The following is a 57,016-nucleotide window of genomic DNA, read 5'->3' as shown; positions in this document are numbered from 1 at the left end:
ATCGTCGGTCCAAGAGATGGTTCACGAAGTGCAATTACTGTTTTCTTACCAATTTTGTTAAAAGCTTGACCTAAACCAACTGTTACTGTTGATTTACCTTCTCCAGCTGGAGTTGGGTTAATTGCTGTTACTAAAACAACTTTACCGTCTTTCTCATCTTGTAAGCGCTTAAAAATATCAAGAGATAACTTACCTTTATAATGCCCGTATGGCTCTAATTCATCTTCTAAAATATTTAAATCAGCTGCAATTTCTTGAATCTTCTTCATACTCGCTTCTTGTGCGATTTCAATATCGGATTTCACTGTTGTAGTAGTTGTCATATACCCTAGTCCCCCTTTAATTGGTTCTGATGATATTGTATCAGTTTTTTGTATTTTCTGCACTTATTTACCTCCTAAAAATTCTTTCATTTCTTTATACGTTTTTTAACATAAATACCCATAAGAATGTTAACGATTGTTGTAACTCTGTAGGTAGTTGACCTAACATCTTCTCATTTACTCCGCGCTTATATACGCCGATGCCATCTATAACTTTAAAACCTTGTTCTTTCGCTAACTGTTCAAATTCCCAAGGCATCATCGTATTACAAACAACGTCTTTTCCATACAAGCGAGGATAACTGTTCTCTCGTGGCTTTGCTGTCGGTCCTAAAATTGCAATACATGCATATCCATCTTTCTTTAACACACGCTTTATTTCATTTAACGCTCGTAATGGCTCTTCCGTCCATTCTAAAGAATTAATTGCCATAATTGATTCAAATTGCTCATTTTCAAATGGTAATGCAGAAAGATCTCCTTTTATAAAAGATAAATTTGGTCCTTCTCCGCGCTCCTTACCTTTTTGAATCATCACTTCCGATAAATCTACTCCCACTGCTTTATAGCCTGCGCTACTTAATTTATATGTACCGTACCCATCACCACAACCAACATCGAGCACTTGTGCTTCTTTCTTTACGTATTGTTCAAAAAACGGAATAATTGTGCTCCTACTCCCGCTATCCCACATTTCCTGACTATTTTTATTCCAAAACTCCGCACTACTATCCCATTTCTTCTCTGCTGATTCATGCCAATTAAATGTTGTCATACATTCCCCTACCTTCACGTATTATCATTCATTTCATTCTACATCATTTTCCAAAATTCCTGTTTTATCCTGCTTGCAGTAAGACACCTACCTCAAAATTCAATGGATGCGGACCAGTTAATGGGAGAGAACTGCTCATAAAAATCCAATTGTTGCTGGCTGATAATCAGTCGTGATGGAAAAAATCCCGCACTTTATCTTCAATAGGAAATGGATATGTTAACGATGGAATACGTATTCTCCATTTTTTGCTTTACTTGGGTTTAACTCATACTCATGCTCTTCTCATTTTGAAAGATACTATAGATACACCCAATTGAAAGAGAGGGATGTACATGCGAAGAAAGAGAAATCATCATTTTAAAAGTGGTGAAAAAAACGAAGAGTATGCTGCTGAAATATCACCAGCTGGCATTCCAATTAGACATAAGCGTAAAGAAATTGCAAATGAGATAGAAGGTACAAATACCGGCGCAATGGTAGGCTATGTCGCTTTATTTCTTTCGTTATTCTCCATTGCTTTTTATCCAGTTACGCTCGGCTCCCTAGCAATTTTAGTTGGCCTATTAGCTGTCAATTTCGGAGCAAGAACACTTGGATATACAGCAATTGGTTTTGGTAGTTTTTCTGTTTTATTTACTTTACTTTATCCGCTTGCTTTGTCAGCGTTTTAAAAAAACACACCAAGTTATACTTGGTGTGTTCATTCATGATACAACATAATATGACCGCATCCACAACAATGTTTCGCTGTAATTTCTTGAAACACTGGATAATTTTCTTCATCTCGATGCTCAATAAATACTTTTTCAAACCGATACATGTTTGGTGCATATGCCCAATCTTGTTTCGTACGTGCATATAATGTTGAGGAAAAAAACTCCTCACCACCGCAAACGATACATGTGTTCTTCATCGCTATCCCTCCTATGCTTGTCTTACTTCATCTATATGAACATAAGCATAAAAAAAAGACCTTCTATTACTAGAAAGTCTTCTCTGAAACAAAAAGAAATGTACCAAACATTCCTACTCCGCTATATTCTTTTGAAACACCAGCTTCTGTTTTAAATGTTTGCTTTACAGTCATAAAGAATACACCATTTCGTGCATCTGTACTTTCAAATTGTAGTTTTTCTTTTTTACCATCTACATTTTGCGTGCATTCAAAACTACTCTCATTACAATTCAACGCATACTTATCCTCTACATACACTTTAAAATCTGATTCTTTCGGACAAGTTATAAGTAATATTGCCACGAGAATAATACTTACAATACCCACAATTGTATAATATTTCTTCATTTGTACTCCTTTCAAATGACAAGAAAACTTGACTTCATGCGCCAAGTTTTCTTAGTCAACAACCCATTGCCACTCTTGTTCTTTCTTATCAAAAATGAGCCAACCTGTTTCTGTTGCTTCCTCTTTCAATTCATCGATATTATCTAGCACCTCATCCGTACTTTCATACGAACCAACTACATATACCGGAATTTCAAGACCTCTTCTTGACTCAATCTTCCCTGCTAGATCTATGTAAAGACCATCTTCCATTAGTGGAATAAGTCCCATAATCAATTCTTTTGAAATTGCTGGGAAAATTTTTGATTTTTGGAAGAAAGAAAAACGTTTCTTACCGAAAGCACCGAGTTTATACGGAATGACTTTACTTAACATTCCTACAAAATCGGCAATTCTACGATAATACACTTTGTTGTACCATCCGTCATCATGTGAAAAATAAACAAATCTATTTTTCAGTAACGGAAAGAATGTTCTTGCAAGTGGTTCTTTTTTGTGAGCCAAATATAATAATTCTGCAATTTCTTTCGGCTCTAATTCATCTAAATCGCTTGCATCATCAAAATCTACCCAACAAAATTCATCAAATTCATCAATCTCTGCTTGAATTAACTTATGTATATTTTCTTCCTCAACATATTCAAATAAAGTATGATAATGAAAATCCGTCCATTCAAAGTTGTGCTTCAAAAGCAACACTTGATGAAGCGGTGAAGGGATGTTACTCGCAAACTCTTTAAACGTAATTCCTGATGTAATAAAACAATGACCTCGACGATTACCATTAATATATATCATATTCTTTACTTGGTCAGATCCTCCAGACAAAGCACCTAGCCACCTTCGTTTTATATGTTTCAATTCTATAGCATATTTTAACATGAAAAATTTTAGAAACATAGAAAAAACTTCAAAAACTATTTACAATTTCATGTGTTTTATTACATAGTGATTACAAGAAAAAACGCCTGCTCATAAGCAGGCGTTTTTAAAGGATTTCATCAGGGTTTTGAGGATGATGATTTCCCTCTTTCTTTTCTTCTTTTTGGAACATCGATTGAATTTTATCAATTGTTTGTGGAGCTAATTCAATCATTTTTTCTGCTAAATGTGTCGCATTTTGTAAATGAAGAATATTTACTCCATCTTTATTCACCACAAGAAATGCTACTGGTGTAATCGAAACACCACCCGCGCTACCGCCACCAAATGCAGGGTTACCGTTCGCTCTTTGTCCATCATTCGTTTGGAAATCAGAACCTCCTGCTCCAAAACCGAACGCTACTTTAGAAACCGTTAACACCACACCACCGTCAGCCGTTTGAACAGGCTCTCCAACAATCGTATTTACATCAACCATTTCTTTTAAATTTTCCATTGCTGCTTTCATTAACCCTTGAATTGGATGATCCACCGTTCATAACCTCCTTTGTCATATCTTTCCTAGTTTTTCCGAAAGTTTGTGAACTAAACATAAAATTTTATATTGATTTCAAAAAACTTAAGTTGTAATATTTAGAAAAATAAAAAAAGAGGTCGATTCTTTATGATGCGAAAATTAACAAAGAAAGATCATGAACAAGTATTCGCTTACCTAAAAGAAGAAGCAGCCATTAACTTGTTTATTATTGGAGATATTGAAGCTTTCGGTTATGACACAGATTTCCAAGAATTATGGGGAGTATTTAAAGAGAATGGGACATTAAAATCAATTCTACTCCGATTCCACGATTCATTTATACCATATAGTAAAGAAGACTTTGTTACCCTTGATTATGAGGCACTTCTTTCCGCATATAAACCGCTTAAACTCTCTGGCAAGTCAACTATTGTAGAAAGGTTTGAAACTTCTCCAAGTCTACAATTAGGCGCCAAAAATGAAATGTATTTTTGCGAATGTCTAAATGACAACAACTTACCTAGCACGCCTATCCAAGAAACAATTAAACTTGCCACACTAGATGATGTAGAGCGAATTATGCAATTGCGAGGTAACATTGCTGAATTTCCAGTTGCTAATGAATCAGAGAAAATATTAAGACAAGCTCTCAAAACAAATACAGGACGCACATATTATATTGAAAAAGACGGTGCTATTATTGCATCCGCCTCTACTTCCGCTGAAAATTCATTATCCGCTATGGTAGTTGGCGTATGTACACATCCGAATTATCGCGGAAGCGGATACGCTTCGCTCATATTACAAAAAATGATTCAAGACTTTACGAATGAAGGCCGAACGCTTTGTTTGTTTTATAACAATCCAGCTGCTGGACGTATTTACAAACGATTAGGGTTTAAAGATATTGGGATGTGGACGATGTATCGATAATTAAAAGCCGATTTAAAATCGGCTTTTATACATACTGTGCTATTCCAGCTTCAAAGGCTTTCTTATCATTATTTAGTACACCAAATAATGCTTCTTGAAGAGCAAATGTACTTTTGTAAAAATACATTCGTTCCCTTACTGCTTCTAAATTAGGATAATGTGCTGCAAATAGTTGTAAAAACTCTCCTCCATAACTAGCTAATATACCTGCAAAATCATAAGCAGGATCTCCAATGCTCGCACCACCAAAATCTATGACCCCTGAAATATCCTTTTTTGTTGCACTATATAAGATGTTTGTCATGCCAAAATCCCCATGAACAAGACTCGGTGTAAAATTAAAATGGCTCTCTTCATTTAAATACGTTTCAAAAGATAATGAAACTTCTCTTTTTGCCTCTTCTCTCATGTATGGATAAACATAATCTTTTAATTGACTATATAAACTATTTGTTTCTGCATATATATCAGCACTATCATTTTGCATAATACCTTCAAATGTGGATAACGGAATTTCATGCAATTCTTTTAAAAATCCCGCCAATGTGCACGCAAGTTTCTGTAATTGCTTTTCATCATTTATTCCCGTAAAAGTATTTTTCCAAAACGGTTCCCCTTCAATCATTTCATATCCTGCAAATACTTTTCCTAGCACTTCATCTTGCAATCTTTGATAACTTGGATCAGGAATTTGGATCGTAATAAATGGTCGTATTTTCTCCAGTAACTTTGTTTCTACTCGAAGTTTTTGAATACCTTTTTCATATTTCGGAAAACGAAATACTATATTATCATTTATAATTAAAACATCATTATTTTGGCCAATTTCATTTACATGTGCCGATTTTATTTGTAGTTCAGGATACACACTTTGTAAATACGCTACATACTCATTTTCTTTTCTCATGCTTTCTCGCTTCCCTCATTCAGACTATTATACTCACTTCAAAGTCATAATTACCTGCCTTTCAACAAACCCAAACTCTTCGTACATCTCTTTTGCAAAATTCCCAGTAAATACATTCAGCCTAATTTCTGAATATTTCTCCTTTAATTCCTTAATACCAGCTTCCATCAGTTCTCGCGATAATCCTCTCCCGCGATATTCTGGGAAAACGTACAATTCATATATAAATCCAAGTTTTTCACGAGAAAAATAGTCTGTATTTTCCCCTATTAATATCCATCCCATTACTTTATTTGCTTCTTTAACGATTAAATAATATGCTCCTTTTTCTACAATCGGCTTTGTAATTTCAATCGTTTTCTCGGTACTTAATTGACAATTCCCTCTCGTCCCTTCAAAAAGCGATTGCGCCGCATATTTTAATATTTCATTGGTATCTTCTTGATTCGCCTTAATTATCATTTTTCACAACTCCCCTTGAATAATAGGCATTACTATCCCTTGTTCAAGATTCTCCGCTTCCATAACAATTGCCGTTAATCCTTGTTCTGTACTTGTTTCATGGAGCTCTCCCTTCTCCCAAAACACAGCTTGTCCCGCCTCTACCTTTATCTTTTTTTTATTTGCCCCACATACATATCCTGCTCCGTCCACAATAAGAAGCAGTTGAGATACAACTGCTTCATGATTACCGATGATTCCATTCTCGTGTAAATGCATAGCACCGATATGTACATTTCCTTGATGGTTTACTATTTTCGACATTATGAAATTAGATTGAAATACTGATATGTGCTTTCCTACTTTTTCACTAAAATCAAAAATTTTCATTGCTAGTCCTCCTTATACGTATAAAACCATCCTTACTGTCTGCATCATATGTCCTTCAAAGTCTTCTTCAAATTGCTCTAATTCAGCAAAACCTTTCGCTTCATAAAAGCGTTTTCCTTTTTCATTTGCTGCTTCTACATGTATGTACAATTTACGTATCCCATTTAATTCCTTAATCCCTCTTTGTAATAAAGCACTTCCGATCCCTTTTCCTTGCTGATCTGGTAACAAATAAATCGCACCTAATTCCGCTTCATTTTGTAGTCTAACAGGTGAAAAGTTAGCAAATCCTATTACTTCTCCCTCTTCTTCCGCAACGAATAAATGTGTATTTTTAAGACGATATTTCATTTTTTCATCAGAATATGCCTCGTCTAAAAAACTGTCTTGAATTTCTCTTGGAATAATGCCTTCATATGTATCATGCCAAGCTATTTTCGCTACTGATTGTACAGCCTGAATATCTTCTTGCTTCATTTCTCTAATTATATATGTCATCTCGATGTCTCCATTCTCTTTAAATTATATTCTGCTAATATACTAGAAGAAATGGCAGAACCATTTTTATAATTCACCTTAATTAATTTTAATTTCTCAATTGAAGCTGTTGCAAAATCAAATTTTTCATAAATATATTCCATTACACTTAAAAACTGCTTTGTATGTAATCTATTTGCAATCGTACAATGCGGAACCCATTTTCCCGGTACGTAATATGAATTTGGATTGTCATGAAAATTTTTAAAATAATCATGATAAGAATGATGAAGTTTTAACAATTCATCGGTAACAATCGGTGCTAGAAAGACCGTTCCATTAGTAGGAAAAATTCCAACAGAAGGAAAAGTTACTGCGTCCATATTTTCTTGAATAGCTACAAACTCCCCTAGTTTCTCCGTATACAAATGAACATCTAACTCATTATAATCCGCAATCGTAATATGAGGTTCTACTCCAGCTAATTGATTTGTTCCCATCATATTCGTTAATTCATTTTGCAGTTCTGTAATTTTATTAGTAAATACACGATCAAATGTAGCAATAATAGCGTACAATCTTTCTCACCCCTTCGTTACACATAGTGCTTCCCATTCTTCACGAATCATTCCCATTCGAATAGAATCATAGTATGTTCCTTTATAATAACGACACTTTCGCATTCTACCTTCTAAGCTCATTCCTATTTTCTCCGCTACTTTCATCATTCGTTCATTGCCAGACCAAGTCGTGATTCCTACTCTACCAATCTCCATTTTTTCAAATAGCAAATCTCTATATAATGTCAATGTTTCTGTACCGTATCCACCATTCCAGTATGTTGGATCATAAATCACAAGCCCCATCTCTAACCAACGCGTCGGTTTATATTCCCAATAAAACCCGACTGTCCCAATGATTTGACCGTTATTTTCTATAATTAAATTTGACAGTGGTTCTTCTTTCAAACGAGTTTGCATCTTCTCTTTATAGGAAGAGTATTCTTGCATTGAGAACGGGAAATATGGCGCATCCCATTTCTTCCATTCTGGGCTTTCTTCTTTAAATATGATATTCCATAATGTTTCTATATCCGATTCTTCTATTGTACGAATTGTAACTTTCTTCCCCTTTAATACAACGTTTTGCATAATTCCCTCCTGCATTCACCTTTATTTCATATATAATTATAATGTTTTTTCAGAAAAATCAAAACCAATACCATATATTATATTGTATAATTTTGTTATAAGATACCAATTATTGATTTAGAAAGCTGGTGATTCAATGAATAATCAATTTAGTATTGCTTTATTTCTCACTATTATTACGACAAATATTATTCTATATTTCTTCTTACCATCAAATATTGTTACGAAATGGGACTTCAATGGAACGCCTACATCAACAATGGATAAAAGCACTTTTGTAATCGTAAATATAATTATATGTTCCTTCTTATTCTTTGTATTTTTAGCTTTATCTAAAGCAGCGAGTAACCAGAAATTTCTCCATTGGATCGGCAACACAATGTTACTATTCTTATTTTTTGTCGATATTGTCATTGCCCTCATCGCTCTTGGCTTTTCACTTCCTCTTGATCATTTCATATTTTTAGCATTAGGGCTTTTATTTATATTAATAGGTTATTTCAGTTCCAAAATTGATACGACTAAATCAACCGTTTCATTAGAATGGAATGATAAGCACCTCGAAAAAAGAGCTTCAAATATTAGTAGTATTTCAATGATGATAGCAGGGATTTTTTTAGCGATACTTCCTTTTAGCGTTTCTGCTCCCTATAGAGGTTATGGCATACTAGCAATTCTTTTAGGAATGACGCTTATCATTCTACCGAGTACGATTTATTTACTTATTAAAGACAGCAGGCAGTCCACTAATTTAAAAGGTTAATTGAAGTACGAAGGCGCAAAATAGGCAATAAAAAATAGGAGGTTACATCCCTCCTATTTCAGCTCAAGCAAAATGCCTTTCTCTATCCACCCCTCTACACCATCTTTTTTAATTAAATCATATCCTGAACAACTACCATCAATGAGAGAAACGATCTCTCCTTTTCTAACGCTTATTTGCGCACAAGAAATATCAGTTTTCACTGTATATTCACCTGACTCAAGTTGTTTCATGTATTCATTTTTTACAGTGAGTAATTTATTTGTTTCCTTTTGCTTACATATTGTGTAATCTTGCATCTTCTCGATAGGCTCTATGTAATAATACGGATATGTCACTCCGCCCTGCATTTCTGAATTCGCATTAAAATCCGCTATTACTTCGTACCCTGGAAAATAGTCTACATATGTATAAGAAAACGTATCGCCCGTTTGTTTCCTCTGAATGATAAATGCATTTAATTGTCCTGCTTCTTTAATTGCATTTCCTCCATCTATTGCAATAATTTTTTTCTCCTCATCAATAACTGGATTGTTAGACGGTGCTTCTTCAGAATAGTTCACGACAGGCCAATGACCAACTATTACATACTTATTTGCTTTATGTGATTTATTAAAAAACTCTGGCATTGCTATCGCATTTTTGCGCTCTGTTTCTTTCCAATCTACTCTATCTTCTAGCCCGGCATGCACAAAAATATAATCTTCTGTTTCAATCGCTGTCGGTAACTCCGTTAGCCAATGTATTTCTTGTGAAAATTCACTTTGCAATGCTTCTCTCACTTCACGAATTGAAGTGCCTTCATGAACTGAAAAATCCAATTGCTCTAGCCATTCATTAAAAATCGAATGCTTTCTCGTACATAAATAATTAATAAGACGAGGATTTTCATTTAGAAGAGCATCAACTAAAACTTCACAATTTCCTTCAACAACGTGAACCTTTGAATTGTTCTTTACAAGATTCATAACATAGTTTACTACGCCTACGCTATCTCGTCCTTTCTCGCAAAGATCTCCATTAATAATTAAATAATCTTCATCTTTAAAGTTAACTTTATGTAGTGCTTCTTTTAAAAGATTTAATTCTCCATGAATATCAGATATGACGATAACTCTAGCATCATTAGGGATTGATAGTTTCTTTATTTTCTTCAAGTATAAGCGCTCCAATCATTCTCTTTATTAAATTAAAATAATTCGACAAAATACACTATATAACCTTTTCAAATACATATACCATAACTTACAACCTATTTACGGTTTAATAATAACTTAAAAAATAAGAAGAAGCTGTTCCCAACTTTTGCGGGACAACTTCTTCTTATTTTTTATAATTCTTTATGAAAAGAATAACTCACTTTATCATACCCTTCTCTTTCATAAAAACGATGCGCATCAATTCTTGCAAATGCTGATGTGAGGACGATAGATTCACATCCGTTTTCCTTTCCCCAGTTCTCTATATACGAAAGTAATACATTTCCATGTCCTTTTGAACGATGTGCGTCTGCCGTTACAAGGTCATATACGAAAACGTGCTTCTTATTATAAAAGTTCGTACAAATCGCTACACCTGCAAGGCTAACAACTTCATCCTCCTCATTACGCAGCGAAAATAGTTTATAATTTTCTTCTTTCATATTTCGAAATAAAGAGCTTGTTTCCTCTTTTGAAAGTTTCGTTCTTAATTGCTGTAAAACAGGTAATACTTCATGTAATTGCTCTTCTGTTACTACTTCTTTAACATTCATTTTTAACTCTCCTCTAACTATTTATTTAATTTTCTAAATGTTATATCATTATTATAGAAAGTAACTGCCCTTTACTTAAGTGACAGTTTAAGTATTTTTTATAAGGCCAGTTTTAAAGGAGAGTTTTATATGGATTTTACTATCCCATTGCAATTACAAAGTAACACACCTATTTACTTGCAAATTTACGACTATATAAAAGCTGAAATTATACAAGGGAGTATTTCTGTTGGCACACGTCTACCCTCACACAGAAATTTAGCATCACAACTTAATATTAGCCGCATCACTGTTGAATCAGCTTATCAACAATTATTAGCTGAAGGTTATGTAGAAAGTAAACCGAAACGTGGTATTTTTGTAGCAAATTTCGATATTGACGTTATCCCAAATAAAAAACGAAATGCAGCAAAGAAGACGAACAATTTGATAGACGAAAAATTTGAATATGATTGTAGCCAAGGGCTTATTGATCAAAATGCATTTCCGATTACAAATTGGAAACGAGCATTACAAGAATCCATACTTACATACGAAAATGCACTATTTGCCAAAGAAGATCCTCAAGGTGAATTCGCTCTTCGAGAGCATATATCAACATATTTATATCATTCTCGCGGTGTACATTCTTCACCTGATCAAATTGTGATTGGCGCCGGAACACAGCCACTTCTCTGGCTACTACTTCAACTGCTTGGCCCTACAAAAGAATACGGCATTGAAAACCCTGGATTTCACCGTATACACGCAATTATTAAAAGCTGTGATAGACAAATTCATCCCATACCATTGGATGAAAAAGGGATTGATATTTCTAGTTTATACAATACAAATGCCAATGTCGCATACGTTACACCATCACACCAATTTCCACTCGGGATTATTATGCCTTTATCTAGAAGAACAGAATTGTTAAAGTGGGCTAATGATTGCAATGGATACATTATTGAAGATGACTATGACGGAGAGTTTCGCTACGCTGGTAAGCCAATTCCTTCTTTACAAAGTCTTGATTCAAATGAACGCGTTATTTATATGGGAACTTTCTCAAAATCTTTTTTACCTTCTTTACGAATGGGATATGTTGTTTTACCACCACATCTTTTTAAAACATATCAAGAACTGCATGGAATTTTCAAACAAACAGTCGCTACAATACAACAACTTGCTTTTGCTAACTTTATACAAAACGGGAATTGGGAACGTCATCTTAACCGGAGTCGTACACTATATAAAAGAAAACATCATGCGTTAGTAAAATCCATTATGAAAGAAATGGGGGCTAATGTTCAAATTCTTGGCGAACAGTCCGGACTTCATATTGTTTTATGTGTCCATAACAGTATGAATGAAAACGAACTGATTGAATCCGCTAAAAAACAAAGCGTTAAATTATACCCGCTTTCTCCATATGATTTCGTGAATGATTTACGTAAGGAATCATACGTATTACTCGGTTTTGGTAGCATTCCAGAAAATAAAATTGAAACGTTGGCTATATTATTGAAAAACGCTTGGTTCCCTAGTTGCAAGGAAACTTGTTAACAGTGGGTTTAACTTGTAACATACTAACAATTCAACAAAATAAAAAAGAAGGCTGTTCCAAAATAACTTTTTGGACAGCCTTCTGCTAGTTATTCACCTGACCTAGCTTTCCTTCCCGGACGTTTCACACCAGTCGTTTCTGTTGAATAAGAAGCTTCAATTATAGCGGTTGGATCTACAGAGAGAACGAGATCTTTCATTTTCGGATAAATGAATCGGTTTGTAATACAATAAATGATTCTCTTATGCTCCCCTAAAAAACCACCTTCTCCATGTAGATACGTAACAGATAGTTGCAATTCTTTCATAAGTAAATCGCCTATTTCTTTATTCTTACCAGAAATAATCATAACGCTCTTACCTTGATTTATACCATCTAATATAAAATCAATCATTTTCGTAACAATATAGAAAATGGCTAATGAGAACATCGCTTGTTCGATTGAAAATAAAATGGCAACAAAGATGAAAATAACTGCATTTACTGCAAGTAAAAATGTACTAATCGGTACATTAAAGTGTTTATTCATCCAAACTGCTAACATTTCCGAACCGTCAATTGCTCCACCCATTTTAACAACAATCCCAACACCAATTCCGAACAGCACTCCACCATAAAGTACAATTAATAACTCAGAAGTCGTAATTGCTAGAAATGGTTTTAAATAAATTAATCCGAGTGTTGTAACTACATTCGCATAAGATGTACGGATAAAAAATTTCTTTCCCATTACTTTTGCAGTAAATAATAAAATTGGGATATTAATTCCTAAGAACACACCATAAAGCGGCAATCCTGCGACTTTATTTGCCATAATAGCAATAGCCGTTACCCCGCCATCTACTAATCCATTAGGTGCTAAAATAAGCTCTAATGAACCTGCTACTATAATTGAGCCAATTGTTAATAATACGTATTCAAATACTTTCTTCATTCATTACCCCCAAAACTTATATATTTTCTTAGTATTATTTTAACGTAATTTTACTACTAATTCAAAGGTATCGATTTATATACAAAAAAGTTTCACCTTTATCGCTATTTTTATGTAACACGTAATACTAGAAACACACTTACAAATTAAAAGTAAGTGTGTTTCTAACATCTATTTAATCTTTACGTACGGCTTCATTTTTAATTCAAATATTTCCTCAACTGCCCTTTGATATCCACCAGCATTTCTAAGCGACTCTCCCACTTTACGACTATTTTCCTTAAACGTCACATCATCCATTACTTTCTTTACAGTCTCACGTAACAATTCAGAAGTTAACTCGTTACGATTAAGTGTTATGCCTGCCCCTACTTCAATCAATCGTTTTGCAACGAATGGCTGATCTCCTGTTACCGGAATTACAACTAATGGAACACCGTAATATAACGCTTCACTCGAACTATTCATACCACCATGTGTCACGAATACATCAGCATGCTGTAAAACTTCTAATTGCGGGACATAATTATACAACTTAAAGTTTTTCGGGATATTTTCAAATTGACTTATATTTATCTTCTTACCAACGACTAATACGACTGTCGCATCTACATCTTTAAACGCTTCAAAACATTTTTCATACAAAGCAGGTTGTTCATTAAAAACTGTTCCCATAGAAATGAAAATCACTTTTTTATTTTTTAAATCTTCGGTAGGAAAACTCCCCACTTCTTTTCGAGTAGCAACTGATGGACCTACAAATTTATACGATTCATCAAATAAATCTGAACGCGGCTGATATTCTTTTGAAGTATATACAATCGTAATATCACCAGGATGGTTCATAATATCATACATACTATTACATTTCATTCCATACTGCTTATTCCATCTTTCCATTCCCGCTAAACAAGATTGATATAATGGATTCATTTCGTCTACTTGTCTCGATTCTTGCCCATCATGAAAATTAATGTACTGATTAACAGCAAACGTTGTACAAGATGAAACGCTTGGTAATTGTAAAATATTCGCTATAATACGTCCTACTGGAAAATGATTATCATATATTAAATAATCATATTTTTCCTCTTTTGTTTCTTCTACAATTTGAGTAACAATACGCTCTGATGCTTCAATCATATGAGATAGCATCGTCAAAGGGCTCCCACCTTCATTTACTCGTTCCATAATATTAATTTGAGAGAGAAAATTCTCAAACACTCGGAATTCTGCACCTGTTGCTTCAATCTTCTTTCTATAATCTTCAATACAATACGAAACAACTGTTTCTCCTCGTTGGATTAACTCACTTACAATAGCTAAAGTCGGATTAATATGACCTTCCCCAGGGAAATTTATTACGAGTACATTTGCCATAATATTCTCTCCTATCCAGTCAATCTTATAAAGTTAACAATTAATTATATTAATTAATTTAAGTCTATTATAAATGAATGCATTCTACTTCTTCATGCTTTTCTCTTCATTTTATTATTGAGAAATATTTTCTATAGTCTACATTATTGTGATTCACAATCTTATAAATGAATGCTTAATTTTACTTTTACTCTTCATAGATTTAAAGATATGAGTCTTACATTCAAGTCTTACTACTATATTTTTTTAGACAATTCACACAAAAATGTAGAAATATAATGTTTTTAATGAATTTTCGCTATAAATGTAACTATGCTTTCAATCTTTTTATCTTTATCCTCATAACACATCATCTGTTATATAATAAATTTATAGAATTTACAGAAAAGGGAGTCTTTTCATGCTACAACAACTATTCAATTCAACTATTCTATCCGTTCAGGCCTTGCACCCAGGTTATGAAGATCATGCAAGTGATGTTTTTCTCGTTCAAACAGAAGATACAGAAGTTATCGTTCGTACTTCTAAAATGAATGAAGAACCAAATAATGATTTTTGGTGGGGATGTAAAAATCTATTTGGAATTGATCCAAGGAACGTCCATCATTTAGAAACTGTACATACATTGCTACAAGAACATACGAATCTTCCTATCCCAACAATATTAGAAAAACATGTTTTAAATGGCCGTGAATTTGTGGTGGTCGAAAAGTTAGTAGGTAACACAGTTCAATCTTTTATCGAGCAACCAGATTCTATTTTATTTAGCCTAGGAAAAGGACTTGCAGAAATACATAAGTTTAAAGCCGATTTTATAGGAAATCCGTCAGGCACGTTCCAAGTTCCACTAGATGAATTCCAATCACATATTTTAAACGTGAGTAAAGAGCTTGTGAATATGTTTTATTCCGATGATGAAAGCATACAAAATGCTTTTCCTACCTTTGAATCACAGCTTTCTTCCCTGTCCGTACCAAAAGAAGCTACACTCGTCTTACTTGATATGGACCCTACCCAATTTTTATATGACGGTACAACTATTACGTGTTTAGTAGATACTGAAGCTTACGCGGTTGCCCCGCGAGAGTTTGATTTTATCGGACTAGAATATGTACTTACCGAAAAAGAAGCACATGCCTTTAAAAGTGGTTACGAAACAATTATGCCTATTCCTCATCTTGAAGAATGTAGACGACCATATCGTTATTTATACCGACTGTTATCTGTGCAAGGTAGTGTGGAATTAAAGGAATGGTTAAGTCACCCATCCTATTTTTAAATACAATTGAGAGGGAGTATACAATGGATATTCAGAAAAAGCGTTCTGTAACAGAAAGTGAAATACAGCAAATGAAGGATTTGGCTTATATTTGCGGGCAACAAGACAATCTTGATTACTCTTCAGATTTACATATCAACTTTTTAAAAAATCGAAATGAAGATCATATAAACGATTTTCTTCTTTATAACGGTACTCAATTAATTGGCACTTTAAATATGTATGATTTCGAAAGACCAACAAAGCTTGAACTAATAGGCTTTGTACATCCTCATTTTAGAAAACAACGTTTCGGAACTACCCTTTTACAAACTGCAATGAAAGAAATACAAAATAGAGAGGCAGATGAAGCTCTTCTTATTATCAATGGGGATTCTATTTCTGGGAATGAATTTGTAAAACATATGAAGTTACCGTATTTATATAGTGAATATAGTATGGAGTTCAAAACAAACGAAATTCAAAAAACAACAGAAAGTAATATACAGCTTACTCTTGCAGCTTCAGAATCACTTCTTGACCTTATTGAAATTTCTAGTAAAGCTTTTGGTGATTCAGTAGACAATACGGCTACATGGTTACAAAAAATGATGACTTCACCTTCTCATAAAGTTTACAGTGCTCTTATTAACGAAAAAGCTATTGGAACAATTACAGTTACTGAGCAAGAACAATCTACTACACTATCAGGATTCGCCGTTCATCCTTCTTATCAAGGTAAAGGATATGGAAAAGATATTCTTAGTTATATGGTACATACCCTTATTACAGAAGGAACTTCAACAATTGAATTAGACGTCGAAACGAAAAATAACCATGCTTTAAAACTATATACACAATGTGGTTTTAAAATTAAAACGAAGCATGACTATTATAATTTAATGAATAGCACGGAGAATATTTATGTCTAAAAAACTTATTTATTCTGATTACGATATTTTCGCATCTATTTATAATAAACATTGGGGACATTTTGCCGAACACTCCTATCTAGCTTTTGAAAAACTCGTTTTACAATATGCACAACCACGTTCTCATATTTTAGATCTTTGTTGCGGGACTGGTCATCTTACTAGGAAACTACTTGATAATAATTTTGTAGTAACTGGTATAGATGGTTCTACTCAAATGATTGAATATGCAAGTGAAAATGCGCCAGATGCAACCTTTTTCGTCGATGACGCTCGCTATTTCAATATAAATGAGCAATTCCACTACGTCATCTCTGCCGGTGATAGTTTAAACCATATTATGAATTTAGATGAACTAAAAAGTGTGTTTCACAACGTTTACTCCGTATTACATAACGAGGGTATATTCGCATTTGATATGAATATGGAAAAAGGATTTCTTGAAAACTGGATTGCTTCGTTTCATATTTCAGAGAAAGAATATGTTTGTACGATTGACTCTACATTTGATAATAAAAACAAAAAAGCAGAAATGAATTTCATATTATTTACACGTGATACAAATGATATTTGGAAAAGAAGTGACTTTTCTTTTAAAGAAACATGTTACACTAAAGACGAAATTACTCATGCATTACAATCTGTAGGTTTTAAAAATATTCAATCGTACGGTACAAATAGAGCATTTTTCACTTGCCAAAAATAAAAAAACTGAATCTAAATGATTCAGTTTTTTCTTAATATATTTACAACTGCAGTTGTTTCGTCATTTTCTTTATAAACACGCGGAATTCTTCTATCTAGCATACATGTAACTTCATAGTTTATTGTACTTAACATATCCGCTATTTCTTCTACTGTGATATTTTCTTCACCTTGTTTACCGTAGAATACTACTTCGTCTCCTACTTGTACTGGCATCGCTTTTGAAACATCCAACATTAACTGATCCATACAAACACGGCCAATTACAGGTACTCGAACCCCGTTAATTAACGCATAGCCTTTATTAGATAATTGACGATTATAACCATCAGCATAACCAATTGGTACAGTCGCAATCCATTCTTCACCAGTTGTTACATACGTATTCCCATAACTTACACCACGATTTTTCTTCGCATGTTTAATATGAGCCACTTTTGATTTTAACGACAACGCAGGCTGTAAAGAAACGACTGAATGATCCACCTCTTTTGATGGATACATACCGTACACTCCTATTCCAACGCGCACCATATTTTGAAATGTGTTACTTAATTCCATTGATCCTGCACTATTTGAACTATGAATATATGGTATTTGAATTCCTAATTCTTTCGCTGTATTAACAGCTTTTTCAAATAAACTTGTTTGCATATTCGTATATGATTTATCGATTTCATCTGCCGTAGAGTAATGCGTAAATATCCCTACTACTTCTATATACTCCATACGGTTTAATTCTTCTAAAAATGGTTTAACTTCTTCTTCTTGTAAACCGATACGACTCATTCCTGTATCAATTTTCACTTGAATTTGTACTTTCTTTTGAAGACGGTTTGCAATTTCATTTATACCATGTAAATCTTCTACTCTATAAACAGTCATCATAACGTCATATTGAATTACATCTTCTACAGCCGCTACTGGTGTGTATCCTAAAATTAAAATCGGCACAGTAATTCCTGCTTCTCTTAATTCTATTGCTTCATCTACAAATGCAACTGCAAGTTGATTTATTCCAGCTTCAATTGCAGCTTTGGCAACTTCAACTGCCCCATGGCCATACCCATTCGCTTTTACAGCAGCCATCATCTTAATTTCTTCATCATTTACATGTTTTTTAAATTCTTTTACATTATGTTTTACAGCATTTAAGTCAATTTCTACAATTGTATCTCTTCCATATTTCAAACTCATTGGTCTAACTCCTAACTCAATAATTGCATTCCATTCTATTTCACGTTTCATATGACCTTTTACAATATAATACTTTTCATTATGCTAGTCAAACTACTAGAATTTTCGGAATTTTGAGTATGATATAATATCCTCAAGAAACTATTATATACGGAGACGAGGAGAATTACAATGTTTGTTCAATCTGCATTACATCAACTAAAAGTTGCTATTGATACTTCTATTTATATGCTTAACCAATATAGTGAAAACGATTTAAAAATACAACCGATTCACTCAAAACGATCATTATTTGAAATGTGTACACATCTTTCTCTTATTTGTCATGCTGATTTGCTCATTTTAAATGGTATTCCAGAAAAAGAATTACATACCTTTTATATAGAACATACGCCCGTAACAGTTGCTCAAATGCAACAAACGATGATTGAAGGATACAACCTTCTCTCCAAAACATTTCTTTCCTACTCCCAAATAGAATTAGCAGAAGTTATGACTGCCTATTGGGGTATTTCTTATTCGCGCTTTGAATGGTTACTTGAAATCGTTGCACACTTTTATCATCATCGTGGACAAATTCATCTTTTATTATGTGAGCATATGAAAGATCCTCGCATTCCTTTATTTGAGTGATTTTCCACTTATTCATTAATTATAAATAGAGAAGCTACAAAACCAATAAAAAGTAGCATTCCTAATAAAATAAATGTTTGAGCATACCCTCCTATTTTCATTAGATAAATAGAAATGATAGGTCCTATACTAGTACCTAAAAATAAAATAAAAGTATAAATAGATACTGCTATTCCCCTCGCTTTCCCTCCTAATTGACCTACAAGAGAAACTAAAGACGGAACGGATATAGCAATACCTATTACAAAACAGACACTCATCATTACAAGTAGAGATAGATACGAAACAAAGCCCATTGAACTTAGACTAAAAATAGCGATCAACAATCCTCCCTGAAGAACTTTTCTTACTTCAAACCTCTTCGTTAAACGACCTGCAAGCGGTGATAGCAACATACCAAATAGCCCCGCTAAGCGAAAATAAAGAATTTGTTCTGCAGTTAAATTGTAAGTAGGAGAGCTCAAATAATTCCCTAAAACAGTATACATATTAACAAAAGCCATTAATAAAACAAATGCAATTATATAGCTTAATACTAAGCTTTTATTTGTAAAAACTTTACCCATCTGTTTAATTGGCCCCAAAATATCAGTATAGGATTGAGACGTCTCTCCTTTCGGAAGAGAATAATAAACCCATATAGCAGTACTTATATAGACAATGCTAAGAAGAAAGAAAACCATATGCCATCCAAAATGCTGACTAACAGCAGTACTTATTACCTGCCCTACAATTCCAGCTACTAAAAAACCAGTACTAACAAATCCTATTGTTGTAACCCTTCTTTCTACTGGGAACATTTCTACAACGTAGGCTAGCGCTACTGGAGAAAATGTAGCTGCTGCTATCCCTTGTATACCTCTAAAAATAACAAGCCAAAATAAACTATCTACAAACCCTAAGCAAAAAGAAACAATCGACAGTGCAAGCAATCCAATAAAAATCACTTTTTTTCGTCCATATTTATCAGAAATTGCCCCAAATAACAAACACCCTATAGCAAAGCCAACAGAAAATATACTTCCTGTAGCTGCCGATTGTGCTAATGACGTATTAAAAATGTTTGAAAATAGAGAAATTAAAGGTATTGTTACATATAGGCTAGACATAACTACCATACCCGACCAACATAATACTGCTGTCATTATTGTATAATTCTTTTCACTATTTACTTCCTTTCCTATTTCCATCATAAACTCTCTCCCTTATTACGATTTGTTTTTATTAGTTTAAACTCTCTAAATTACTAAAATAGCATTCCTTTAACTCTTATTTATTTTAATTACATAGCAAAAATTATCACCGTTCATAAAGTTAGTTAAGCATATAATAAGGTAAGCTAATTATATGTCCAAATAAATAAGTTGATCTTCATAATCAACTTATTTACCTACCTTCTCCTAATTTCACCTGCATAGTTGTTTGCATTTTATTTAATAGCTTTTCTAAAACTTGACGCTCTTCTTGATTAAAGCCATCAACTAACGAAGCGCAAGATAACCAAAAAGTTGGTAAAGAATGTGTAACTAGTTCTTTTCCTTTCGGAGTAATTTTCACCTTTAATCTTCTTCGATCTTCAGAATGGTGGAATCTTACGATTAACTCTCGTTTCTCCATCCAATCTAATAAGCCAGTGACAGAAGCACGTGTAATCCCTAATCGACTCGCAATATCCGAAGGACTCATGTTCACCTCTTCCCCATTCGCTTCCATTTCACGCAAAATAAACAATAGTAAAAAATCTAATTTACTCTCTGAAATACCAAGCGGAGCTAAATCTACGTCAACCGCATCAAGAACATTATCAGACGTCCATAACATTAACAAACCAAGTTTTGCTGCGATTGGATCCGTTTCCGCTGACGCTGTCTTTTTGATTAACTCTGCGTACGGCTCAATCCCTAAAGGAAGAGAATCTTTTCTTGAATCCATTCATCTTCACTCTCCTTTCTCATTAAATAATTAGCTTACCTAATTACTTTCTCATTATACTCATATTTTTCCTTTTATTGCAAGCACATTGTTGAACAAAAAAATCCTATTATTAAAACAGGATTTTTCACACTGACTAGCTATCAGTTTTAAATAATGTGCAACTTCTTTAAGGCATAAGAAATTCCGCCTTCACTCGCCTTCGTTGTAACGAAATCAGCCCTTCTCTTCAACTCCTCTCCACCATTTCCCATCGCAACTCCTAATCCTACATACTGCAACATCTCAATATCATTTCCACCATCACCAAAAGCAATGGCTTCTGATTTACTAATATTTAAATGTTCCAATACTTTTTGAATTGCAGTTAGCTTCGATACTTTACTATCTTCCAATACATTCATAACGTAACCATGAAAACGTTCAAACGTAAGTGCTGGATATCTTTCAATGAATTTTTGAGCTTCTGCTTCATCAGCATACAGACATATGCAATACATCTCATCTGACAAGTTTTTAACTTTGTCAGGATACCGCTCTAAATTTAAAGTTTCATTTAACGCTCGTATGACACGTTCATCTTTGGAGGCAATATCATTCATTGCAAATTCTTCTGTAAAGTAAGAAACACTGTGACCATGTAATTCAGCAAAATTTGAAATATCATGAACGATTTCGCTTGAAAGTACTGATTTATGTATAACTTTTTCCCCACATTTTATATGTGCACCATTTGCAGAAATATACGTTTTTATGCCTAGCCCCTTAAATTGTGAGCATAAACTATATGGTCTCCCTGTTGTAACAACTACGTGAATCCCCTTATCTATTAATCTTTGTACCGCTTCTTTTGTACTTTCGTGCATACTTCTATCAATCTCGCTTAAAAGCGTACCGTCAACATCAAAAAATGCAACTTTGTACATAAGTCTTTACATCCCGTCCAAATGATTCGTATCATTAATAAAATGCACCGTTTTTTGTTCACCCTCAATTTCAATTAAACTTATTCCCGTATCTCCCATTTTGAAATAGTAGTCCATTGAAATTGGCATATTGAAAAATGCACGTAATAGACTATTAATTACGCCTCCATGGGCAACAATCGCAATTCGATCATATGTATTCTCTGTCACAATTTTAGAAAAAATCCCTTCTATTCTCATTCGAAACTCAATAAATGACTCTCCGTTTTCAAAACGGTCATGAAGAAATTTTGGCTCTGGATATTTCTTTGCTTCTTCAAATGATAAGCCAGCTTGTATTCCATTATTAAACTCCATTAATTCCTCTTCTAATTGAATTGGACAACCAATTGCTTCTGCTAATGTTTCACCCGTTTCGCGAGCGCGTTTTAATGTGCTTGCCCAAATGAAATCTGGTGCAAAATCTTTTTTCACTTTCTGTACAAGTCTTTGTACTTGTCGTCTCCCTTTGTCAGTCAACTCAAAATCAGCTCGTCCTTCATGCACATGTAAGATATCAGCTTCTGATTCTCCGTGGCGTATTAGTAGTATTTGCATGTTTCTCTCTCCCCCTTTATTTAACATTCACAAAATTCTATTATATCACATTTTAAGATTTCAAAATAAAAAGGAACGGTCTCCCGTCCCTCATCCATTCACTTTTTCCGCATCATTCCAATAATATTTACTAAACGCTTCTGTTAACACATCAATTGTGTTATATAATTCATCTAACGTATTATCAACACCACCAACTTCAATTAACATCGCATTTTTCGATAGATCTTGGTTATAAACGCCATTTCCATCTTTTTTATACTTCGGAAAAATCCCTCTACTTAATCCATAATAGTTTTCATCTAAATAACTATTGATCGCTCTTGCAATTTTTTCATTTTCAGCACGGCCTTCATTTTCCATCCCAATAATAAAATATAATCTTGCATACGATTTTCCATTAATTACTTTTGTTGTTACTTTCTTACGCTGATCATCACGATGTATATCAATCGGAAACGCAATTTTATTATTTTGTGCTAATGCTCCTTTTACATATTCATGAGATGCTTTATATGACTGATACCATACCCACTTTTTACTCGCTAATAAATCACCCATATTCGTTTTATCGTGAATTACTGGAATTCCTTGCCCCTCAAGTTGTTCCTTCATACGTTTTCCTAGTAAGGACACATTTACATCTGGGCTAGATGGATCAGTTGCCCCTGGTAATAATGGAAAGAAGGATTCCCAGCTATGTGTATGATAAATATATACTGCACTTTCACCTTTTTTCGCTCCGTTCTTTTTCTGAACCGGATTATTCTTTTCCGCTTCTGTAACTTTATCTTTTGCTACTTCCCGTTCTTTCGTTACTTCTTCAATCGGTACACTAGATTCATTTGGGATATTCGTCAAGTTTGTCCCTTCCCCAGCTACGATAATATTAGAATAATACTTTGACATACCAGGTACTTCTTTACCGACGAATGTTCTTAAATCTTTAATTTTCAAATCTGTCGCAATAGAGAACATTAAATTCCCAACTGACTCTCTTTTATTCTGCTTAAAATAATCAAATCCGTAATAGTGATTCTCACTTTCTATCATTTGAACAAAACCTTGCATCGATACTTTTCCAAACCATTGATTTGCATAATTCGATTTCATTGTATGTAAAAGTGACGTCAAAATCGACGCTATTATAATTACTATTAGCGCATATAAAAGGAGTAACGAAATTAATTTCTTCCCATGTATTCGAGTTGCATACTTTTTCACTGCATCACCTTCTTTATACATGGATATGTACAAGCTTTTCGGAATATACGCACAAAAAAAGAGAAATGGTATCCCATTTCTCTTCCTCACTTTTATTGTTCTTTTCCTGTATCATTTGAAGGTAGTTTCTTCGCTTGTTTTTCTTTAAATATTTCTCCAATTGCCCCAAGAGTACCAAGTGTTTCAATTGCATTAGACGGAATAAAGACTTTATTTGCTGGTCCTTTTGCAACTTCAGCTAATGATTCGAATGATTTGTAAGCAAGTATGCGCTCATCCAAATTCGCTTCACGAAGCAATTCAATACGGTTTTGTTCTGCTTTTGCGATTTCTTCAATTGCTCGCGCTTCCCCTTGTGCCTCTAATTCTTTTGCTTCTCTTATACCTTCAGCTTCGCGAATACGCGCTTCTTTATCCCCTTCAGCCATCAAGATTTTACTTTGCTTTTCCCCTTCAGCACGAAGAACTTTATCTTGTTTTGCTGCTTCAGCTTCTAAAATAATTGCACGTTTATTTCGCTCAGCCTTCATTTGTTTTTCCATTGATGCTTGCACATCTTTTGGCGGGTTAATATCAACAACTTCGACACGTTCAATACGTACGCCCCATTTTTCTGTTGCTTCATCAAGCGCTAAGCGGATTTCTGTTGAAATTTTTTCACGACCAGATAACGTTTCATCCAGTTCCATTTTACCGATAATTTGACGCATCGTTGCTGAAGTAATATTACGAACACCATATTCATAGTTTGAAATACCATATGTCGCAAGTTCTGGTTCAACAATTTGATAGAAAATAATTGTATCTATTTCTACTTGAACATTATCTTTCGTAATTACTTTTTGCGGTGGTACATTCGTTTGTTGAATACGTAAGTCGTGATATACACGAACACGATCTACAATTGGGATTAAAATATTTAATCCTGGGTGCATTATACGTTGAAACTTACCAAATCTTTCAACAACCCCAACTTTTTGCTGAGGAATAATTTTAATTGTTAATGCGATAAATGTAACTACAATTAGTGCGAATATAATCGTTAACGTTAATGCTACCATATTTATTCACTCTCCTTTTTTACTTGTAATATAGTACTATGCCTCTTTATAACAACGACTTTTTCTCCAGCATCAATTGAAGAATCTGCAATAGCTGTCCAAGTATCTCCATCCACCTTCACAATACCATTCGCTTCATTTGTAATCGCTTGCATAACAATCCCTTTTTTACCAACAAGCATATCTACTGTATCAGTAAAACCTTTTGCCTCTCGAAAGTTTTTGGAAATTCTTTTCGTAAAGAATGTCAAAGTTAAACTTACAATTGCGCCAACAGTAACTTGTAACAGTAGTGCATCAGGAGCAAACAAAGCAATAAGACCTCCGACAACAGCTCCAATTCCAAGCCAAAGCATGTAAAATGTAATCGACAACATTTCTGCAATAAATAAAATACCAGCTATTATAAACCAAATTACCCAAGCAGCCATATGCAACCCTCACTTTCTTTCTCATTTTCTATATGTATATGAAGAAAAGAATGGTTTATCCGCCCTTTCTTACACTTGGGCGTTTGCTACAAGCTATTGTACATACTCACTGTTACAATGATTATTAATATAATACTATATCAATATATTCTTCATTATACATGAAAATTCCTTTCAAAAAGTGACAAAAAATTAAATTCTTTAAAAATTTCATTTTTTAAATTACAATTATTCTAATTACTAAATACTATTTTTATAGAGGTGTTATTCTTATTGAGAAACCTGTCACTAACCTACTACTTAGGTTCCAAAACATGCATTACTCTCGCTGACATCGTATATGTAATGATTATTACAACTCATATTTATATAGCAACTAAATCAGCTACTATTACTGCTCTTTTTCCATTATTACAAGTTATCACAAATCTAATTGCTAACATCTCTGCACCACTAATAATAAATCGTTTTCCATCTTATACGTTGTTATATACGCTACAATGGCTAAAAACAGTCTTTTTACTATTATTAATGATTTTGTTTCCAGTCTTATCCACAAACATTATAGCTCTATTAACTTTTATTTTTTTCATTTCATTATGTAGTGGATGGAGCGCTCCATTACTATACAGCATTCTTCCGCGCCTTACACCGAAAGAAAAATTAGTAAAAGTAAATAGTATCTTTTCCTTTTCAACACAAATTGCGCAAGTCGCCGCTTATTCATTTACGAGTGTTATCGTTCTTCTCATTGGCGCTACATCTACACTCATGATTAATAACATGTTAATGATTTTTGGATGTATTGCATTACACTTTTCATTACGTACCATACATACTGAACGAATAGCAGATCCTCCCTCTTCAAAAAGTACTGCTTTATCGGAAGGTTGGAAACTCTTATTTCAAAATCCTTCTCTCCGTACCGTTACATATATGGACTTAATTGAAACTTTCGCCGGGACAATATGGATTGGTGCTATTACGATGGCATATGTTACGACTATCCTTCATAAAGGCGAGGAATGGTGGGGATATATTAATACAAGTTATTATGTTGGCACGTTAATCGGTGGTCTATTAGCATGGAAAATCAGTTCCTATATTCAAAACAATTTAATACGCTCCATGTCGATAGGCTCTCTTATGTTTAGCATTCTTACATTTTTATATGGTATGACAAGCAGCGGATTTATTGCGCTTTTTCTATGTGTTCTAATGGGACCATGCTATCAAATTAGAGATATTTCTCAAACGACTGTTTTACAATCAAGTGTCACCCCTTCTTTATTATCAAAAATGTATACAGCACATGGCGCCCTTCTTTCAACAGCTTCTGGTCTTTCTATGCTTAGCGTTGGCATTATTACTGATATGTTCGGTGTTCGTACAATTTATATCATCGCATCTATTCTTATTTTATGTTCCGCTTGTTTATCTTTTAGTTTATTAAAATATCATAAAACAGAGCAGAACGATATTTCACTTTAATCACTAAAACAAAAAGGACAGGCATTCCCTGTCCTTTTTGTTTATTCTATTCATGACAAGTTTGGGATTTTTCTATGTTTTGTCGCCTGTTCAAAAGCGTAAGCTAGCTTAATTAACATCCCTTCACTAAAGGCAGTACTTGCAATCGTAATTCCAAAAGGTCTCCCGCTTTCCATATACCCTGCAGGTATTGCTATAGACGGATAACCCGCTTTCGCACATATAGTAGAAGCTATATAGGAAGGAAACAGTATCGCATCAAGATTATCTTTTTCCAATGCAAAATCAATGCCTTTTTCTTGTGAAAAATATATATCTTCTAATCTTGCATTTAAATATTCTGGATTTCGTAACGTATTAGGAAAATCTTTTCTTCCCTCTAACTTAGTTTGTCCATATTTTAAAGCTCTTTCTGCTATGTTTTTATTAAACTCCATTAACTCCGAAATAGAATGTACCGGAATAGTAGAAGGTAATTTAGAAAGATAGTTATCTAAACTATGTTTCAGTTCATAAAGCGGCACTCCCCAACTCCATTCTCTATGAAAAGAAGGAATATTAATATTTTCTACTACTGTCGCTCCTTCATTACGTAATACTTGGATCGTTTCCTTAAACAAGATTTCATCATACTCACCATTTTCGTAATAATCTTTTGGTGCATCGTTAAACACACCAATCTTCGCTCCATTTAAGCCATTAACATTAAGATATTTTGTATAATCCTGCTCTGCCCTACCTTCACTTCTATGAGTAGCAACATCTTTCTCATCTACTCCAATTAAACTCCCTAGCAAAATAGCAGCATCTGTTACCGTTCTAGCAAATGGTCCAGCTGTATCTTGCGAATAAGTAAATGGAATAATTCCTCTACGACTAATTAAACCGACAGTCGGTTTAATACCTACTACAGAATTTTGAACAGCGGGGCTCAAAATAGAAGCATCGGTTTCTGTCCCAATAGATACTACTGTAAAGTTAGCGGCAACTGCTATCGCAGATCCTGTACTAGATCCGCCAACAAACATATGGTCCTTGCCCGTTCCGTATGGATTGATTGTTTGACCACCTCTTGCACTATATCCAGCCCACATTTCAAAAGACATTGCATTTGCTAATTCTGTCATATTTGTTTTTCCTATTATTACTGCTCCGGCTTCTCGTAATTTTGTAACGAGAAATGCATCTTCACTGCTTATATTTTGTTCTAGAGCAATCGTACCTGCACTTGTATGCATGGAGTCATTCGTTTCAATATTGTCTTTAAGCAAAACAGGTATACCATGTAATGGACCCCTTATACCTTTTGTCTTTCTTTCATAATCTAACGCTTCTGCAATAAAAATAGCATCTGGATTGATTTCTAAAATAGAATTAATTTCCGGTCCGTCTTGGTCATACTTTGCGATTCTATGAAGATAATACATCACTAATTCCTTTGAAGTTAACTGCCCAGATTCCATTTCGGTTTGTATATCATGAATTGTTAATTCTTTTTTTAATACTGGATTAAACTGAATCTCCATTTATATTCTCCCTTATAGCAACTTTTTTGCGTATAACTCTTACTTTTTCATCTTTTCACCCCAACTATTCCAAACTAATATTCCTTTAAAGAAATTCAATTTATCTATTCAAAAAGCCTTTAATTTACCGAAAAATAAAAAGAGTCTGAAACGAATGAACTTTCGCTTCAGACTCTTTTATTACTTTACATATATCTCATCCAATAAGTGTAAAAACTCTCCTTGTTTCCCTGCTAATTCAGGGCATTTTGCAATATTAACCCATTCGTAGCTAAACGCTAAACCTTGATCTTTCTCACCAGCACTTACTATATGTTCCCATGTATCTTTTACATCAGTTAGTAAAGTTACATGAAAAAAGTGACGTTTTTCATATTCCTGTTTTTCCTTCACATGTATAATGTAATCTGCTAAAAAACGCTCTATACATAAATGACGTAATCCGGATTCTTCCTGTACTTCACGCAATATAGCCGCTTCTAACGTTTCACCTTCATCAACCGTTCCCCCTGGCACTTGAATACCAGCTTCATGTATATCACGATGTTTAAAAACCAGTAATTGCATAACCCCCTCTTTTTCTCTTGTAATATATGCATGTACTTTTTTCTTATATAACATCGTCATTATACGTCTCTCCCCTCAATCATTTACTCTGTTACTTCTTCAAGCGTCAGTTGATTATCATACAAATATGTAGCTTGTGGATTTCCCACATACCTTACGTGCCATGGTTCATACCGATAGCCCGTAATCGTTTCTTTCGCTTTTGTGTATCGAATCACAAAACCAAATTTATGGGCATTTTCAGAAAGCCACTGACCTTCTTTCGTTTCCCCAAAAACCGTCTCTAACTGAAATTTAGCAGATTGAGACGTAATATCCATAGCTAATCCAGTTTGATGCTCACTTGTGCCAGGAACCGCGCTAGACATTGCTGTTTTTGCTTCCCCATCTTGTTTTTTATACATTGTATTTAATGCTTTTTGTCGATCAAAGGATCTAAATCCAGAAACTGCAAAAAGGAAAATACGCTCGTTGTTAGCTTGCTGGAACATTTCCTCAAGCGCCCTCGCTGCCTCTTTTCTCATCTTTTTCTTTTCTTGATCACCTTCACTAGAGTAGCGCACTTTCGGAATAACTAAATCTGGCGGTCTATAACCATCTGGTAAACGCCTACTTTTATTCACAAGTACAAGCATTGAATTCGGATTATTAATTACCGCAATATCCCCATCCATATTAGCAATCGTTTCTTTCGCTTTTGGAAATATACTATTTACACTTACTTCCCGCGCCTGCTTATCCTTATACATTTTATAATTGATTCCTGCTACTCCAACAATAATTATTGCAGCTACGATACCAAGTAGTGCCCATCTTTTTTTCATATAACGACCTCTTATTTTAATAATTTGGCCATTTCATACTCATCGATGTCCTTTCCATCGATAATAAGAGCAGCTTTTTTGACACCTTCTTTCTCAAATCCAGCTTTTTTATATAGTGCCTGAGCTCTTGTATTGTGGGCCATTACTGTTAATTCTAAACGCCATACATCATGTAATTTTGCCCACTTCTCAACCTCTTTAAACAATCTCGTCCCAATACCTCGCCCGTTATACTCTTGCAAAATACCAATTACAATGCTTGCCACATGCCTCTTTCTTTGAATGTTATTTCCATTCACTAATATAAAACCTATTATTCTCTCATCTTCAACTGCTACAAATATTGTTGCATATTCATTTTCTATAAATCGCTGGATCATTTTTTCTTGTTGCTCAGCTGTAGTTTTCCTTTCTCCTGGTTCATATAACATAAACTTCGTTTCTTCATCTAATTGCTTACTTAATTGCAAAAATGATGCTGCATCTTCTACTTTGATCTCCCTAATCACCTAAATCACCCTATCAATTTCATAATATAAAAATTTTCCTTGTAAAAAGATTTTCTCTGCCATTTCAAAAATCCCTTTCTAATTCTCCTATTATAATTAGACAAATTTCGATATCGCTATAATAATTATTAATCATGTCCATTTTGTGACATCTTGCTATCCACATTTCAAACCAACACAAAAAACGTAAGCATTACACTTACGCTTTTCCAAGATTGAAGTGAGCTAATAATTATCGATAGATACCCTGGCTAATTCAAGTTTCACTTTATCCATTCACTTTTTCTGCCTGCCAAAAATATTCACCAAATGCTTTAGCAAGTGCATCAATTGATCGATTCAATTCTTCCTCCGTATTATCTACACCGCCAACTTCTATTAATATCGCTTGTCCTGATAAATCTTGATTATAGATTCCATTTCCTGTTTGGAAACCTTTTTGAATGACCCCACGACTCACTCCTGGATATTTCTTATTAATCGCCTCATGTAAAGCTGTCGCTAATTGTAAGTTTTTTTCATAATTTTTATTTCCTTTCCCTACTACAAATGCAAGCTTCGCATATGATTTATCTCCAATTGTTTTTGTCGTTACATTCTTTCGAGCACTATCACGATGCAAATCAAAAAAGTATTGAAGATCTTTATTTCCAGCCATAGCTTGCTGCACAATTTCTCGTGACATTTTATACGAACTATTACTGTTTAAACCCTTACTTATTAACTTTTGACCAACATCACTCTTATCGTTAGTAGCTCCAATCCCTTCACCTTCTAGTTGTTCACGGAAACGATCTCCTAATATAGAAATATTCGATACAGAACTCGTTGCTTTATTCGGATTCGGATCATTCGTTAAGTTAAGTAAAGGTAAATAAGATTCCCAGCTATGTGTATGATAAATAAACGCAACTTGTCTTTTCCCGGTCGTTTGGGACGGCTGTTTCTTCTCTTTATTCGTATCTTGTTTAGGTGCTTGTCCAGTTCCACTAGTCCGTTCTTTCACTACTTCTTCAAGAGGTACACTCGACTCTATCGGTAAGTTAGAATAGTTTGTGCCCTCACCCGCAATAACAATTTCTGTATCGTACTTACCAAACCCGGGTAGCTCTTTCCCGACAAAACTGCGTACATCATTAAAGCGAATATTTGTAGCCATAGAAAAGAGAAAAGAAGAAATTGAAAAATCTTGATTCAAATTTCGATACTCCTGTGTAAAATAATGATTCTCTTTTCCAAGTACATACATGTAACCATTCATCGATAACTCATTTAACCAATTATATAAATACGTTGACTTCGTCTCTTTCATAGAGGTTACCATCATACTAATAAGAAAAAAAGTCGCTAGCACTGTAGTAATAACAAATAAAACTAACTTACGCATACTTGTAAACTTCATAAAAAAAAAGCCCCGATTCATACTATCACCTCTCTATTTCAAGTTATGTACAAGCCCTAGAGAATAGACCGTTAAAATTCCGGCTATATTGTTAATGAGGTGAAATGAATTGAAGCTATTAATAGGAATATTACCAATCGCTCTATCATTCATTTTTTATTTGTCCGCTAAGCATCCAAAAATCTCTATTGTACTACATATTTCTGCGTACTTGGCACTGTATGTACTCGGTACAATTATTTCCATTAATATATACGATGTTTTAATACAAGATTTAGTTTTCATGACGAGCATTCATGGGATTTTACTGAATCCATTTTTCCTTATTGCAGGAGCGTATATAGGAACATACACGTTGTACCTACTTATGTCTCACATTATTATAAAAATAAAAAATGGAGCGTAATGAAATGCAACCAACATTTATCTGTCATACATGCAAAAAAAGAATTGTGAGAAAGAAAGATCTTATTACCGCCACATGGTACTTCCGCTTTTATTTATTTCACAGTGATTGTTTTAAACGACAGCAAGTGTTCCTCTCACGATTTATCCCAGTGAATACACTTTTCAATTTCTTTCTTATTATGTATGGACTTATTTTTGGCAGCATTCTTATGATTACAGAACCATCTATTATTTGGCTGATTTTCTTATTTCCCATTTTTTATCGGTTTCTTTCTTATTATTATGTGGAACGTTTTTTCTCTACATAACGTGCAGACTGACCTCTCGGAATACTTAAACATTCCCACTCATTTTCTTTTAACATCTTCCCAATGTAAATAATCTGACCAATATGCAATGCATAATGGGAAATTTGCCTTTCAATTGCTTGCATGACAGTATGTGCTTCACCGCGAATGTATACCGTCTTCAATAAGTGTTCCGTTGTTAAAGTATTCATCGTATTAAAAACATATTTCCATCCTTCTTGCCAAGCTATAAGGGCTTCTTCTTTTGAATGATAGCATCCCTCAAATTCACCATCTCGATTACGATCTGTTTTTTCACCATCAGACGTTAAAAAATCCGTCCATCTAGAACGCATATTACCGTGCAGATGCTTAATAATAATCGCTATACTATTTGTTTCTTCATGAGAAGACCATTGTATTTGTTCATATGATAATTGAGAAAGTGCCCGTTCCCCTTGTTTCTTTGTTGCTTCAAAGTTCGAAATCGCACATTGCAAATATTCTCGTCCGATATCCATATTAGCCCCTACCTTCACCCTAGCTAATTTTTGTTCCATTTGGCAATTCCATATTAGGCTGAAGTAACACGACATCATCAGCTTCAGGAACACCACCAAGCACAAGCACTTCTGATTTGAATCCAGCTACACGCTTCGGTGGAAAGTTTACAACCCCAACGATTTGTTGACCGACTAAATCTTCTGGACTGTACCTTTTCGTAATTTGGGCACTTGACTGCTTTATCCCGATTTCTCCAAAATCTATTGCTAGTTTAATCGCTGGTACTCTCGCTTCTTTAAATTCCTCTGCATGTATTACAGTTCCAATTCTCAAATCCAAATTTAAAAAATCTTCAAAATTAGCCATTTATCATTCCCCCCAATTATTACTTAGACAAAATTCAAAAATCCCCTTCAAAAAAAGAAAGGTGCCTAAGCACCTTTCTTTTGTAATTCACTTGATTCATTTGATTTATAGAAGAAGAAACCGAGAATCCCGCCAATACATGATGGAATTAACCATCCGATTCCTTCGTTATATAACGGTAACATTTGTAGTACATTAGAAATCGCGTCAATTTTAATTTTCGCACTTTCTAAACCGTTAAAGAAACTAATTAACAATGCACCTAAAATAGCTCCAATATAAATTGTATTACGCTTCCCAATCCACTTATGGAAATACGAAAGTACGATTAATACAATTGCAACTGGATAAATGATCATTAACACAGGTAATGTTACTGCGATTAATTGTGTTAAACCTAGGTTAGATACAATTAAACTAAATACACATACCATTGTTACAATCGTTTTATGCGAAAGTTTTGGGAATAAGTTTGTAAAGAAACCCGCACACGCCGATGTTAACCCAACAGAAGTTGTTAAACAAGCGAGTATAATAACAAGTCCTAATAAAACTTTACCACTCGTCCCATATAGCTCATTTACAACATTCGTTAAAATAAGACCACCGTTTTCTGAGACACCAAGTGATGTACTTGTTGAACCAAGATAAGCAAGTGATAAATAGATTAACGTTAAACCAAGTACAGCAATAATACCTGATACGACTGTTATTTTTGCAATTTGGCTACTCTCTTTTATCCCTTTAGAGCGAATAACTTGTACAACGACAATTCCAAATACGAGAGCACTAATTGCATCCATCGTTAAATACCCTTGAATAAATCCACCAAAGAAAGCATTCTCTTGGTAAGCAGCTAACGGCGCAGCCGGCTCTCCAATTGGATCAATAATTGCCTTTCCGACAATAACAGCAACAATTAATACTAATAATGGAGTAAGAAACTTCCCAAACCAATCCACTAATTTAGATGGATTTAATGATAAATACCACGTTATTCCGAAGAAAACTATCGTGAAAAGAAATAGCATGTACCACTCTGAAACCATTGCCTCTGATAAAAACGGCTTCATACCCATTTCAAACGAAACAGCTCCAGTACGAGGAATCGCGAAAAATGGTCCAATTGCTAAATAACTAATCAATGGGAAAATAAACGCAAATATAGGGTGGACTCTAGAAGATAGCGCTTTCAAGTCCCCCTCTACAAACGCGACAGCTGTTACAGCTAGTAGGGGTAATCCGACTCCCGTTACAAGGAATCCTATTGTAGCAATCCAAACATTCTCTCCTGCTTGTTGACCTAAAACTGGCGGGAAAATTAAATTTCCTGCTCCTAAAAATAATGCAAATAGCATCAAACCAATTGCTACCGTATCACCTGGCCTTAAACGTCCCTTCATGCTCTTCATTTGCATAGCATTTTTTCATTGTTTATCTCTATATTTTACAATATGCTATGCATCCTCCTCTCTGCTCAAGATGATAAAATATGCCCCTTACAAAGCAGTGTCTTTCTCCATAATTTCTCCATTCCCCTTATTTTTACTCTAATCATTAATACAATTGTTATTTTTGAATTTTGAGTTTTTTGAATTTTTAAATCATTAGAGTGTTATTACGTGGAGTATAGTTGTCAGACCTCTTTGTTTTTATCACACATATAGTAACATATTTAGTTGCAAAATAAAAACATATTTTCAAATTGATTTTTTTGAAAATCGAAATTATCTACATTTTTTATTCTCTTACACAAATATTGTTATAATCTCACCTATTATCTTGTCGTTATTTTAAAATAACTTTACACACGTAACATAACAAAAGCCATCCAAGATAATTAGATGGCTTTTGTATGTTACTCTATCGTTTCAACTTCACGTGGATTTTTCATCTCTTCCACATATACAACTCTAAATCCGTGATCTTCTAAATCTTTCAATAATGTCTCTAATTCACCGTCGTTAAACTCTTCTCCTAATGTAAACATAATTCTACGAACTAATAAGGCATCATTATCAAAAGTCATCAAACTTTGAATACCAGTGTATTTCTTTAAAACTGTCGATAACTTTTGGATTGCTCCATTATAGTCTTGCGTTCCAATCATGACAGAGTATTTACTAGAGTGAACGCCCCATGCATCCTCTAATAACTCAAAAACTTTTTTATGCGTTAAAATTCCAAGGAAAACCCCTTTTTCGTCAACTACTGATAAATAAGGCAATTTTTTTATTGTAAAAAATACTTTAAAGAAAGAAGAATCTTCTCTCACAAATCCCTCTTTATCGTTTAATAATTGCATTACACTCTCGTCAAGTGATCCTTTATATTCTAAAATATCTACTTTATATATATTCCCTAAAAATTTCTCTTTTTTTTCATCTAAAACTGGTACACAACGATACCCCGTTTTATTTAAATGCTCTAACGCTTCCCCTATCGTAATCGAACTTGAGCACAGTAAAACTTCCCTTTTTGGCACGTAATTCCCTTTAATCCTCATAAAAAGCCTCCTTATGTTAAAATACTTTCTGTGCCATAACTATATTATATTTTCAGAAAAAAATAAATAATTTATTTTATTTTTCTGAAAATTATTCATTTTCTTGTCATAATTTATTCATGAATCCTTCACTTGCACTTTCTTCCGCATCCAAAACCCTCCCTCTGAATTCTGAATCACTTCAATGTATCATTGTACGGACCTAATTGTTTTTTAGAAAAGTAATAATTTGTCTCCTTACTTTTCATTAACATATTTCCTTTTATAATTAAAAAATAGGTAGCTATTAGAAAGTAGATCACCCCAAATAACCAATCCAAATTTGTAGCCAGATTGTGTAAAAGAATATACCTCATATATACATAACCAATTGGAACATGTAGTAATACAACCGCACCTAATCCCGGATTATATATTGTTTTAGCTTTTATATTCGCAAAAATACCATGCCATATGAATTGAAAAAATCCCATTAAAATAGGTGCCAACCCAAGCCATATTATATTTTGAAAAAAAACCGGGAGTAAATAAAAAACATACGCAATCAAAATATTTATTACCATAGCAGATTGCGTATTTAATGGATAGCGGTCTGGTATATCACTTTTAAATATAACTACATTAAACAGACCAGCAAAATAACCTGGCCAACGATACTCTTCAAATTGATGCACTAAAATGGCCACAAAACTTAACCCTAACAGTACTTTTATTTCACTCATTTCTCCCAAATTCGCGACTAAAGAAACAACGACAATAATAGCGACAACTAACCCTATATCACACCAATGCTTTCTAAAGAAACTAGCCACCTCTATCACCCACTATCTCAATTTTTATAAAAATAGCGTTCAAATAGGAAATCAATCTGTTTTTCTACAGATGGTACTTTTATATCTGCCCCTGATTCGAGAATTGGCATCATTAATGTGGGAAGAAAAATGGATCCAAATATTTGCACCGTCATCATCATTAAAATTTCCCGATCCGTTTCATTTGTTATCTCGCTCAAAATATTCTTCACTTTACTGAAACCTAGCCTCTTCAAAAAATCCCCATATTCGTATTGAGATGTAAATACCGTAGTTCCCATTGCAATAATCTTCCTAACTAACTCCGGATATTGCCGAATTACTAGTACATAATCCAATAAAAATATTTTTAATCTTTCTTTTGCTGGCACTGTAATATTATCTAAAATAGAATAAGTGCCTTGAAAGCTAATTAATAAAACTCTAATCGTCTCACTAATTAACTTTTCTTTTGAACCAAAATGGTAATTTACTAGCGATATATTTATATCTAACAATTTTGCGATTTTCTTTATCGTTACCTTTTCAAAACCTTCTTTTTTAATTAATTCCAATGTTGTATTTAAAATCTTTTCTTTCGTTGATACGTTTTCATTCCCTCCCAATCTATCTCCCCCTCTAGAATGTATCAGTTAAACAACGATTTAAACATCGTTTAATTTTATGGTATCACTTTCCAATTTTAAAAATCTATTTAATCCTTTCGACATTTCCCTACATTCTCTTCATTCCACACAAAAAATAGATTTCTAAATACAATTTAAAATTATCCATATGCCCATACATGAAGAAAAATATATTGTAACTTGCTCCAAAAACGGCTAAAATAAGAATAAGAATTTTCTGAATATTCCAAGAGTAGGTGGTTTATATGTCCTTATTACGCTCACATATATGTAAATTTATAATTGGTGTTATTGTTATTTTTGCCATAAGTCCTATTCCAGCTCTTTTTATTACACACAATTACTCTTATCAAAATGGATTTATTAGCATTTTTCAAAACTTCGCACAGCTTTCTTCTATATCAATTCCTAAGGTTGATTGGATGCATGAATCTATCTTTTTCTCAGCAAATCAAATGATACATACTTCTAATCATTCAACACCATTATTCCCTTACATATGGGCAATATATTTTATATCGATTGTTCGTTTTACTTTTACCCTTGCGATCGGATTTTTCATAAGTTTGGGTATCGGCCATTTATTTTTCAAAGTACCTAACTCGTTTAAAAAGTTTACTACTGTATTGAATTGGATACCTTACTCTTTTTGCACTGTAGTATTACAATGTTCAGTCTTATTACTACTTCTATACGTCGCACAATTTATAAACCTTCCTTACTACTCATCTTTTATCATCGTATGTAGTACTTCCATGATTATCGTTATGCAAGCAGTAAAAAAATGGATTCCTTTCTTGAAAAACACAAATGAATATGAAATAAAACATGATTCTTTTCTTGTGGATACATTGTTTTTGGCGCTTACTTCGAACCATAAATCAATTTTAGGTTCTATCATTCTTTCATTCATTTTTATGGAATGCGTTTTTCATGCAAGTGGACTGTTACAATTTATCGTTCAATTTGGCGGAAATTCACCCATAATTGTTACAATCGGCTTATTACTACTCTATATCCCATATAGCATACTTTCTTTCCTTCAAACACTATGGACCACAAACTACTCCAAGCAACAGTCATACACTTTAACGAGAAGTGTTCCAAAACCTTAATTGAAATAACCCTCTATAATCTAAAAGTAGGGGGTTATTCCTTTTGTATAGCGGACAAAATAACAGCAAATTCAAAAACTATTACAGAAACATACCAATATTTGCCCTTTTCCTTTGACTATTCTTTTCATTTGGATTTATTATAAAAGTATAACATAATTGCAGGAGGTGACATCTTTATTCCAGACCTTGGAATGGAGAACACGCTTGGACATATTAAATATTTTTCTCATCTTTGTACTTATTCTTATTTCTGGATTTTTCGTTGCATCAGAATTCGCTGTTGTAAAAGTACGAAAAAGTCGAATTGACCAACTTGCAAATGAAGGTAATAAACAAGCTTTAGCTGCAAGAAGCGTCCTATCTAATTTAGATGTTTATTTATCAGCTTGTCAGCTCGGAATTACAATCACTTCTTTAGGGCTTGGTTGGCTTGGTGAACCGACTGTGGAACATATACTACGACCGCTCTTTGAAAAAATTAATATTACTGGAACAATGGCTAACACTTTATCTTTTGTTATTGCTTTTAGTGTTATTACATTTTTCCACGTTGTATTAGGTGAATTAGTTCCAAAGTCTTTCGCAATTCAAAAAGCAGAAGCAATCACACTCAAATTTGCAAGACCGCTTATTTTATTTGATAAAATTATGTATCCATTCATTTGGCTACTCAATAGTACAGCTATATTTTTCACAAAACTACTCGGATTAGAACCTGCGAAGGAAAGTGAACTTGCTCATTCTGAAGAGGAATTGCGACTCATTTTAGGTGAAAGTTTTAAAAGCGGTGAAATAAACCAAACCGAATATAAATATGTAAATAACATTTTTGAATTTGATGATCGAGTTGCGAAAGAAATTATGGTTCCTCGTACCGAAATGATTTGCTTGTCTACTGAAAATACGTTAGAAGAAAATATGGATATCGTCGCTACTGAAAAATATACACGCTATCCAATCATTGAAAAAGATAAAGATGATATCATTGGGATGATCAATACGAAAGAAGTATTCCATGATCAAACGAAAGGTATTTATAAACCACTTGAATCTTATATACATCCTGTTCTAACTGTATTTGAAACAGTTCCAATTCGTAAAACGTTAGTCCACCTTCAAAAAAATCGCGTTCAGATGGCAATCGTTATGGATGAATATGGTGGTACTGCCGGACTTTTAACGATGGAAGATATTCTTGAAGAAATCATTGGAGAAATTCAAGATGAATTCGATGCTGATGAATCACCTATGATTGAAAAGCGTACACCTAAGCTTACTGTTTTAGATGGAAAGGTGCTTATTTCTGAAGTAAATGATATGTTTGGCCTACATATTGATGATAGTGATTTAGATACAATCGGAGGATGGCTTCTCTCTCAAGCAGTTGACTTAAATATTGAAGCTGGCTATTCCATTGAATATGCTGGTTTTCAATTTAAAGTATTAGAACTTGATGGACATCAAGTCAAAAAAGTTGCTGTACATAAACTAGATATTAAAAAGGAGCTATAAAGTGACTGTTTTATTAACAATTTGTATCATTGCCTGTTTCGTTGTTTCATTTCTCGCCTTTATTTATCCAATTATCCCTGGCATACTAGCTGTCTGGGCTGGATATTTGATTTACCATTTCGGTATAAATGGAGGCGAATTAACAACTTCTTTTTGGATTATTCAAGTCATTTTCACTCTTTTCATTTTCGTTGCTGATTTTATTGCAAATGGATATTTCTTAAAAAAATACGGTAGTTCTAAATGGGGTGAACGTGTCGGAATGATTTCTATCATTGTCGGCTCGTTCTTCTTCCCACCATTCGGACTTATTATCATACCGTTTTTATCAGTATTTATAACAGAACTAGTGCATAAAAAAGCGCCAAAAGATGCCTTTCTAGTTGGAGTCGCTACTGTAGTTGGTTTTTTAAGCAGTACAGTAGCGAAAGCAATTCTCCAAATCATTATGATTGTCATCTTCTTGTGTTATATCATATTTTAACCATCCCGACTTCGGGATGGTTTTTTAATATGCAATACCTACTCGACTATTTTCATATATGTTTTTCTTACATAGATCCCATGCAAAGTGTGCTGTATCACCCACTGTAATTTTCGATCCACCTTCTGGCAATATATCTTTTTCAGTTCGATATACCTCTGTCGCCTCACCGTCTATTAAATGTGTCGGACAAACAACTGTCCAACATAAATTATTACTATTACTTAGTACCTTATATGCAGCCAAATGATCTTCTGCTGCTGTTGTCGTTTTCCTTTTTGATTCCGTTGATTGAAAACGATATAAATTTAGATCCGTTCTTGCTTGTAAAATACCAGCCGTTCCTATTGTTATGATCTTATGAACCCCTTCTTCTTCCATTTGCTTAATAATTTGCGGCATACTCTTCGCTAATGTTCCATTTTGATCCGTTCCAAGTGCACTAATTACTATATCGCTTCCTTCTATCGCTTTTTTTATATCATTTTCGTTCAATACATTACCTTCTATCACTCGTAACCTTTCATGTTGTATTTCTATTCTATTAAAATCACGCGCTAATGCAGTCACTTCAGCTGAATCCTTTAATGCTAAATTAATTATGTTTGAACCTACTCGTCCTGTTGCTCCCAATATACATACTTTCATTTGTTTTCCCCCTCTTTCATTCTCTTTCTATTTTTCAATAATATCAATCAATTTACAACAAAAAAGCTTCCTCATATATGAGAGGAAGCTTTATTATTACTTTATTTTTTCTCTTTAGAATCAGTAGACTTCTCGGTTCCGCTTGTTTCTTTATCCTTTTTATCCTCTTGTTGTGTTGTTGTGTCGTCTTCTTTCTTCTTGTCTTCACCTTTACTACAACCTACCATTAATAAAGAACTTGCAAGTGCCATAGCAGTTAATGATTTAACCCATTTGTTCATTTGCGTTTCCTCCCTGTGATAGAATATGTACAACCTCATATTACTCTCTATTTTTAAAGGAGAGATTGAAAAACAGTAAATATACGGTAAATTTTTGTAAATCTTCTGATAACAAAAACTAATTTAAATTTACATATTTCATTTCCAATCGATACACAATAAAACTAATTTTTTTCTCTAAATGGACATAAAAAAACTAAGGCGCATACCATTCCGCCTTAGTTTCTCATGCAAACTTTTCATTTTCATATAGATGTGTAATCTTATATTCCTTCTTCATAACATATTGCCACACACTATAAGCGTAACGGTTCATTTTCAGGAAACAATTTTCCAAAAATGAGCGGAACTCCGGATTAGCAACTTCCACTGCAACTTGAGCAAACTTTAGAGCTAATCGTTTTAAGTGCGCAATATAACATGTTGCAATATGAATATCCCCTGTATATTTACTAACTGTTTCCTTTTCCATTTCATGCAAACCAAACTCCGTTGTTTCACAGGTTATATGTTGCACATTCTCTCCTTCTTGAAAATTTACTTGTTCATTATATGCTTGTAACATATATGGTAAATGGTGCTGTAATAGATTTTTTAATTCTTCGTCTCTGACCTTTCCAGCATACTCTCCAACCTTGTATATTAGCATATAACTATATCTCATTAACTCTTTCATACAATCCATGAAAGTGCCTCCCTTCTCTAGGGTCTATATGTTATAAATATGATGCTAAAACATTTGCTATTCTTGCTAAAAACCAATCCCATCTACTAATTTTCTCAAAATCTTCTTCAGAAAATCGTTTTGATTTATGAAAGTCTACCTTTAATCGACTCCATACTTCATCAACAACTGTTTTATCATATATGATACAGTTAGACTCACAATTTAAATAAAAACTTCTATTATCAAAATTCGCTGTCCCAATATCAACAATTTCTCCATCAATGATTGTTACTTTCCCATGAAAAAATCCATTTCGATATTGATAAATCTCCGCTCCAGCATGTAACATATCTTTCAAATATGGATAGGCAGCTTGTTTTAACAATATGGCATCACTTTTAAATGGCACGAGAATTTTCACATTAACACCACGATTTAATGCAGCTTTTAACTCTTTCACCATTTCTTTACTTGGTACAAAATATGGTGTAGCGATAATTAAAGACTTTTTAGCCTTTTTTAAAAGTGCCCCATACTTTTCCCATAAGCCTTTTCCATTTGAAAATAAATATTGATATTTTACATTCCCTAATGTCGGTATACTTTCATGTATAGGCATTTTTTCTCCTGTATCTTCTTTCCAATCTTCGGCGAACTTTCTTTCCATATCCGCTGCACCCTCACCATGGATGCGCACGTGATAATCACGCCATGGCCCAAACTTCGGATCTTGTCCAAGGTACTCCTTTCCGATATTAAAACCACCGATGTATGACACCTTTCCATCTATCGTAACAATACGTCTATGATTTCGTTGATGCAAAGAATAGAAAACATTTTTCAGTTTCGGTTTTTTACTAAATGTAAACTTCACACCGTTTTCCTTTAATCGGCTAATTACCTTTTTCTTCAGCTTATATCCACCTATCCGATCGACTGACAATTTCACTTCTACTCCACTAGATGCTTTTTTCTCTAATAACTGTAAAAACTCTTCGCTTATTTCATCTTTTCCTACAATATAAAAATGGATATATATATACTTTTCTGCTTCGTTTATATCCTCAAATAATTTTCTATATAACTCTTCACCGTTCGTATATAGTTGAAATTCACCTAATCGAACTTGTCCTAATTCATATTCACTAGCCATTTCCTTCCCCATTTCCACATCGATGTTCATCCAAATGAATACACCTATTAAACAAAGGATTATAGCGAAAAAGTGCTTCATGGATAAATTCCTTTCTCCACTTACTGTTATTTCTATATCTTCCCTTTTTTATTACATTATCATTCAAGAAAATATGTCATTGCATGATATATGTCCATATCAAACAATAGCTCATTTGCATATTGTAAGTTGTATCTTAAAATAAAAGGAGGAAATAACAATGGGCTTCGCACATGGTAATGGATTTGCGCTATTAGTCGTATTATTTATCCTCTTAATCATCGTCGGTGCTGCTTGCTTCTGCTAAGTAGCTACTGTCATATGATATGTGGATGAAAAAACTATAAAAGCGGACACCTATTTTTAGGTGTCCGCTTTTCATTTTAAAACCATTTCCGCCTGCTATTGTAACTTAAATGGCTAAACATTTATCTCAAAAGGTTAACAATGTGGCTACTTTCTTACTCTCTGCCTTACGTATATGACGCTGCTCTGCACGTAACACTGCAATACGATGTAATTCTTTCTCTTCTTCTGTTTCAGGGATAACACGCGGTACTGGAACTGGATTATTTCCCTTACTAAGTGCAACAAAAGTAACGAATGACGTTGCCGCTATACGCTTCTCACCTGAAATTAAATCTTCAGCCACTACCTTCACAAACACTTCCATCGAAGTTCTTCCCGTCCAAATTACGAAAGATTCATAACTAACACAATCTGAAGAACGAACAGGATGTAAGAAATCAACCCAGTCCATAGATGCTGTGACACATTCCTTTCTCGAATGTCTGGATGCTGAAATAGAAGCAACCATATCCATCTCCGCTAATATCTTCCCACCAAATAGCGTGTTATGATCATTTAAATCTGTTGGGAATACCCGGCTCGTTTTGAACACCCTTGACTCATTGGCTGTTTTCCCCTTTACTTCTGTCATTGTTATCACCCCTTTAATGATCTATCCCTAATATTTCAATAATCCCTATACTAAATGAACTACACGTTTAATATTAGCAACATTCAGAACTTTTAGTCCACAAAAAAGAACCGATTTTATCAATCGGCTCCTCTAAATACATATTGTTCTTTCGGCTGTTCAACTTTATTCCATTTTGTTACTTCTAATACAGGAATATTCGCATGAAACGGCTGATAAAACTCAGTAGTTATCTCTCCTTCTACTTGAATCCAGTCATCATTATTCCACTCTACGCCTTCTGGTTTTTTCACTAACATACCATATACACCAGAATCCGCTACACAGTGTATAATACCGAAACGGAATAAGAAATATTGTTCTTTTTTAGAAGAATCATCTCTAAAAACAAACCCTTTAAAAGATAATTTTTTCCCAGTAAACTCGCCAGGATAATTATAAATTGTTTCCATACCCTTTAGGAAGTCTTCATCTTTCAAATTAATATTGTCTTTCGTAACAAACTCTTTCTTCCCTTTTTCCATTACACCGCGGTATCCTTCTTTCCCGTAATAAATGCTCGTATCAGGTCTTAGAAATTGTCTTGTCATAAATGGATCCTTACTTTCTGCTTGTGCAACAGGAAAGTGAAATCCTTTCGCTTTAACAATATCCGAATCTAACGTCGCAATTGGGAAAAATAACCCTGAGATAATTGGAAAACAAAACAAGGAGTACGAAAATGCTTTTTTCCACCATGTATTCTCATCTTTTGAATGATCATGCCCGCAATGGCTATGGTCACAACTGCAATCATTTTTCTCTTTTTCCTTTTGGTGCTCTTTTTGGAAAACGACGATAATTTGTATAATCGTTAAGAAACCTAAAATAATTGCTGCTGTTGTTGATAAATAGGCATACTTCATATTGATATACTTCGTAATGTTACCGGAAATATGAAGCTGCGCAATTAATATTGTAAAACCTAATAATATATATGCTCGAAACATAACCTACCACCCCATCGCATAAATGAGTAGTGAGCTTGCATAAACAACAAGAGTAACTGTAACTATAACAACAATTACAAATTTAGTTTTAAATGTCGCAAGCATCATAAACATATTTTTAATATCCACCATCGGTCCGTAAACGAGGAACGCGACAAGTGAAGCTGTTGAAAACGTACTTTGGAACGAAGAAGCGATAAATGCATCTGCCTCTGAACAAAGTGATAATATATAAGCAAGCCCCATCATAACAGCTGATGAAGAAAACGGACCTTGTCCAATAGCAAGAAGTGTTGAAGTTTGTACAAACGTTTGTACCGCTGCTGCAATTAACGCACCTAGCACTAAATATTTTCCCATTGAGAAGAATTCCTCAACAGCGTGTGTACATACATCCCACATTTTTTTACGCAGTGGACGCTTATTATTCACTTCTGGGAAGTGATCATCTCTTAATTGATGTTCTTTAAACATAAAGGATAATATAATTCCAACGATAATGGCTACGATAATCGCTACAATAGAACGATACCATACCATGTGCATACTACTCCCAAAGGCAACGTATGTTGCAAATAAAACAACTGGATTAATAATTGGACCAGTTAACATAAATGCAATCCCTGCATATGGTGGAACGCCTTTTCCGATTAATCGTCTTACAATCGGAACAATTCCACATTCACAACCTGGAAACAACATGCCTAAAAAAGTAGCTAATAAAACAGACAGAAATCGGTTCTTCGGCATCCATTTAGCCACCATATCTTCTGTCACGAACATTTGAATGAATCCTGAAATAAATACACCAATTAGCACAAACGGAAGTGCTTCGATCAATATGGAGATAAAAATTGTATTCATTTGCAGGAATGCTTTCGGTAATTGAAACAATTCCATGATGTATTTCCTCCAACTTTTCATTAACAATATGTAATTTTAACCCCATTTCATTAATTGGACAAGGTTTATATGGCATACATACCCTTTATATACATTACATTGTACAAGTTATATTCTATTCAAAATTTGAGATTTCATAGCAAAAAAGCTGCTCTAGCGTAGTTATATAACTATGCTAGAGCAGCTTTTTTATCGTTAAAAGTAACGTTTCTTCCAAAAAACAAAAGCTAACGTGAAAGATAGTGTTACACATATGATGAGTACAATTACAAAACCGTGGGCTTCCCCTTCAAACGGAACCTTTACGTTCATTCCAAAGAAACTAGAAACCATCGTCGGTAAAGATAAAATGATTGTAATTGACGTTAATAGTTTCATAACACTATTTAAATTATTTGATATAACGGAGCTAAAAGTATTCATCATTCCACTTAAAATGTGACTATATATTTCCGCCATTTCAATAGCCTGCTTATTTTCAATTAATACATCTTCTAATAAATCTTGATCGTCTTCATACATTTTTAAAAATGTACTATTACGCATTAACTTTTGAATTACAATTTTATTAGCCTTTAATGACGTTGTAAAGTATACTAAACTTTTCTCAAGGCCTAATAATGTGAAGATCTCTTTATTTTTCATTGACTGATTTAATTGATGCTCTAAATCAATTGTTTTTCGATTTATTTGCTTTAAGTATCTTAAATAATAAGTAGAAATCGTATATAAGAGCTGAAGTGCAAAGCGCGTCTTTTTAAACGTATAAAATTCTTTAATACGTTGATTAATAAAACGTTCAAAAATTGGATTCTCTTCTAAGCAGATTGTAACAAAACAATCCGGCATCACAATCATACCTATTGGAATCGTGTCATAAATCGAATTTCCTTCTTCGTCATGTCTAACTGTCGGAATATCCACGATAATTAAAGTATTATTGTCTTCCTTTTCAATACGAGAGCGTTCTTCATCATCCAAAGGGTCTTTAATGAAATCTAAGTCTACATTTAAAGTTTGTACTAGATATTGAATTTCTTCTTCTGTTGGATGAAGTACATTAATCCAGCACCCCTTTTGCATTTCCTCAATCTCTTGTAGTTTTCCGTTTCGGTCTGTTAAATATATATTTAACATACTATCACCCCGATTCTTTTTACATGTAGGAATCTACCTCTCTTAAATCACAGTTTTTAAACCGCCATTCTCAGCATATGAAACATACGTTTAAATTTCAATAGAAAAATTATTTTGAAAACGTTTTTATAGGAAAAATATTATAAAGTGAAACTTTAATCAGTGGGTGGCTTCATCCCCCACTGATTATTAGCCCTCACAAATCGGGCTTTTACGGGCTACCCGCCCCCAACCAAACTTCTTTTCTTTCACTGAATTTTGAGGTGAGGGTCTCACTGCCCGTTAAAGCGGGATAAACATAGAAAAAGACAGAGTGCTCTCTGCCTTAAAAGCTTATGTTGCCTTTATAACATATTTAGAAAGCATCCACAAGTTAAACCCGACTGAAATCGTATAGCCAGCGTATGTTGAAATGATAAAACTTACATAATCGAAATACGGAAGCAATACAATATTTAAAACTATCTTCACAATAATTCCAATCACTAGTCCTAGCACCGTCTTCTGCTGTTGATTGATTCCTTGTAGCATAGCAGCCGTTACTGTAAAAAGAGAAAATAGTATGCAAGCGGGAGCATAATACTGTAAAATGATTCTCCCCATCTCTGGATCATTTCCAGCACCGAATAAAAGAGTATATACAGGTTTGGCTAACACCATCATTCCAATTGCCGCCGGTACCGTAATTGCTACTACTAATACATTTGTTCTCGTAAAATGTTTGTACAATAGCTTCGTATTTCCTGCTGTGTAAGCTTTCGTCATCTCTGGTACGAGAGACATACTAAAAGCTGTCGCAACGGATACCGGGATAAGCACAACCATTTGAACAAGACCAATTATCGCATTAATTTTTTCCGCTTCTCCTTGCATATACCCTATTTGTATAAGTAGTTTATTAATTGTAAATGTATCAATCGTCTGATACAACGGAATTGCTAAGCCCACCACAACAAAAGGAATAGAATATGTAAAGAGCTCCTTATACAATGAGAAAAAAGATTTCGTTGTTTGTGGTATACTTTCCATCTCTTTTTTCTTTAAGTGCCTTCTCCTTCTTATATAATACGCACTTAAAACAGTTAATCCACCAACCGCTCCCATAAAGGCACCAAATGTTGAAATACCAACTGCTAGCGAGACAGATGCTTTTAAAATATATAAAACGACAAAGCTTCCTATTAAAATGGTTAAAACCCGAAAAAATTGCTCTACAACGACACTTAATGCAGAAGGCCCCATCGATTGGAATCCTTGAAAGAAGCCCCTTAATAAACTCATTACTGGCACAAGTATTAACGCAAAACTTACAATTCGAATATTAGTAGTAACCGCTCCTACACTATTCCCCGTTTGATCATTCCCATCGATGACAAGCTTAGCTAAATGCGGAGCTAGCATATATAACGTAAAACACGAAATGACTCCCATTATAAACATAAACACGATTCCACTTTTCAACACTCTCTTAACCGTATGATAATCATTCAGTTGATCATATTTTGATACCATTTTTGAAACTGCAAGTGGTAATCCCATTGTCGCAATGCTGAGCATAATGGTATAGGGACGATATGCATACGTGTATAAAACATACCCACTCGTACCGACCATTGCTGTAAATGGTATAACATATATAAATCCTAACATTTTTGATATCATCGTTGCCATCGTTAAAAATATAGTTCCACGTATAAACGGTGACCCTTTCATCACATTCCTCCGCTACGCTTTATTATTACACATTATGGACAACTCCTTTTTTTTAGAACCGGAAACAAATAAAAAAGCCAATGAAAAATCATTGACTTTAACGCGCAGCTTTTTTCTTTTTGAAATACTTTAAACCAAAGTATAGAGCAATAAAAAGAACAGCTCCTATAATTATGTAATGTGTGTAATCAGATGCATACTCTTTAATTTGTCGCCAATTCCCACCAAGTTTTTCACCTAAGTATATAAATAGAATTGACCACGGAATGATCGCTACAACCGTATAAAGTGTAAATAGTTTTAATGGCATCTTAGCTAGTCCTGCTGGAATAGAGATCGCATGACGTACTACTGGTATAAAGCGCGCAGAAAATATTACGCCTGCTCCATAACGTTTAAACCAACCTTCTGCTATGTCTAAATGATGTTTATTAATAAGTAGATATTTCCCGTATTTCTCTACAACCGGACGCCCTCCGTAGTATCCAAGCCAGTATAAAAAGATTTGTGCTAAAGTACCACCAATCGTTCCGGCGATAACTGCACCAACAAAACTAATTTTACCATTCGCTACTAAAAAGCCAGCATACGAAAGTACAATTTCACTTGGGATTACTTCAATCATTAAAGCAAGAGCTACTCCAAAGTAACCTAAGCTTGCAAAAAATTGCAATAACTGATCTATTATGTTTGCTAACATGTTCTTTTTTATCTCCTTTTTTCTTCACATACCATCCCATTATTACATAAAGGCTGCAATCTGCCAATATCTTCATTTTAACAATATGTACAATTCAAGCAGGATTAATCTATTAATTTCTCTTTCTGTGGGTCTTTCATGTAGGCAAACATCTCTTTAATTTGGTCTTCTGTATTTCTAGCAATTGATAAATTAGGCAATTCATTTTCACCAAAAAACTCCACCTCTTCTGTTTCAATGCTAGTTTTCTTTTCTCCACCAATAATCTCGCATCCAATGAAAATCTTATATACATGCGTCGCCGATGGAGATGGTTGATGTTTTTCTTTATCAAATATAGCTAGTAACTTAAAATGATCTACCTCATAACCAGTCTCTTCGAAAACTTCTTTTGCTGCAACTTCGGTTGGCGTATAACCGACATCAGCCCATCCACCTGGCAATGCCCATTTTCCATCGCTTTTTTCTTTCACAAATAATAACTTTTCATTTTGAAAAACAACCGCTCTTATATCAACTTTAGGTGTTTGATAGCCTGTCTCACTTGCAAATAATTTCTCTACGACTTCCCAATCTGTTTTCGTGTAATGTGACATCATTGAAATAGAAATATCTCGTAATTGCTGGAAACGCTCAATATCATACACATCCTTAGAATACGTTAAACCCGCTTGAGCTATAGATTGTATTTGTTTTACCCAATCAATCCATTTAATCGTCATATATCCGCATCCCCATTCTCTATCAAATATATTACTTCATTTTTATTGATACATCTTTATTATACAAAAAAAAGAGATTGATAACGTTTCAATCTCTTTCAAAATTAATCCAATTCATGTAAGTGGTCTTGTATATACTTTCTTCTTTTATTTATATATTCATAAATCATATCAGCCTCTTGATCAAATGTTTCTAATTTTTCTTTCATGTATGGATCTTGTAGTAAATATGGGCGAATCAATTCACACACCCCTTCTACTTTCGGCCTCATAAACGAAACTGTAAATTGATTTTCTAATATTTCTTCCAAAATACTTCGATACTGCTTTCTAAATACAGGTATGTCTAGCAATCTTGCACTTAACGTATTATACCCTTGAATGCGAATATACTCATGATTAAGTGGTCTCCCTTGTACATCTCGCCCCCAAGTCGCATCATAATCCCACGGTATAACTTCAAATAAATTTGTTTCATCGTTATGATATAGTGCATAGTTATGAACGAAACCATCAAAGTTTTGCGTAAAAATAACTCCTGCTAACCATCGTAAATATTTATCTACATGTAGAAACTTCCCAATTTCTTTTTCATAGGCTTCCCTCGTCAAAGTATTGGCTTGAAATACAAATTCACTCAGTTGTTCTTCACTATTTTTATTCGAATATTTAAATTCATAACCCGCAAAGAGCTCTGTCTTAACATCTTTATCTCGTTCACTCATTAATGAAAAATTCGCATCATCATCTATCGCATAATAAATAGAACCACTCGGTAATCCTCTATTTTTCAAAAAATTTTCATCAACCGATTCTAACTGTAAATACACACCTTGAATTTGACCATTAATTTTTATAAATACATGTTGTGATTTTGGCGAAAGTACACCAATATCATGAAAAAAATCTAAAGATAATTTATTTCGTATGAGAGACGGATCCATAAACTCCGAATTTAAATGAAACTCTTTCGCACCTTGAAATTTTTTAGGCTTATAAAACATAACATGATAAGACTTTTTCTCAAATTCGCGAATATGAGCCCCACGGTATACGATATCAATGTCATACTTCTTTTTTCCATAAGTTAATTTTGCCGGCACTGGACTATCTGACCAAATGTCCTTTTTCAATTCCACTAAGTACATTGGATGAACAAAAAAATCATATGAAGGCAACATGTTTTCTCATCCCTTCTCAGTTCTCTTCATTCAATGTATGCGCCTTGTCTTGTCCATACATCCGCAATCATCTATTTATATAAAATTACACTCTTGTCCTGTTCAGAAAGATGCCTACATACATATCATGTTAAGGAAAAAGAATACCTTTTCACTTTAATACATGATAAGGAGGATTTCTATGAAACGTGATATTAGAAAAGCTGTCGAAGAAATCAAAAGTGCTGGGATGGAGGATTTCTTACACCAAGATCCAAGTACTTTTGAATGCGATGATGATAAATTCACTCATCATCATTGTACAACTGGATGTAAATGTACAACTGGGGGTAAATGTACAACTGGGGGTAAATGTCCAAGAACAAGATGTACTCGCGTGAAACATTGTACGTTCGTTACAAAATGTACACATGTAAAAAAATGGACATTCGTTACGAAATGTACTCGTGTACGTGTTCAAAAATGGACGTTCGTTACGAAAGTAACGCGTAGAAAAGAATGCGTTTTAGTTACAAAACGTACTCGCAGAAAACATTGCACTTTCGTTACAAAATGCATACGCTTTGAAAAGAAATTTTTCTGGACAAAACGAAGTTTCTGTAAAAAATGCGAATTCTTCCCTAACAGACACGGTCACTCTTGCGATGATTCATGTGATCATGGTAAAGACTGTCACGATAGCGGACACAAATGGAATGATTGCAAAGGCGGACATAAATTCCCATCTTGCAAAAATAAGAAATTCGATCACTTCTGGTATAAAAAACGTAACTGCTAGTTTTTATACCACCCAAAAAAGGCCGTTTTGCGGCCTTTTTTACATTTATTGAAAGTGACTTATATCTGCAAATTGTTTCACTTTACCAATACCCTCTTCAAATTCTATTATGCTCAAACTGGCACTATGCATAAATGGATCATCCCACACATTTTCTATTTCAATTCCCGCGAAATGCCCTACAAGTAATTTTGCTGCTGCCGCATGAGAAACAATCAATATGTTTTGTCCTTTATGCCTCTCTAAAAGAAGCTGCATCCCTTCAATTACTCTTTCATAAACGGCCTCGAAATTTTCGCCTGATGTTGACTGAAAAAGATGTGGCTCATTCCAAAATAGATGTACTTCTTCTGGAAATTGCTTTTCTATATCCGCGATTGTTTGTCCTTCCCATATACCCATGTTGATTTCATAGAAATGCTCATCCGCTATAATGGGTATATCACGTTCCCCTTTTATTAACTCTGCCGTATGAAGTGTTCTTTCGCTCGGACTACTATAGATCGCATGGATTGGTAAATCTTTCATTCGATTCCCTAATTGTTTCGCCTGAACTATACCATTTTCAGTTAAAGCAGAATTTTTTCGTCCCTGCATTCGCTTCGCTACATTCCACTCTGTTTCACCATGCCTTGTTACATATATAGTTGTTTTCATTTCTTACTCCCCCTCACCATGTTGGTCGTAATTCCCACGGTTCAACTCTCCCTACAATCCACTCCGCTCGTTTACTTTCAATCCCTTTTATAACTCCAACAGCTATCTCTTCATGCGTAAGCCATCTTCCATATGTATCTTCTAAAATAAAACCTAAAATAATTCTATAATAAATACATCGCGTACTTCCTATTTTTTGTGCAGGCATACGTGATGCTTTACTACCTAAAATATGAAATAAACTATATGTTTTAGACGACAAATCTAGTTCTTTACAAATATTTGATAGTGCATGCTTTGCACTTGTGTGTACCCATGCAACAACTAATGTGATCGGGCCATTTTTCTTAATTGTACTTTTAATAGCTAGCTTTACATCTTCATCCTTATGATAATCTAACGAAAGGCATGTAATATTTTCTGGTGCAGAACTCATTCTCTTAACATTTTCTAAATTCACTTCATCTCGCCCGATAATAGAAACATAAAATCCTTTCTCACAAAGCCACATAGAAACTTTCTTTAGCATTCCTGTTCCACCAATTACAAGTGCATGCAAATGCTATCCCTCCCTAATAAAATGTCATATGAGGTTTCTCATCCCTATAATAATTTAAACGGTCTTGCAGTGTCCCTGAGTGAAACTCAAATTTATGACCGTCAGGATCAACAAAGTATATAGATTCACAATCTCTGATATCACGTTCTCTTCCTTGTAAAATATGAACATCATTTTCTTCTAATCGCTGTATTAAACATTTAAAGTCTTCTCGTTCAACAGAAAATGCAATGTGCGTATAGGATTGATGAATCTCATTTCTCGGAATATGCGTCTCTTCATTAAGCGCTATCCATACTCCACATATATTAAAATAAGCCAATTTTCTTCCTTTAACTAATAATTCTCCTTCTAATACTTTTTCATAAAACATAATAGAGTTTTCTAAATTAGATACCGAAAAACAAATATGATTGATTCCCCTTAACAACTATAATTCCTCCTTATACAAACAAAAGATGAGCGAAAATTCACTCATCTTTTATTATACTATTTTTTTGTAATATATGCCCATTTATAACTGAAGTCCCCACCAAACGTATGATTAGCAATACCTTTTACAAATGGCTTCTCTAAATAAGCTGTACTTTGTTGGTACGTAGGAGAAATTGCTGCGTCTTGACCAATTAAGATTTTTTCAGCTTCCGCAAGTGCATTCCAGCGTGCTTTATCATCTTTTAATAGCTCTCCTTTTGATTTCGCTACTAAATCATCATACTTCGGATTAGAATAATCCATTTCATTAAATGAGCTTCCAGTAACAAACATATCAATATAAGTCATTGGATCCGGATAATCAGGGCTCCATGCAGATAATGAGAATTCATATTGGAATTTCTTTTCTAAATCTAGCTTCTGCTTGTATGGTTGCTGTTTCAAATTCACTTTAATACCAGGCAAGTTTTTCTCTAGTTCTTCCTTAATAAAGTCGCCCACTTTTTTACGGCTACCGTTATCATCGTTTAGTAATTCAACCGTAATTGTATCTTGACCAAGCTCTTTCTTCGCTTCTTCCCATAATTTTTTTGCTTTCTCTGCATTATCTTTACTATCACGGAAGTTTTTATTTACAGAGCGGAAATCTTTTCCATCCGGACCTGTCGTAAATTTTTCAGGTACTAAGAAATATGCTGGCAATGAACCGTCATTTAAAATGACATCAGCAATTCCTTTTTTATCGTATGCTAAATCAATCGCTTCACGTACTTTTTGGTTTTTAAATGTTGCATTTTTTTGGTTAAAACGCAAGAAATATATGCGTGGATCTAACTTCGTTTTAAATTCATCTGGCTTATTCTTTTTATATTTATCAACAAATTCAGAAGTTAAAATAACTCGATCTGCTTGATCACTATCATATAAATTGACTCCTGTGCTTGTTTCCTTCACAATACTTACATTAATTTCGTCTAATTTTACAGTATCTTTATCCCAATAATTAGGATTTTTCTTCAACTGATAATTTTGTTCATGTTTCCATTGACTCATTGTAAATGGTCCATTATATAATAACTTATCTGCTTCTAATCCGTATTTATCTCCTTGCTCTTTCACATATTTTTCATTTAATGGGAAAAATGTAGGGAACGACGTAAGCTCAAGAAAATAAGGTGCTGGTTGCTCTAATTCTACTACCAACGTTTTATCATCCTTCGCTTTAACACCCAATTGATCTGCTGGTAATTCACCTTTATTTACTTTCTGTGCATTTTTCACATCAAATAAAATGAATGCATATTCTGCCGCTAATGCTTTATCTAATGTACGTTGCCATGCATATACAAAATCTTGTGCTCGAACTGGATCACCATTTGACCATTTCGCATCACGTAATTCAAATGTATATGTCTTTTTATCTTCACTAATCTTCACATCTTTTGCCATACCTGGTGTTGGTTTATTATCTTTATCTAGACGATATAAACCTTCCATTGCATTTACAAATACACGGAAAGATACAGAATCCGTTGATTTAGATGTATCCATTGAAGGAATTTCAGCTGTTTCTAGTAAATTTAAAACTTGTTTATCTGCCATTCCCTTATTCGATTCTTTCTTCGTTGTCGAAGCCTTCTCACCATTCCCACATCCCGCAACCAATACACTCGTCGTTAATGCAAGTGCAGCAATTGTTGTTGTCTTTCTCTTCATTCTTCCTTCCCCCAATCTATATGTATAAGTTAAATCCTATTTAATATATTTTATTATACAAAAGATTCTGATTATTTTAAATATTTATTTTTACAAACATAGAAAAAAGCGGTTAGAAATTTCTTTCCAACCGATTTTTTAAATAGCATTTACTTGTAATCCATCCTCTATATCAAATGGATTTTGAACTTTAAATATTTCTTCCATCAGCTTCAAAAACTCTTCTTCAGTTTTAGATTCACCATTAACCATAAGTGAGTATGGTTCCACTTCACCTAATTTATAATCGACAACAAATTGAATCTTCACCTTTTGTCTTGGCGTTCCGGTGTTATATCCTTGGAATTCTACTAATTCTAACCCTTCCGTTCCACGATAATATATCCAACCTGAATTTTGAAAATAATTTTCGAAAGATTCACCTATTGAAAAGAAAGGATATTCATAAAGCGAGCTGGTACGAACCTTTTGAATAACGTCTCGATCAGTCGGAAAAAAGAAATGACTAAAAAATATGCTAGCAACTGCTAAAATAGTAACAATTGTCGCTCCCATTTTGCTCGTTCCGCCACTATCATTGATTAGATAGTTTTCAACTGATTTATCTTTTATTTCTCTTGCTTTTATTCGGTATATACGTCTTTCCGCAAATTGATAGTATAATCCATTTGCAAAAATCCCCATTCCAAACAGAATAAAAATGAGTAATAAAAACGTCAGAGGCACCATATTAATGATTGGCAACGCTACATTAAATCCCATATAGTACGAAAATGCATCACAAGCTACTAATAACAGCATAAATAAAGCAGCTGGTATATAATATTTACGATATCCTAGCCAGCCTATATTGAAAATAGCAGCCCAACCATTCCAGCTCCACCTAGCAATCCGCTTATTCTCAAGCTCCCATTTCCTTTGATAATACGGATATTGTCTCCCTACATATACTTCCAGTTCTTTATCTATTAACGAGCTACCTTCATCTTGTTCATTATCCAAGTTTCGCTGACAACTTGCACAATTTAACTGTTCCTCCTCGCAAGGTTGCCCACAATTTATACATTTCAAAACAATCCCTCTTCCCATCCATACGTCATTTCAAAATACCTTCGTGTTTTAATAACCACTCTTTCCTCCATAAACCACCAGCATATCCAACAAGCTTTCCACTCTTTCCTATTACACGGTGACATGGAACAATTATTGAAATTGGATTCCGACTATTCGCCCCTCCTATTGCCCGTACAGCTTTTATATTTCCAACTTTCTCTGCAATATCTAAATATGAAGCACTTACGCCGTATGGAATAGTATAAAGTGCATCCCATACATTTTTTTGAAATGCTGTTCCCTCTGCAGACAGCGGGACCGTAAACTCTTTTCTTTTCCCTTTAAAATATTCATCTAACTCATTTATACATTGTTCTATCATTTCATTTTTATTTTCTTCTTGTCGTTCATCAACAAATATAACAGACGTAATTCCTTCTTGATTCG

General features: G+C 34.0%; 69 protein-coding genes (2 of these 69 running past the window's edge). 16 read left to right on the top strand and 53 right to left on the bottom strand.

Annotated elements, in window-relative coordinates; all coding sequences use genetic code 11:
* Positions 1-323 carry the start of a formate--tetrahydrofolate ligase gene (locus N2V79_RS10410; RefSeq protein WP_014482011.1) on the bottom strand. 1,366 nt of this gene lie to the left of the window's left edge, so only the first 323 of its 1,689 coding nucleotides appear in the window; its start codon is at positions 321-323; its stop codon lies off the left edge, out of view.
* Between the two features lie 94 nt (positions 324-417).
* Positions 418-1,098, bottom strand: coding sequence for a class I SAM-dependent methyltransferase (locus tag N2V79_RS10405; protein WP_000206577.1), 681 nt, complete (start codon positions 1,096-1,098; stop codon positions 418-420).
* Between the two features lie 335 nt (positions 1,099-1,433).
* Here N2V79_RS10405 and N2V79_RS10400 point away from each other — a divergent pair, with 335 nt between their 5' ends.
* Positions 1,434-1,772, top strand: a complete 339-nt coding sequence (locus tag N2V79_RS10400) for a hypothetical protein (RefSeq protein WP_001253201.1) — start codon at positions 1,434-1,436, stop codon at positions 1,770-1,772.
* A gap of 29 nt (positions 1,773-1,801) precedes the next feature.
* Here the strand turns inward: N2V79_RS10400 and N2V79_RS10395 are convergent, their stop codons facing one another.
* The 4 genes from N2V79_RS10395 to ytfJ all read right to left on the bottom strand — a co-directional run bounded on the left by N2V79_RS10395 (position 1,802) and on the right by ytfJ (position 3,818).
* A complete protein-coding gene (locus N2V79_RS10395; RefSeq protein WP_000798747.1) occupies positions 1,802-2,014 on the bottom strand; it encodes a hypothetical protein in 213 nt (70 codons plus the stop codon).
* Between the two features lie 69 nt (positions 2,015-2,083).
* Entirely contained in the window at positions 2,084-2,404 is a 321-nt protein-coding gene (locus N2V79_RS10390) for a hypothetical protein (RefSeq protein ID WP_000761184.1), read from the bottom strand.
* Between the two features lie 51 nt (positions 2,405-2,455).
* Entirely contained in the window at positions 2,456-3,232 is a 777-nt protein-coding gene (locus tag N2V79_RS10385) for an oxalate:formate antiporter (protein WP_000014087.1), read from the bottom strand.
* Positions 3,233-3,392: 160 nt separating this feature from the next.
* Entirely contained in the window at positions 3,393-3,818 is a 426-nt protein-coding gene (gene ytfJ, locus N2V79_RS10380; RefSeq protein ID WP_000349991.1) for a GerW family sporulation protein, read from the bottom strand.
* A gap of 132 nt (positions 3,819-3,950) precedes the next feature.
* Here ytfJ and N2V79_RS10375 point away from each other — a divergent pair, with 132 nt between their 5' ends.
* On the top strand, positions 3,951-4,736 hold the full coding sequence (locus N2V79_RS10375; protein WP_000984746.1) for a GNAT family N-acetyltransferase: 786 nt from the start codon (positions 3,951-3,953) through the stop codon (positions 4,734-4,736).
* A gap of 25 nt (positions 4,737-4,761) precedes the next feature.
* Here N2V79_RS10375 and N2V79_RS10370 read toward each other — a convergent pair whose 3' ends face one another.
* From N2V79_RS10370 to N2V79_RS10345, 6 genes are read right to left on the bottom strand one after another with little or no spacing between them, the layout of a single operon-like run.
* A complete protein-coding gene (locus tag N2V79_RS10370) occupies positions 4,762-5,643 on the bottom strand; it encodes a phosphotransferase family protein (protein ID WP_098127110.1) in 882 nt (293 codons plus the stop codon).
* Positions 5,644-5,676: 33 nt separating this feature from the next.
* On the bottom strand, positions 5,677-6,105 hold the full coding sequence (locus N2V79_RS10365; protein ID WP_098852612.1) for a GNAT family N-acetyltransferase: 429 nt from the start codon (positions 6,103-6,105) through the stop codon (positions 5,677-5,679).
* 3 nt (positions 6,106-6,108) lie between these two features.
* Positions 6,109-6,474, bottom strand: a complete 366-nt coding sequence (locus N2V79_RS10360) for a cupin (RefSeq protein WP_053564670.1) — start codon at positions 6,472-6,474, stop codon at positions 6,109-6,111.
* A gap of 12 nt (positions 6,475-6,486) precedes the next feature.
* On the bottom strand, positions 6,487-6,972 hold the full coding sequence (locus N2V79_RS10355; RefSeq protein ID WP_053564671.1) for a GNAT family N-acetyltransferase: 486 nt from the start codon (positions 6,970-6,972) through the stop codon (positions 6,487-6,489).
* Entirely contained in the window at positions 6,969-7,529 is a 561-nt protein-coding gene (locus N2V79_RS10350) for a 2'-5' RNA ligase family protein (RefSeq protein WP_053564672.1), read from the bottom strand. Before N2V79_RS10350 ends, N2V79_RS10355 begins: the two co-directional genes overlap by 4 nt.
* Before the next feature lie 6 nt (positions 7,530-7,535).
* Complete coding sequence (locus N2V79_RS10345) at positions 7,536-8,102, bottom strand: GNAT family N-acetyltransferase (RefSeq protein WP_001181849.1); 567 nt, start codon at positions 8,100-8,102, stop codon at positions 7,536-7,538.
* 136 nt (positions 8,103-8,238) lie between these two features.
* Here N2V79_RS10345 and N2V79_RS10340 point away from each other — a divergent pair, with 136 nt between their 5' ends.
* A complete protein-coding gene (locus N2V79_RS10340) occupies positions 8,239-8,865 on the top strand; it encodes a DUF1648 domain-containing protein (RefSeq protein WP_053564673.1) in 627 nt (208 codons plus the stop codon).
* Positions 8,866-8,918: 53 nt separating this feature from the next.
* Here N2V79_RS10340 and N2V79_RS10335 read toward each other — a convergent pair whose 3' ends face one another.
* Positions 8,919-10,022, bottom strand: coding sequence for a metallophosphoesterase (locus tag N2V79_RS10335; protein ID WP_053564674.1), 1,104 nt, complete (start codon positions 10,020-10,022; stop codon positions 8,919-8,921).
* Between the two features lie 173 nt (positions 10,023-10,195).
* Positions 10,196-10,618, bottom strand: coding sequence for a GNAT family N-acetyltransferase (locus N2V79_RS10330; protein WP_001101119.1), 423 nt, complete (start codon positions 10,616-10,618; stop codon positions 10,196-10,198).
* 129 nt (positions 10,619-10,747) lie between these two features.
* Between N2V79_RS10330 and pdxR the strand changes: the two genes are divergently transcribed.
* Positions 10,748-12,163, top strand: a complete 1,416-nt coding sequence (pdxR, locus tag N2V79_RS10325; protein ID WP_340719828.1) for a MocR-like pyridoxine biosynthesis transcription factor PdxR — start codon at positions 10,748-10,750, stop codon at positions 12,161-12,163.
* An 89-nt stretch (positions 12,164-12,252) separates the two neighbouring features.
* Here pdxR and N2V79_RS10320 read toward each other — a convergent pair whose 3' ends face one another.
* Positions 12,253-13,098: a YitT family protein gene (locus N2V79_RS10320; RefSeq protein WP_340719827.1), complete on the bottom strand. Its 846-nt coding sequence runs from the start codon at positions 13,096-13,098 to the stop codon at positions 12,253-12,255.
* Positions 13,099-13,269: 171 nt separating this feature from the next.
* Complete coding sequence (locus tag N2V79_RS10315) at positions 13,270-14,478, bottom strand: macrolide family glycosyltransferase (RefSeq protein WP_098678260.1); 1,209 nt, start codon at positions 14,476-14,478, stop codon at positions 13,270-13,272.
* A gap of 400 nt (positions 14,479-14,878) precedes the next feature.
* Here N2V79_RS10315 and N2V79_RS10310 point away from each other — a divergent pair, with 400 nt between their 5' ends.
* Genes N2V79_RS10310 through N2V79_RS10300 form a run of 3 tightly spaced genes read left to right on the top strand, consistent with a single transcriptional unit; the run spans position 14,879 to position 17,374 of the window.
* Positions 14,879-15,757, top strand: coding sequence for a nitrate reductase (locus tag N2V79_RS10310; protein WP_340719826.1), 879 nt, complete (start codon positions 14,879-14,881; stop codon positions 15,755-15,757).
* Between the two features lie 23 nt (positions 15,758-15,780).
* Positions 15,781-16,668, top strand: a complete 888-nt coding sequence (locus tag N2V79_RS10305; protein WP_069355469.1) for a GNAT family N-acetyltransferase — start codon at positions 15,781-15,783, stop codon at positions 16,666-16,668.
* Positions 16,661-17,374, top strand: a complete 714-nt coding sequence (locus tag N2V79_RS10300; RefSeq protein WP_065228709.1) for a class I SAM-dependent methyltransferase — start codon at positions 16,661-16,663, stop codon at positions 17,372-17,374. The genes N2V79_RS10305 and N2V79_RS10300 overlap by 8 nt, the downstream gene beginning before the upstream one ends.
* A gap of 20 nt (positions 17,375-17,394) precedes the next feature.
* Here N2V79_RS10300 and alr read toward each other — a convergent pair whose 3' ends face one another.
* Positions 17,395-18,570 (bottom strand): alanine racemase, encoded by a 1,176-nt coding sequence (gene alr, locus N2V79_RS10295; RefSeq protein WP_002093966.1) that lies wholly within the window; start codon positions 18,568-18,570, stop codon positions 17,395-17,397.
* 171 nt (positions 18,571-18,741) lie between these two features.
* On the opposite strand from alr, the gene N2V79_RS10290 reads away from it, so the two are divergent.
* Positions 18,742-19,203 (top strand): DinB family protein, encoded by a 462-nt coding sequence (locus N2V79_RS10290; protein WP_000498006.1) that lies wholly within the window; start codon positions 18,742-18,744, stop codon positions 19,201-19,203.
* A gap of 8 nt (positions 19,204-19,211) precedes the next feature.
* Here N2V79_RS10290 and N2V79_RS10285 read toward each other — a convergent pair whose 3' ends face one another.
* From N2V79_RS10285 to N2V79_RS10255, 7 genes are all read right to left on the bottom strand, one after another.
* Positions 19,212-20,393 carry an MFS transporter gene (locus N2V79_RS10285; protein WP_023521758.1) on the bottom strand — a complete coding sequence of 394 codons (1,182 nt, stop codon included), beginning with the start codon at positions 20,391-20,393 and terminating at the stop codon, positions 19,212-19,214.
* 196 nt (positions 20,394-20,589) lie between these two features.
* Positions 20,590-21,135, bottom strand: coding sequence for a MarR family winged helix-turn-helix transcriptional regulator (locus N2V79_RS10280; RefSeq protein ID WP_000378333.1), 546 nt, complete (start codon positions 21,133-21,135; stop codon positions 20,590-20,592).
* A 149-nt stretch (positions 21,136-21,284) separates the two neighbouring features.
* Complete coding sequence (locus tag N2V79_RS10275) at positions 21,285-22,061, bottom strand: Cof-type HAD-IIB family hydrolase (RefSeq protein ID WP_053564678.1); 777 nt, start codon at positions 22,059-22,061, stop codon at positions 21,285-21,287.
* 6 nt (positions 22,062-22,067) lie between these two features.
* A complete protein-coding gene (locus N2V79_RS10270; protein WP_001166442.1) occupies positions 22,068-22,658 on the bottom strand; it encodes a histidine phosphatase family protein in 591 nt (196 codons plus the stop codon).
* A 90-nt stretch (positions 22,659-22,748) separates the two neighbouring features.
* Positions 22,749-23,954 carry a stage II sporulation protein P gene (gene spoIIP / locus N2V79_RS10265; protein ID WP_307838012.1) on the bottom strand — a complete coding sequence of 402 codons (1,206 nt, stop codon included), beginning with the start codon at positions 23,952-23,954 and terminating at the stop codon, positions 22,749-22,751.
* A 20-nt stretch (positions 23,955-23,974) separates the two neighbouring features.
* Positions 23,975-24,943, bottom strand: a complete 969-nt coding sequence (locus tag N2V79_RS10260) for an SPFH domain-containing protein (RefSeq protein WP_000226254.1) — start codon at positions 24,941-24,943, stop codon at positions 23,975-23,977.
* Positions 24,944-24,945: 2 nt separating this feature from the next.
* On the bottom strand, positions 24,946-25,374 hold the full coding sequence (locus N2V79_RS10255; RefSeq protein ID WP_000741974.1) for an NfeD family protein: 429 nt from the start codon (positions 25,372-25,374) through the stop codon (positions 24,946-24,948).
* 273 nt (positions 25,375-25,647) lie between these two features.
* Here N2V79_RS10255 and N2V79_RS10250 point away from each other — a divergent pair, with 273 nt between their 5' ends.
* The gene (locus N2V79_RS10250) at positions 25,648-26,865 is read left to right on the top strand and encodes an MFS transporter (RefSeq protein WP_023521756.1); all 1,218 of its coding nucleotides are present in this window, start codon (positions 25,648-25,650) and stop codon (positions 26,863-26,865) included.
* Between the two features lie 50 nt (positions 26,866-26,915).
* Here N2V79_RS10250 and N2V79_RS10245 read toward each other — a convergent pair whose 3' ends face one another.
* The 5 genes from N2V79_RS10245 to spoIIP (N2V79_RS10225) all read right to left on the bottom strand — a co-directional run bounded on the left by N2V79_RS10245 (position 26,916) and on the right by spoIIP (N2V79_RS10225) (position 31,714).
* Positions 26,916-28,391 (bottom strand): amidase family protein, encoded by a 1,476-nt coding sequence (locus N2V79_RS10245; RefSeq protein ID WP_340719825.1) that lies wholly within the window; start codon positions 28,389-28,391, stop codon positions 26,916-26,918.
* A 180-nt stretch (positions 28,392-28,571) separates the two neighbouring features.
* Positions 28,572-29,018: an NUDIX hydrolase gene (locus tag N2V79_RS10240; protein WP_016512975.1), complete on the bottom strand. Its 447-nt coding sequence runs from the start codon at positions 29,016-29,018 to the stop codon at positions 28,572-28,574.
* A 23-nt stretch (positions 29,019-29,041) separates the two neighbouring features.
* Complete coding sequence (locus N2V79_RS10235; protein WP_000747650.1) at positions 29,042-29,782, bottom strand: M15 family metallopeptidase; 741 nt, start codon at positions 29,780-29,782, stop codon at positions 29,042-29,044.
* An 11-nt stretch (positions 29,783-29,793) separates the two neighbouring features.
* Positions 29,794-30,291 carry a GNAT family N-acetyltransferase gene (locus N2V79_RS10230; RefSeq protein ID WP_002093964.1) on the bottom strand — a complete coding sequence of 166 codons (498 nt, stop codon included), beginning with the start codon at positions 30,289-30,291 and terminating at the stop codon, positions 29,794-29,796.
* 268 nt (positions 30,292-30,559) lie between these two features.
* Positions 30,560-31,714: a stage II sporulation protein P gene (gene spoIIP / locus N2V79_RS10225; protein ID WP_001079283.1), complete on the bottom strand. Its 1,155-nt coding sequence runs from the start codon at positions 31,712-31,714 to the stop codon at positions 30,560-30,562.
* Positions 31,715-31,802: 88 nt separating this feature from the next.
* Here spoIIP (N2V79_RS10225) and N2V79_RS10220 point away from each other — a divergent pair, with 88 nt between their 5' ends.
* Positions 31,803-32,099 (top strand): hypothetical protein, encoded by a 297-nt coding sequence (locus N2V79_RS10220; protein ID WP_000770728.1) that lies wholly within the window; start codon positions 31,803-31,805, stop codon positions 32,097-32,099.
* Positions 32,100-32,103: 4 nt separating this feature from the next.
* Positions 32,104-32,409 carry a permease gene (locus tag N2V79_RS10215; protein WP_071730037.1) on the top strand — a complete coding sequence of 102 codons (306 nt, stop codon included), beginning with the start codon at positions 32,104-32,106 and terminating at the stop codon, positions 32,407-32,409.
* Here the strand turns inward: N2V79_RS10215 and N2V79_RS10210 are convergent.
* The 6 genes from N2V79_RS10210 to N2V79_RS10185 form a co-directional block, all read right to left on the bottom strand.
* Positions 32,382-32,948 (bottom strand): DUF1572 domain-containing protein, encoded by a 567-nt coding sequence (locus tag N2V79_RS10210; RefSeq protein WP_142238938.1) that lies wholly within the window; start codon positions 32,946-32,948, stop codon positions 32,382-32,384. The two genes, N2V79_RS10215 and N2V79_RS10210, sit on opposite strands and share 28 nt — an antisense overlap.
* A complete protein-coding gene (gene csaA / locus N2V79_RS10205) occupies positions 32,929-33,258 on the bottom strand; it encodes a chaperone CsaA (RefSeq protein ID WP_075719638.1) in 330 nt (109 codons plus the stop codon). The genes N2V79_RS10210 and csaA overlap by 20 nt, the downstream gene beginning before the upstream one ends.
* Positions 33,259-33,323: 65 nt before the next feature.
* Entirely contained in the window at positions 33,324-34,661 is a 1,338-nt protein-coding gene (gene brnQ4, locus N2V79_RS10200; protein ID WP_396530541.1) for a branched-chain amino acid transport system II carrier protein BrnQ4, read from the bottom strand.
* Between the two features lie 455 nt (positions 34,662-35,116).
* Positions 35,117-35,764 carry a cyclic di-AMP binding protein CbpA gene (cbpA, locus tag N2V79_RS10195; RefSeq protein ID WP_001220528.1) on the bottom strand — a complete coding sequence of 216 codons (648 nt, stop codon included), beginning with the start codon at positions 35,762-35,764 and terminating at the stop codon, positions 35,117-35,119.
* 176 nt (positions 35,765-35,940) lie between these two features.
* A complete protein-coding gene (locus tag N2V79_RS10190) occupies positions 35,941-36,585 on the bottom strand; it encodes an HXXEE domain-containing protein (protein ID WP_003270331.1) in 645 nt (214 codons plus the stop codon).
* A gap of 8 nt (positions 36,586-36,593) precedes the next feature.
* A complete protein-coding gene (locus N2V79_RS10185; protein ID WP_340719824.1) occupies positions 36,594-37,181 on the bottom strand; it encodes a TetR/AcrR family transcriptional regulator in 588 nt (195 codons plus the stop codon).
* 266 nt (positions 37,182-37,447) lie between these two features.
* On the opposite strand from N2V79_RS10185, the gene N2V79_RS10180 reads away from it, so the two are divergent.
* From N2V79_RS10180 to N2V79_RS10170, 3 genes are all read left to right on the top strand, one after another.
* Complete coding sequence (locus N2V79_RS10180) at positions 37,448-38,317, top strand: hypothetical protein (protein ID WP_340719823.1); 870 nt, start codon at positions 37,448-37,450, stop codon at positions 38,315-38,317.
* Between the two features lie 207 nt (positions 38,318-38,524).
* The gene (locus tag N2V79_RS10175; RefSeq protein ID WP_000353738.1) at positions 38,525-39,832 is read left to right on the top strand and encodes a hemolysin family protein; all 1,308 of its coding nucleotides are present in this window, start codon (positions 38,525-38,527) and stop codon (positions 39,830-39,832) included.
* 1 nt (position 39,833) lies between these two features.
* Positions 39,834-40,316 (top strand): DUF456 domain-containing protein, encoded by a 483-nt coding sequence (locus N2V79_RS10170; RefSeq protein ID WP_340719822.1) that lies wholly within the window; start codon positions 39,834-39,836, stop codon positions 40,314-40,316.
* A gap of 24 nt (positions 40,317-40,340) precedes the next feature.
* Here the strand turns inward: N2V79_RS10170 and N2V79_RS10165 are convergent, their stop codons facing one another.
* The 4 genes from N2V79_RS10165 to cls form a co-directional block, all read right to left on the bottom strand.
* Positions 40,341-40,964 (bottom strand): NAD(P)-dependent oxidoreductase, encoded by a 624-nt coding sequence (locus tag N2V79_RS10165; RefSeq protein ID WP_053564686.1) that lies wholly within the window; start codon positions 40,962-40,964, stop codon positions 40,341-40,343.
* A gap of 101 nt (positions 40,965-41,065) precedes the next feature.
* Positions 41,066-41,245 carry a hypothetical protein gene (locus tag N2V79_RS10160; RefSeq protein WP_001045960.1) on the bottom strand — a complete coding sequence of 60 codons (180 nt, stop codon included), beginning with the start codon at positions 41,243-41,245 and terminating at the stop codon, positions 41,066-41,068.
* 226 nt (positions 41,246-41,471) lie between these two features.
* Positions 41,472-41,930 carry a spore coat protein gene (locus tag N2V79_RS10155; protein WP_000340543.1) on the bottom strand — a complete coding sequence of 153 codons (459 nt, stop codon included), beginning with the start codon at positions 41,928-41,930 and terminating at the stop codon, positions 41,472-41,474.
* A 31-nt stretch (positions 41,931-41,961) separates the two neighbouring features.
* Positions 41,962-43,146 (bottom strand): cardiolipin synthase, encoded by a 1,185-nt coding sequence (cls, locus tag N2V79_RS10150; protein ID WP_340719821.1) that lies wholly within the window; start codon positions 43,144-43,146, stop codon positions 41,962-41,964.
* Between the two features lie 160 nt (positions 43,147-43,306).
* Here cls and N2V79_RS10145 point away from each other — a divergent pair, with 160 nt between their 5' ends.
* On the top strand, positions 43,307-43,393 hold the full coding sequence (locus N2V79_RS10145; RefSeq protein WP_000505094.1) for a YjcZ family sporulation protein: 87 nt from the start codon (positions 43,307-43,309) through the stop codon (positions 43,391-43,393).
* Positions 43,394-43,519: 126 nt separating this feature from the next.
* Here the strand turns inward: N2V79_RS10145 and N2V79_RS10140 are convergent, their stop codons facing one another.
* The 8 genes from N2V79_RS10140 to cotH all read right to left on the bottom strand — a co-directional run bounded on the left by N2V79_RS10140 (position 43,520) and on the right by cotH (position 51,371).
* Positions 43,520-44,026: an acyl-CoA thioesterase gene (locus tag N2V79_RS10140; protein ID WP_053564687.1), complete on the bottom strand. Its 507-nt coding sequence runs from the start codon at positions 44,024-44,026 to the stop codon at positions 43,520-43,522.
* 119 nt (positions 44,027-44,145) lie between these two features.
* A complete protein-coding gene (locus N2V79_RS10135) occupies positions 44,146-45,015 on the bottom strand; it encodes a TIGR03943 family putative permease subunit (protein ID WP_000488043.1) in 870 nt (289 codons plus the stop codon).
* 3 nt (positions 45,016-45,018) lie between these two features.
* The gene (locus N2V79_RS10130; protein ID WP_000418716.1) at positions 45,019-45,915 is read right to left on the bottom strand and encodes a permease; all 897 of its coding nucleotides are present in this window, start codon (positions 45,913-45,915) and stop codon (positions 45,019-45,021) included.
* A 198-nt stretch (positions 45,916-46,113) separates the two neighbouring features.
* A complete protein-coding gene (locus N2V79_RS10125) occupies positions 46,114-47,055 on the bottom strand; it encodes a magnesium transporter CorA family protein (RefSeq protein ID WP_000932389.1) in 942 nt (313 codons plus the stop codon).
* 333 nt (positions 47,056-47,388) lie between these two features.
* Positions 47,389-48,768 (bottom strand): putative polysaccharide biosynthesis protein, encoded by a 1,380-nt coding sequence (locus tag N2V79_RS10120; RefSeq protein ID WP_078401162.1) that lies wholly within the window; start codon positions 48,766-48,768, stop codon positions 47,389-47,391.
* Between the two features lie 97 nt (positions 48,769-48,865).
* Entirely contained in the window at positions 48,866-49,468 is a 603-nt protein-coding gene (locus tag N2V79_RS10115) for a DedA family protein (protein WP_000880691.1), read from the bottom strand.
* Positions 49,469-49,572: 104 nt separating this feature from the next.
* Entirely contained in the window at positions 49,573-50,190 is a 618-nt protein-coding gene (locus tag N2V79_RS10110; protein WP_000153584.1) for an NUDIX hydrolase N-terminal domain-containing protein, read from the bottom strand.
* Between the two features lie 104 nt (positions 50,191-50,294).
* A complete protein-coding gene (cotH, locus tag N2V79_RS10105; protein WP_340719820.1) occupies positions 50,295-51,371 on the bottom strand; it encodes a spore coat protein CotH in 1,077 nt (358 codons plus the stop codon).
* Positions 51,372-51,552: 181 nt separating this feature from the next.
* Between cotH and exsB the strand changes: the two genes are divergently transcribed.
* Positions 51,553-52,149 (top strand): exosporium protein ExsB, encoded by a 597-nt coding sequence (gene exsB, locus N2V79_RS10100; RefSeq protein ID WP_254488687.1) that lies wholly within the window; start codon positions 51,553-51,555, stop codon positions 52,147-52,149.
* Between the two features lie 45 nt (positions 52,150-52,194).
* Here exsB and N2V79_RS10095 read toward each other — a convergent pair whose 3' ends face one another.
* From N2V79_RS10095 to N2V79_RS10070, 6 genes are all read right to left on the bottom strand, one after another.
* A complete protein-coding gene (locus N2V79_RS10095; protein ID WP_053564690.1) occupies positions 52,195-52,806 on the bottom strand; it encodes a phosphoserine phosphatase 1 in 612 nt (203 codons plus the stop codon).
* A gap of 13 nt (positions 52,807-52,819) precedes the next feature.
* Complete coding sequence (locus N2V79_RS10090) at positions 52,820-53,365, bottom strand: short-chain dehydrogenase (RefSeq protein WP_053564691.1); 546 nt, start codon at positions 53,363-53,365, stop codon at positions 52,820-52,822.
* A 13-nt stretch (positions 53,366-53,378) separates the two neighbouring features.
* Positions 53,379-53,795, bottom strand: coding sequence for a FosBx1 family fosfomycin resistance bacillithiol transferase (fosB, locus tag N2V79_RS10085; protein WP_053564692.1), 417 nt, complete (start codon positions 53,793-53,795; stop codon positions 53,379-53,381).
* 59 nt (positions 53,796-53,854) lie between these two features.
* The gene (locus N2V79_RS10080) at positions 53,855-55,516 is read right to left on the bottom strand and encodes a peptide ABC transporter substrate-binding protein (protein WP_000824276.1); all 1,662 of its coding nucleotides are present in this window, start codon (positions 55,514-55,516) and stop codon (positions 53,855-53,857) included.
* Positions 55,517-55,654: 138 nt separating this feature from the next.
* Positions 55,655-56,605: a DUF2628 domain-containing protein gene (locus N2V79_RS10075; protein WP_075720181.1), complete on the bottom strand. Its 951-nt coding sequence runs from the start codon at positions 56,603-56,605 to the stop codon at positions 55,655-55,657.
* 7 nt (positions 56,606-56,612) lie between these two features.
* Positions 56,613-57,016, bottom strand: the 3' portion of a protein-coding gene (locus tag N2V79_RS10070; protein ID WP_000283912.1) for a methylated-DNA--[protein]-cysteine S-methyltransferase. Its footprint extends 49 nt past the window's final position; the window shows 404 of its 453 coding nt (coding positions 50-453); its start codon lies beyond the right edge, outside the window; its stop codon occupies positions 56,613-56,615.

The sequence above is a fragment of the Bacillus sp. CH_70 genome, assembly GCF_038007045.1.
In the GTDB taxonomy this organism is placed as follows: Bacteria; Bacillota; Bacilli; order Bacillales; family Bacillaceae_G; genus Bacillus_A; species Bacillus_A cereus.
The sequence above is the reverse complement of the archived record's forward strand: the minus strand, read 5'-3'. Positions and strand labels throughout refer to the sequence as shown.

What these genes read in the sequence shown, in the direction of transcription:
- cotH (WP_340719820.1), bottom strand. Translation starts at nt 51,371, where the DNA reads ATGTTGCCTTCATATGATTTTTTTGTTCATCCAATGTACTTAGTGGAA.
- N2V79_RS10160 (WP_001045960.1), bottom strand. Translation starts at nt 41,245, where the DNA reads ATGAACAAATGGGTTAAATCATTAACTGCTATGGCACTTGCAAGTTCT.
- N2V79_RS10395 (WP_000798747.1), bottom strand. Translation starts at nt 2,014, where the DNA reads ATGAAGAACACATGTATCGTTTGCGGTGGTGAGGAGTTTTTTTCCTCA.
- N2V79_RS10270 (WP_001166442.1), bottom strand. Translation starts at nt 22,658, where the DNA reads ATGCAAATACTACTAATACGCCACGGAGAATCAGAAGCTGATATCTTA.
- N2V79_RS10400 (WP_001253201.1), top strand. Translation starts at nt 1,434, where the DNA reads ATGCGAAGAAAGAGAAATCATCATTTTAAAAGTGGTGAAAAAAACGAA.
- N2V79_RS10080 (WP_000824276.1), bottom strand. Translation starts at nt 55,516, where the DNA reads ATGAAGAGAAAGACAACAACAATTGCTGCACTTGCATTAACGACGAGT.
- N2V79_RS10375 (WP_000984746.1), top strand. Translation starts at nt 3,951, where the DNA reads ATGATGCGAAAATTAACAAAGAAAGATCATGAACAAGTATTCGCTTAC.
- N2V79_RS10240 (WP_016512975.1), bottom strand. Translation starts at nt 29,018, where the DNA reads ATGACGATGTTATATAAGAAAAAAGTACATGCATATATTACAAGAGAA.
- N2V79_RS10330 (WP_001101119.1), bottom strand. Translation starts at nt 10,618, where the DNA reads ATGAATGTTAAAGAAGTAGTAACAGAAGAGCAATTACATGAAGTATTA.
- N2V79_RS10320 (WP_340719827.1), bottom strand. Translation starts at nt 13,098, where the DNA reads ATGAAGAAAGTATTTGAATACGTATTATTAACAATTGGCTCAATTATA.
- cls (WP_340719821.1), bottom strand. Translation starts at nt 43,146, where the DNA reads ATGAAGCACTTTTTCGCTATAATCCTTTGTTTAATAGGTGTATTCATT.
- csaA (WP_075719638.1), bottom strand. Translation starts at nt 33,258, where the DNA reads ATGGCTAATTTTGAAGATTTTTTAAATTTGGATTTGAGAATTGGAACT.
- N2V79_RS10370 (WP_098127110.1), bottom strand. Translation starts at nt 5,643, where the DNA reads ATGAGAAAAGAAAATGAGTATGTAGCGTATTTACAAAGTGTGTATCCT.
- N2V79_RS10310 (WP_340719826.1), top strand. Translation starts at nt 14,879, where the DNA reads ATGCTACAACAACTATTCAATTCAACTATTCTATCCGTTCAGGCCTTG.
- N2V79_RS10095 (WP_053564690.1), bottom strand. Translation starts at nt 52,806, where the DNA reads ATGAAAACAACTATATATGTAACAAGGCATGGTGAAACAGAGTGGAAT.
- cbpA (WP_001220528.1), bottom strand. Translation starts at nt 35,764, where the DNA reads ATGAGGATTAAAGGGAATTACGTGCCAAAAAGGGAAGTTTTACTGTGC.
- N2V79_RS10135 (WP_000488043.1), bottom strand. Translation starts at nt 45,015, where the DNA reads ATGTTTCGAGCATATATATTATTAGGTTTTACAATATTAATTGCGCAG.
- N2V79_RS10280 (WP_000378333.1), bottom strand. Translation starts at nt 21,135, where the DNA reads ATGGATTCAAGAAAAGATTCTCTTCCTTTAGGGATTGAGCCGTACGCA.
- N2V79_RS10165 (WP_053564686.1), bottom strand. Translation starts at nt 40,964, where the DNA reads ATGAAAGTATGTATATTGGGAGCAACAGGACGAGTAGGTTCAAACATA.
- brnQ4 (WP_396530541.1), bottom strand. Translation starts at nt 34,661, where the DNA reads ATGAAGGGACGTTTAAGGCCAGGTGATACGGTAGCAATTGGTTTGATG.
- N2V79_RS10345 (WP_001181849.1), bottom strand. Translation starts at nt 8,102, where the DNA reads ATGCAAAACGTTGTATTAAAGGGGAAGAAAGTTACAATTCGTACAATA.
- exsB (WP_254488687.1), top strand. Translation starts at nt 51,553, where the DNA reads ATGAAACGTGATATTAGAAAAGCTGTCGAAGAAATCAAAAGTGCTGGG.
- N2V79_RS10300 (WP_065228709.1), top strand. Translation starts at nt 16,661, where the DNA reads ATGTCTAAAAAACTTATTTATTCTGATTACGATATTTTCGCATCTATT.
- N2V79_RS10285 (WP_023521758.1), bottom strand. Translation starts at nt 20,393, where the DNA reads ATGGAAATAGGAAAGGAAGTAAATAGTGAAAAGAATTATACAATAATG.
- N2V79_RS10255 (WP_000741974.1), bottom strand. Translation starts at nt 25,374, where the DNA reads ATGGCTGCTTGGGTAATTTGGTTTATAATAGCTGGTATTTTATTTATT.
- alr (WP_002093966.1), bottom strand. Translation starts at nt 18,570, where the DNA reads ATGAGTTTGAAATATGGAAGAGATACAATTGTAGAAATTGACTTAAAT.
- N2V79_RS10390 (WP_000761184.1), bottom strand. Translation starts at nt 2,404, where the DNA reads ATGAAGAAATATTATACAATTGTGGGTATTGTAAGTATTATTCTCGTG.
- N2V79_RS10260 (WP_000226254.1), bottom strand. Translation starts at nt 24,943, where the DNA reads ATGGTAGCATTAACGTTAACGATTATATTCGCACTAATTGTAGTTACA.
- N2V79_RS10110 (WP_000153584.1), bottom strand. Translation starts at nt 50,190, where the DNA reads ATGACGATTAAATGGATTGATTGGGTAAAACAAATACAATCTATAGCT.
- N2V79_RS10115 (WP_000880691.1), bottom strand. Translation starts at nt 49,468, where the DNA reads ATGTTAGCAAACATAATAGATCAGTTATTGCAATTTTTTGCAAGCTTA.
- N2V79_RS10130 (WP_000418716.1), bottom strand. Translation starts at nt 45,915, where the DNA reads ATGGAATTGTTTCAATTACCGAAAGCATTCCTGCAAATGAATACAATT.
- spoIIP (WP_001079283.1), bottom strand. Translation starts at nt 31,714, where the DNA reads ATGAATCGGGGCTTTTTTTTTATGAAGTTTACAAGTATGCGTAAGTTA.
- N2V79_RS10125 (WP_000932389.1), bottom strand. Translation starts at nt 47,055, where the DNA reads ATGTTAAATATATATTTAACAGACCGAAACGGAAAACTACAAGAGATT.
- N2V79_RS10275 (WP_053564678.1), bottom strand. Translation starts at nt 22,061, where the DNA reads ATGTACAAAGTTGCATTTTTTGATGTTGACGGTACGCTTTTAAGCGAG.
- N2V79_RS10245 (WP_340719825.1), bottom strand. Translation starts at nt 28,391, where the DNA reads ATGGAGATTCAGTTTAATCCAGTATTAAAAAAAGAATTAACAATTCAT.
- N2V79_RS10355 (WP_053564671.1), bottom strand. Translation starts at nt 6,972, where the DNA reads ATGACATATATAATTAGAGAAATGAAGCAAGAAGATATTCAGGCTGTA.
- N2V79_RS10235 (WP_000747650.1), bottom strand. Translation starts at nt 29,782, where the DNA reads ATGAAAAAAAGATGGGCACTACTTGGTATCGTAGCTGCAATAATTATT.
- N2V79_RS10120 (WP_078401162.1), bottom strand. Translation starts at nt 48,768, where the DNA reads ATGAAAGGGTCACCGTTTATACGTGGAACTATATTTTTAACGATGGCA.
- N2V79_RS10305 (WP_069355469.1), top strand. Translation starts at nt 15,781, where the DNA reads ATGGATATTCAGAAAAAGCGTTCTGTAACAGAAAGTGAAATACAGCAA.
- N2V79_RS10155 (WP_000340543.1), bottom strand. Translation starts at nt 41,930, where the DNA reads ATGGATTGTATGAAAGAGTTAATGAGATATAGTTATATGCTAATATAC.
- N2V79_RS10405 (WP_000206577.1), bottom strand. Translation starts at nt 1,098, where the DNA reads ATGACAACATTTAATTGGCATGAATCAGCAGAGAAGAAATGGGATAGT.
- N2V79_RS10340 (WP_053564673.1), top strand. Translation starts at nt 8,239, where the DNA reads ATGAATAATCAATTTAGTATTGCTTTATTTCTCACTATTATTACGACA.
- N2V79_RS10145 (WP_000505094.1), top strand. Translation starts at nt 43,307, where the DNA reads ATGGGCTTCGCACATGGTAATGGATTTGCGCTATTAGTCGTATTATTT.
- N2V79_RS10180 (WP_340719823.1), top strand. Translation starts at nt 37,448, where the DNA reads ATGTCCTTATTACGCTCACATATATGTAAATTTATAATTGGTGTTATT.
- N2V79_RS10290 (WP_000498006.1), top strand. Translation starts at nt 18,742, where the DNA reads ATGTTTGTTCAATCTGCATTACATCAACTAAAAGTTGCTATTGATACT.
- pdxR (WP_340719828.1), top strand. Translation starts at nt 10,748, where the DNA reads ATGGATTTTACTATCCCATTGCAATTACAAAGTAACACACCTATTTAC.
- N2V79_RS10365 (WP_098852612.1), bottom strand. Translation starts at nt 6,105, where the DNA reads ATGATAATTAAGGCGAATCAAGAAGATACCAATGAAATATTAAAATAT.
- N2V79_RS10315 (WP_098678260.1), bottom strand. Translation starts at nt 14,478, where the DNA reads ATGGCAAATGTACTCGTAATAAATTTCCCTGGGGAAGGTCATATTAAT.
- N2V79_RS10360 (WP_053564670.1), bottom strand. Translation starts at nt 6,474, where the DNA reads ATGAAAATTTTTGATTTTAGTGAAAAAGTAGGAAAGCACATATCAGTA.
- N2V79_RS10140 (WP_053564687.1), bottom strand. Translation starts at nt 44,026, where the DNA reads ATGACAGAAGTAAAGGGGAAAACAGCCAATGAGTCAAGGGTGTTCAAA.
- N2V79_RS10075 (WP_075720181.1), bottom strand. Translation starts at nt 56,605, where the DNA reads ATGGGAAGAGGGATTGTTTTGAAATGTATAAATTGTGGGCAACCTTGC.
- N2V79_RS10215 (WP_071730037.1), top strand. Translation starts at nt 32,104, where the DNA reads ATGCAACCAACATTTATCTGTCATACATGCAAAAAAAGAATTGTGAGA.
- N2V79_RS10210 (WP_142238938.1), bottom strand. Translation starts at nt 32,948, where the DNA reads ATGGAACAAAAATTAGCTAGGGTGAAGGTAGGGGCTAATATGGATATC.